General features: G+C 72.2%; 42 protein-coding genes and 4 pseudogenes (2 of these 46 cut by a window edge). 15 read left to right on the top strand and 31 right to left on the bottom strand.

Going from position 1 to position 57,671, the window contains the following annotated elements; genetic code table 11:
• From AB0B50_RS00425 to AB0B50_RS00355, 15 genes and pseudogenes are all read right to left on the bottom strand, one after another.
• Positions 1-13,671, bottom strand: partial view of a type I polyketide synthase gene (locus tag AB0B50_RS00425; RefSeq protein WP_362323271.1) — the 5' portion only. The gene continues 783 nt to the left of window position 1, outside the view; 13,671 of the gene's 14,454 nt are visible here — the first part of the coding sequence; the start codon lies at positions 13,669-13,671; the stop codon falls past the left edge of the window.
• A 1,319-nt stretch (positions 13,672-14,990) separates the two neighbouring features.
• Positions 14,991-15,221: a hypothetical protein gene (locus AB0B50_RS00420; RefSeq protein ID WP_362323269.1), complete on the bottom strand. Its 231-nt coding sequence runs from the start codon at positions 15,219-15,221 to the stop codon at positions 14,991-14,993.
• 360 nt (positions 15,222-15,581) lie between these two features.
• Complete coding sequence (locus tag AB0B50_RS00415; protein ID WP_362323266.1) at positions 15,582-17,027, bottom strand: alpha/beta hydrolase; 1,446 nt, start codon at positions 17,025-17,027, stop codon at positions 15,582-15,584.
• Positions 17,028-17,205: 178 nt separating this feature from the next.
• Positions 17,206-17,556: a DUF4190 domain-containing protein gene (locus AB0B50_RS00410; protein WP_362323263.1), complete on the bottom strand. Its 351-nt coding sequence runs from the start codon at positions 17,554-17,556 to the stop codon at positions 17,206-17,208.
• A 523-nt stretch (positions 17,557-18,079) separates the two neighbouring features.
• Positions 18,080-18,514, bottom strand: coding sequence for an Hsp20/alpha crystallin family protein (locus tag AB0B50_RS00405; RefSeq protein WP_362323260.1), 435 nt, complete (start codon positions 18,512-18,514; stop codon positions 18,080-18,082).
• A 143-nt stretch (positions 18,515-18,657) separates the two neighbouring features.
• Positions 18,658-21,057, bottom strand: a complete 2,400-nt coding sequence (locus AB0B50_RS00400; RefSeq protein ID WP_362323257.1) for a glycosyl hydrolase family 65 protein — start codon at positions 21,055-21,057, stop codon at positions 18,658-18,660.
• Positions 21,054-21,848 carry an HAD-IA family hydrolase gene (locus AB0B50_RS00395; protein WP_362323254.1) on the bottom strand — a complete coding sequence of 265 codons (795 nt, stop codon included), beginning with the start codon at positions 21,846-21,848 and terminating at the stop codon, positions 21,054-21,056. Before AB0B50_RS00395 ends, AB0B50_RS00400 begins: the two co-directional genes overlap by 4 nt.
• Positions 21,791-22,810, bottom strand: a complete 1,020-nt coding sequence (gene gap / locus AB0B50_RS00390) for a type I glyceraldehyde-3-phosphate dehydrogenase (RefSeq protein WP_362323251.1) — start codon at positions 22,808-22,810, stop codon at positions 21,791-21,793. Before gap ends, AB0B50_RS00395 begins: the two co-directional genes overlap by 58 nt.
• A 155-nt stretch (positions 22,811-22,965) precedes the next feature.
• Positions 22,966-23,538 (bottom strand): universal stress protein, encoded by a 573-nt coding sequence (locus tag AB0B50_RS00385; protein WP_362323248.1) that lies wholly within the window; start codon positions 23,536-23,538, stop codon positions 22,966-22,968.
• A 110-nt stretch (positions 23,539-23,648) separates the two neighbouring features.
• Positions 23,649-24,074 (bottom strand): annotated as a pseudogene (locus AB0B50_RS00380) (universal stress protein); the annotation flags it as partial.
• Positions 24,075-24,260: 186 nt separating this feature from the next.
• On the bottom strand, positions 24,261-24,764 hold the full coding sequence (locus tag AB0B50_RS00375; RefSeq protein ID WP_362323245.1) for a hypothetical protein: 504 nt from the start codon (positions 24,762-24,764) through the stop codon (positions 24,261-24,263).
• 151 nt (positions 24,765-24,915) lie between these two features.
• On the bottom strand, positions 24,916-26,874 hold the full coding sequence (locus AB0B50_RS00370; RefSeq protein WP_362323242.1) for a caspase family protein: 1,959 nt from the start codon (positions 26,872-26,874) through the stop codon (positions 24,916-24,918).
• The gene (locus tag AB0B50_RS00365) at positions 26,843-27,220 is read right to left on the bottom strand and encodes a hypothetical protein (RefSeq protein WP_362323239.1); all 378 of its coding nucleotides are present in this window, start codon (positions 27,218-27,220) and stop codon (positions 26,843-26,845) included. The genes AB0B50_RS00370 and AB0B50_RS00365 overlap by 32 nt, the downstream gene beginning before the upstream one ends.
• Positions 27,221-27,242: 22 nt before the next feature.
• On the bottom strand, positions 27,243-28,292 hold the full coding sequence (locus AB0B50_RS00360) for a nitroreductase family protein (protein WP_362323236.1): 1,050 nt from the start codon (positions 28,290-28,292) through the stop codon (positions 27,243-27,245).
• A gap of 167 nt (positions 28,293-28,459) precedes the next feature.
• The gene (locus tag AB0B50_RS00355; protein WP_362323233.1) at positions 28,460-29,296 is read right to left on the bottom strand and encodes a universal stress protein; all 837 of its coding nucleotides are present in this window, start codon (positions 29,294-29,296) and stop codon (positions 28,460-28,462) included.
• Between the two features lie 209 nt (positions 29,297-29,505).
• Between AB0B50_RS00355 and AB0B50_RS00350 the strand changes: the two genes are divergently transcribed.
• Positions 29,506-30,429 (top strand): universal stress protein, encoded by a 924-nt coding sequence (locus AB0B50_RS00350; protein ID WP_362323230.1) that lies wholly within the window; start codon positions 29,506-29,508, stop codon positions 30,427-30,429.
• 44 nt (positions 30,430-30,473) lie between these two features.
• Here the strand turns inward: AB0B50_RS00350 and AB0B50_RS00345 are convergent, their stop codons facing one another.
• From AB0B50_RS00345 to AB0B50_RS00335, 3 genes are read right to left on the bottom strand one after another with little or no spacing between them, the layout of a single operon-like run.
• A complete protein-coding gene (locus AB0B50_RS00345; protein ID WP_362323227.1) occupies positions 30,474-30,986 on the bottom strand; it encodes a flavodoxin domain-containing protein in 513 nt (170 codons plus the stop codon).
• A complete protein-coding gene (locus tag AB0B50_RS00340; RefSeq protein WP_362325086.1) occupies positions 30,983-31,276 on the bottom strand; it encodes a hypothetical protein in 294 nt (97 codons plus the stop codon). Before AB0B50_RS00340 ends, AB0B50_RS00345 begins: the two co-directional genes overlap by 4 nt.
• Complete coding sequence (locus tag AB0B50_RS00335; RefSeq protein WP_362323224.1) at positions 31,219-31,716, bottom strand: OsmC family protein; 498 nt, start codon at positions 31,714-31,716, stop codon at positions 31,219-31,221. Before AB0B50_RS00335 ends, AB0B50_RS00340 begins: the two co-directional genes overlap by 58 nt.
• A gap of 286 nt (positions 31,717-32,002) precedes the next feature.
• Here AB0B50_RS00335 and AB0B50_RS00330 point away from each other — a divergent pair, with 286 nt between their 5' ends.
• On the top strand, positions 32,003-32,278 hold the full coding sequence (locus tag AB0B50_RS00330; RefSeq protein WP_362323221.1) for an SHOCT domain-containing protein: 276 nt from the start codon (positions 32,003-32,005) through the stop codon (positions 32,276-32,278).
• Positions 32,279-32,397: 119 nt separating this feature from the next.
• Positions 32,398-33,471, top strand: a complete 1,074-nt coding sequence (locus tag AB0B50_RS00325) for a hypothetical protein (RefSeq protein ID WP_362323218.1) — start codon at positions 32,398-32,400, stop codon at positions 33,469-33,471.
• 134 nt (positions 33,472-33,605) lie between these two features.
• Here AB0B50_RS00325 and AB0B50_RS00320 read toward each other — a convergent pair whose 3' ends face one another.
• The 3 genes and pseudogenes from AB0B50_RS00320 to AB0B50_RS00310 form a co-directional block, all read right to left on the bottom strand.
• Positions 33,606-33,983 (bottom strand): STAS domain-containing protein, encoded by a 378-nt coding sequence (locus AB0B50_RS00320; protein ID WP_362324987.1) that lies wholly within the window; start codon positions 33,981-33,983, stop codon positions 33,606-33,608.
• Between the two features lie 617 nt (positions 33,984-34,600).
• A complete protein-coding gene (locus tag AB0B50_RS00315) occupies positions 34,601-34,798 on the bottom strand; it encodes a hypothetical protein (RefSeq protein WP_362323215.1) in 198 nt (65 codons plus the stop codon).
• A gap of 653 nt (positions 34,799-35,451) precedes the next feature.
• Positions 35,452-35,965, bottom strand: a pseudogene (locus AB0B50_RS00310) (GTP-binding protein); the annotation flags it as partial.
• Positions 35,966-36,174: 209 nt separating this feature from the next.
• Here AB0B50_RS00310 and ppk2 point away from each other — a divergent pair.
• From ppk2 to AB0B50_RS00285, 5 genes and pseudogenes are all read left to right on the top strand, one after another.
• Positions 36,175-36,960 (top strand): polyphosphate kinase 2, encoded by a 786-nt coding sequence (gene ppk2 / locus AB0B50_RS00305; protein ID WP_362323213.1) that lies wholly within the window; start codon positions 36,175-36,177, stop codon positions 36,958-36,960.
• A 461-nt stretch (positions 36,961-37,421) separates the two neighbouring features.
• Entirely contained in the window at positions 37,422-38,243 is an 822-nt protein-coding gene (locus AB0B50_RS00300) for a hypothetical protein (RefSeq protein ID WP_362323210.1), read from the top strand.
• A gap of 70 nt (positions 38,244-38,313) precedes the next feature.
• Positions 38,314-38,469, top strand: a complete 156-nt coding sequence (locus AB0B50_RS00295) for a hypothetical protein (protein WP_362323207.1) — start codon at positions 38,314-38,316, stop codon at positions 38,467-38,469.
• 36 nt (positions 38,470-38,505) lie between these two features.
• Positions 38,506-38,691: pseudogene (locus tag AB0B50_RS00290) on the top strand (hypothetical protein); the annotation flags it as partial.
• 282 nt (positions 38,692-38,973) lie between these two features.
• Complete coding sequence (locus tag AB0B50_RS00285) at positions 38,974-39,939, top strand: pirin family protein (RefSeq protein WP_362323204.1); 966 nt, start codon at positions 38,974-38,976, stop codon at positions 39,937-39,939.
• Between the two features lie 57 nt (positions 39,940-39,996).
• On the opposite strand, the pseudogene AB0B50_RS00280 reads toward AB0B50_RS00285, so the two are convergent.
• A pseudogene (locus AB0B50_RS00280) lies at positions 39,997-40,187 on the bottom strand (pirin family protein); the annotation flags it as partial.
• Between the two features lie 158 nt (positions 40,188-40,345).
• On the opposite strand from AB0B50_RS00280, the gene AB0B50_RS00275 reads away from it, so the two are divergent.
• Positions 40,346-40,699, top strand: a complete 354-nt coding sequence (locus AB0B50_RS00275; protein WP_362323201.1) for a tetratricopeptide repeat protein — start codon at positions 40,346-40,348, stop codon at positions 40,697-40,699.
• Positions 40,700-40,800: 101 nt separating this feature from the next.
• On the opposite strand, the gene AB0B50_RS00270 is transcribed toward AB0B50_RS00275, so the two are convergent.
• Together AB0B50_RS00270 and AB0B50_RS00265 are read right to left on the bottom strand one after the other, a co-directional pair.
• Positions 40,801-42,273, bottom strand: coding sequence for a HAMP domain-containing sensor histidine kinase (locus AB0B50_RS00270; RefSeq protein ID WP_362323198.1), 1,473 nt, complete (start codon positions 42,271-42,273; stop codon positions 40,801-40,803).
• 7 nt (positions 42,274-42,280) lie between these two features.
• Positions 42,281-43,177: a response regulator transcription factor gene (locus AB0B50_RS00265; protein WP_362323195.1), complete on the bottom strand. Its 897-nt coding sequence runs from the start codon at positions 43,175-43,177 to the stop codon at positions 42,281-42,283.
• A gap of 225 nt (positions 43,178-43,402) precedes the next feature.
• Here AB0B50_RS00265 and AB0B50_RS00260 point away from each other — a divergent pair, with 225 nt between their 5' ends.
• Together AB0B50_RS00260 and AB0B50_RS00255 are read left to right on the top strand one after the other, a co-directional pair.
• Positions 43,403-44,677: a glycosyltransferase family 4 protein gene (locus AB0B50_RS00260; RefSeq protein ID WP_362323192.1), complete on the top strand. Its 1,275-nt coding sequence runs from the start codon at positions 43,403-43,405 to the stop codon at positions 44,675-44,677.
• A gap of 95 nt (positions 44,678-44,772) precedes the next feature.
• The gene (locus AB0B50_RS00255) at positions 44,773-45,336 is read left to right on the top strand and encodes a dihydrofolate reductase family protein (RefSeq protein ID WP_362323189.1); all 564 of its coding nucleotides are present in this window, start codon (positions 44,773-44,775) and stop codon (positions 45,334-45,336) included.
• 83 nt (positions 45,337-45,419) lie between these two features.
• Here the strand turns inward: AB0B50_RS00255 and crcB (AB0B50_RS00250) are convergent, their stop codons facing one another.
• Entirely contained in the window at positions 45,420-45,794 is a 375-nt protein-coding gene (crcB, locus tag AB0B50_RS00250; RefSeq protein ID WP_362323186.1) for a fluoride efflux transporter CrcB, read from the bottom strand.
• Positions 45,791-46,345, bottom strand: a complete 555-nt coding sequence (gene crcB, locus AB0B50_RS00245) for a fluoride efflux transporter CrcB (RefSeq protein ID WP_362323183.1) — start codon at positions 46,343-46,345, stop codon at positions 45,791-45,793. Before crcB (AB0B50_RS00245) ends, crcB (AB0B50_RS00250) begins: the two co-directional genes overlap by 4 nt.
• 290 nt (positions 46,346-46,635) lie before the next feature.
• Between crcB (AB0B50_RS00245) and AB0B50_RS00240 the strand changes: the two genes are divergently transcribed.
• Complete coding sequence (locus AB0B50_RS00240) at positions 46,636-47,922, top strand: amidohydrolase (RefSeq protein ID WP_362323180.1); 1,287 nt, start codon at positions 46,636-46,638, stop codon at positions 47,920-47,922.
• A gap of 33 nt (positions 47,923-47,955) precedes the next feature.
• Here the strand turns inward: AB0B50_RS00240 and AB0B50_RS00235 are convergent, their stop codons facing one another.
• On the bottom strand, positions 47,956-48,711 hold the full coding sequence (locus AB0B50_RS00235; RefSeq protein ID WP_362323177.1) for a PAS domain-containing protein: 756 nt from the start codon (positions 48,709-48,711) through the stop codon (positions 47,956-47,958).
• A 155-nt stretch (positions 48,712-48,866) separates the two neighbouring features.
• Between AB0B50_RS00235 and AB0B50_RS00230 the strand changes: the two genes are divergently transcribed.
• Positions 48,867-52,118, top strand: a complete 3,252-nt coding sequence (locus AB0B50_RS00230) for a cytochrome P450 (protein WP_362323174.1) — start codon at positions 48,867-48,869, stop codon at positions 52,116-52,118.
• A 53-nt stretch (positions 52,119-52,171) separates the two neighbouring features.
• On the opposite strand, the gene AB0B50_RS00225 is transcribed toward AB0B50_RS00230, so the two are convergent.
• Together AB0B50_RS00225 and AB0B50_RS00220 are read right to left on the bottom strand one after the other, a co-directional pair.
• Entirely contained in the window at positions 52,172-52,417 is a 246-nt protein-coding gene (locus tag AB0B50_RS00225) for a hypothetical protein (RefSeq protein WP_362323171.1), read from the bottom strand.
• A gap of 205 nt (positions 52,418-52,622) precedes the next feature.
• Positions 52,623-54,056 (bottom strand): NAD(P)/FAD-dependent oxidoreductase, encoded by a 1,434-nt coding sequence (locus AB0B50_RS00220; protein ID WP_362323168.1) that lies wholly within the window; start codon positions 54,054-54,056, stop codon positions 52,623-52,625.
• Between the two features lie 166 nt (positions 54,057-54,222).
• Between AB0B50_RS00220 and trxA the strand changes: the two genes are divergently transcribed.
• Positions 54,223-54,612: a thioredoxin gene (gene trxA, locus AB0B50_RS00215; protein WP_362323165.1), complete on the top strand. Its 390-nt coding sequence runs from the start codon at positions 54,223-54,225 to the stop codon at positions 54,610-54,612.
• Between the two features lie 7 nt (positions 54,613-54,619).
• On the opposite strand, the gene AB0B50_RS00210 is transcribed toward trxA, so the two are convergent.
• Positions 54,620-55,654 (bottom strand): LacI family DNA-binding transcriptional regulator, encoded by a 1,035-nt coding sequence (locus AB0B50_RS00210; protein ID WP_362323162.1) that lies wholly within the window; start codon positions 55,652-55,654, stop codon positions 54,620-54,622.
• A gap of 159 nt (positions 55,655-55,813) precedes the next feature.
• On the opposite strand from AB0B50_RS00210, the gene AB0B50_RS00205 reads away from it, so the two are divergent.
• A complete protein-coding gene (locus tag AB0B50_RS00205) occupies positions 55,814-57,244 on the top strand; it encodes an amidase (RefSeq protein WP_362323159.1) in 1,431 nt (476 codons plus the stop codon).
• Between the two features lie 38 nt (positions 57,245-57,282).
• On the opposite strand, the gene AB0B50_RS00200 is transcribed toward AB0B50_RS00205, so the two are convergent.
• Positions 57,283-57,671: the 3' end of an SDR family oxidoreductase gene (locus AB0B50_RS00200; RefSeq protein ID WP_362323156.1), read on the bottom strand. Its footprint extends 403 nt past the window's final position; only the last 389 of its 792 coding nucleotides appear in the window; the start codon falls outside the window, past its right edge; its stop codon occupies positions 57,283-57,285.

The following is a 57,671-nucleotide window of genomic DNA, read 5'->3' as shown; positions in this document are numbered from 1 at the left end:
GGCGGCGGATGCCCCGGTCAACTCGGCGGTGTTCTCGATCGCGGCGGTCAGCACCGGGTGCGGGCTGATCTCCAGGAACAGCTCGTGCCCCGCGCGCAGGAGGCACTCGGTGGTGCGGGCGAACTCGACGGGCTCGCGCAGGTTGCGGTACCAGTACCCGGCGTCGAGGAGGCCGCCGTCGACGATGTCGCCGGTGACGGTGGAGTAGAGCGGGATGCCCGTGGACCGGGGCCGCACGGACGCCAGTGCGGTGCGCAACTCCTCGCCCACCTGCGCGACGTGGGCGGAGTGCGCGGCGTAGTCGACGGGCAGCCGCCGGGCGCGTACGCCCTCGCGCCCGCAGTCGGTCAGGAGCGCGTCCAGGGCGGCGGGATCGCCGGCCACGACGACGCCTTCCGGACCGTTGACCGCGGCGACGCTGATCCGCTCGCCGTGGGGCAGCAGCAGCTCGCGGGCCCGGTCCTCGGACGCGGCGAGGGAGACCATGCCGCCTCGGCCCGCGATGCGGAGCAGCTCCCTGCTGCGCAGCGCCACGACCATGGCGGCGTCGTCGAGGGTGAGCGCCCCGGCGACGCAGGCGGCGGCGATCTCTCCCTGGGAGTGCCCCACCACCGCGTCCGGCTCGATCCCGTACGCACGCCAGAGTTCGGCCAGCGAGACCATGACGGCGAAGAGCACCGGCTGCACCACGTCGACGCGGTCCGCGGGCGGGGCGTCTGGATCCCCCCGCAGGACGGCGGCGAGCGACCAGCCGGTGTGGGGCGCGAGCGCCCGCTCGCAATCGGCGATCCCGGCCGCGAACACCGGTGATCCGTCGAGGAGTTGCCGGGCCATGCCGGTCCACTGGGACCCCTGCCCGGGGAAGACGAACACGGTCCGACCGTCCCGCACCCGTCCCGACGCCGCGCCGGGAGCGGGCATGCCGTCGGCGACGGCGGCCAGCGAGGCCAGGAGTTCCTCGCGTGCGGAGCCGGTCACGGCCACGCGGTGCGCGAAGGCGGTGCGGGTGGTGGCCAGCGCGTGGGCGAGGTCCGCCAGGGGGGTGTCGGGGGCGGCGTCGGCATGCTCCCGCAGGCGGCGCGCCTGGTCGCGCAGCGCGGGTGCGGAGGCGGCGGAGAGCGGCAGGGCGAGCAGGTCGGTGGCGACCGGGTCCGTCGCGGGAGACGGCGCCGACGGGCCTTCGGCGGGGGTCTGTTCGTGTACGAGGGCCTGCTCGCGTACGCGGGTCTCTTCGCGTACGAGGGTCTCTTCCCGTACGGGAGCCTGCGCGAGGGCTGGAGCCTGCGCGAGGGCTGGAGTCCGTTCGAGGGCTGGAGTCCGTTCGAGGACGGGTGCCTGTTCCAGCACGGCATGGGCGTTGGTGCCGCTCATCCCGAACGAGGAGACGCCGGCCCGGCGCGGGCGTCCGGCGTCGTCCCAGGGGCGGGCCTCGGTGAGCAGCCGTACCGCGCCGGTGGACCAGTCCACCTTGGTGGACGGCGCGTCCACGTGCAGCGTGCGCGGCAGGACGCCGTGCCGCAGCGCCATGACGGTCTTGATCACCCCGGCGACACCCGCCGCGGCCTGGGTGTGGCCGATGTTGGACTTCAACGAGCCGAGCCACAACGGCCGTTCCGCGGGCCGGTCCTGGCCGTAGACGGCCAGCAGGGCCTGGGCCTCGATCGGGTCGCCGAGGGTGGTGCCCGTGCCGTGGGCCTCGACGAGGTCGACGTCGGCGCCGGTGAGCCCGGCGGCGGTCAGCGCACGGCGCAGCACGCGCTGCTGCGCGGGGCCGCTGGGCGCGGTCAGGCCGTTGCTGGCGCCGTCCTGGTTGACGGCGGAGCCACGGACGACCGCGAGGACGGGATGGCCCCTGTGGTGCGCGGTCGAGAGCCGTTCGACGACGAGGACGCCGACGCCCTCGCCCCACCCTGTGCCGTCCGCGGCGTCCGCGAAGGAGCGGCAGCGGCCGTCGGCGGAGAGGCCGCGCTGGCGGCTGAACTCGACGAAGACGTCCGGGGACGCCATGACGGCCGCGCCGCCGACGAGGGCGAAGTCGCACTCGCCCGCGCGCAGCGCCTGCCCCGCGAGGTGGAGGGCGACGAGTGAGGAGGAGCAGGCGGTCTCGACGGTGACGGCAGGGCCCTCGGTGCCCAGGGTGTAGGCGATGCGGCCGGATGCGACGCTCGTCACCGTGCCGCTGAGCAGATGCCCCTCGACGTCGGCCGTGGGGTCCTGCGGCCCGGTGCCGTACCCCTGGGAGGCGCAGCCCACGTAGACGCCGCCCTGGCTGCCGCGGACCGAACGGGGGTCGATGCCCGCGCGTTCCAGTGCCTCCCAGGAGGTCTCCAGGAGCAGCCGCTGCTGCGGGTCCATGGCGAGCGCCTCGCGCGGGGAGACACCGAAGAATCCGGCGTCGAAGTCCCCCGCGCCGTCGAGGAATCCACCGCCGCTGGTGTAGAAGGTGCCCTCGCGTTCGGGGTCGGCGTCGTAGAGGGCGTCGAGGGGCCAGCCGCGGTCCGTGGGCAGGGCGCCGATGGCGTCGGTCCCGCCGGCGACGAGGTCCCACAGGTCCTCCGGCGAGCGGACGCCTCCGGGGAAGCGGCAGGCCATCCCGATGACGGCGAGCGGTTCGCCGGCGGCCGCCGGGCGGGTCGGGCCGTCCTGGAACTCCGGTACGGCGCCGGTCAGTTCGGCGTACAGGCGCTCGCCGAGGGCGGTGGCCGTGGGGTGGTCGAAGACGGTGCTCGCGGGCAGGACCAGGCCGGTGGCCTCGGCCAGGCGGCCCCGCAGCTCGACGGCCATGAGCGAGTCGAACCCGGCGTCGTGGAAGGGCCGTTCGGCCTCGACGGCCGAGGCCCTGTCGTGGCCGAGCACCGCCGCGGCCTCGGCGCGGACGAGGTCGGTGAGGGTGCGGTGCCGTGCCGCCTCCGGCAGGGCTGCGAGGCGGTCGCGCCAGCGGGCCGTGGCGTCGGCGGGCTCGCCGCCCGGCGCGTCGGCGGATACGGGCCGGGCGGGCACGGACCCGGGCGCGGCGTCGGGCAGTTCACTGAGCAGGGCGCTGTCGCGCCCGGAGCGGAAGGCCGACGCGAAGCGTGCCCAGGCCACGTCGGCGACCACGGTGCCGCTCTCGTCGCGGTCCAGTACGCGCTGGAGCGCGGCGAGTGCCGCCTCGGGCGCCATGGGGACCAGGCCGAGGCGGCGCAGGTGCGAGCCGACCTCACCCTGTGCCATACCGGCGCCTGCCCAGGGGCCCCAGGCCACGGAGGTGGCGGCGTGCCCGCGCGAGCGCCGCCGGGCGGCGAGGGCGTCCAAGTAGGCGTTGGCGGCGGCGTAGGTGGCCTGCCCCCCGCTGCCCCAGGTCGCGGAGACCGAGGAGAAGAGCACGAAGGCGTCGAGGTCCTCGCCTTCGCCGAACAGGGCGTCGAGATGGGCGGCCCCCTGCGTCTTGGCGGCTGTCTCCTCGGCGAGTCGATCCGCCGCGCAGTCCGCGATCCGGGTGTCCGAGGTGACTCCGGCGGCGTGGAAGACCGCGCGCGGGGTGTCGCCGTCCGCCGCGAGACGGCCGAGGACTCCTTCCAGGGCGGTCCGGTCGGCGACGTCACAGGCCAGCACGGTGGTGCGGGCGCCGAGTCCGGACAGTTCGGCGGTGAGCGCTTCTGCGCCGGGGGCGTCCGGGCCGCGCCTGCTCGTCAGGACGAGGTGCTCGGCGCCGCCGTGTGCCAAGTGCCGTGCCACGTGCGCGCCGAGGCCGCCGGTGCCGCCGGTGATCAGGACGGTGCCGCGCGGCTTCCAGGGGGCCGCTGCGCGCGCCGTCGAGGGTTCCGCGCGGTCCGGCGCCGCGCCGGAGGCCCGCACCAGCCGTCGCCCGTACAAGCCCTCGGGGCGGATGACCAGTTGGTCCTCGGCGCAGGCACCGTCGGCGGCACGCACCGCTCCGGCGAGGGCCGCGCACAGCCGCCGCAGCACGGTGTCGTCGAGGTGTCCGGGGTCCTCGGGAAGGTCCGCCAACCCGCCCCACCGGCCGGGGTGTTCGAGGGCGGCGACCCGGCCGAGCCCCCATACCTGCGCCTGCTCGGGGTGGGCGGGGCCCTGCTCGCCGTGGGCCACGGCGCCGGTCGTGACGCACCACAGCGGGGCGTGCGTCCCCGCGTCACCGAGGGCCTGTACGAGGAGGAGGGTGGCTTCGGGGCCACCGTCAGCCCTCATGGCGGGCGCGAGCAGCGAGAGCACTCCGGTGACGTCCGGCGGTATGAGCTCGGCGAGTTGGGACCGTGTGGCGTCCGCCGGCACGGACAGCGCGGTCACCTCGGCTCCGTGCGCGGCCAGCGCACGCCCGCAGGCCTGCGCCAGGGGGTCCTGACCGGCTCCGTCCGGCACGACGAGCAGCCAGCTCCCCGAGAGCCGGGGCGTGGAGAGGGCGCAAGCTTCGGGCAGGGCACGCCAGTCGACGCAGTACGTCCAGTCGTCGGCGGCGTCGGCGGCGGCGTCGGCGGCGTCGGCGGTCCCGACAGGTCGGGACGCGGGCCAGAACCTTCGGTGCTGGAAGGGGTAGACGGGCAGGTCGAGGTGGGGCGCGTCACCGTGCCGCCCGGCGGACCAGTCGACGGCCACGCCCCGTACGTACAGGCGCGCGAGCGCGTCGGTCAGCGACTCGGTCTCGGTCCTGCCCTCGCGCAGCAGCGGCACGGCGCGGCAGTCGGCTCCCTCCGGCAGGCACTCCTGAACCAGCGCGGACAGAACGCCTCCGGGGCCGAGTTCGAGGCAGTCGGTGGTGCCCTCGGCGTGCAGTCGCCGGGCCCCGTCGAGGAAGCGGACGGTGCCGCGGACGTGCCGCACCCAGTACTCCGGGGCGCACAGTTCCTCGACCGTGGCCCGCTCCCCGGTGAGGTTGGAGATCACGGGTATCGCGGGAGCCGCGTAGGTCAACTGCGCGGCGAGAGCGCGGAATTCGTCCAGCATCGCGTCCATGTGCGCGGAGTGGAAGGCGTGGCTGACCGTGAGCTGCTTGGTGCGGCGGCCGCGTGCGCGGAACTCATCGGCCAGGCGCAGCACTTGTGCGCGGTCGCCGGACAGGACGGTGGAGCGCGGGCTGTTGACGGCGGCAATGGCGACCCCGCCCGCGTCCGTGCCCGGGTCGGCGAGCACGGCCCGGACCTCTTCCTCGTCGGCCTCCACCGCGGCCATGGCACCGACCGCGGGCAGCGCGTCCATCAGGCGGCCGCGGGCGGCGACCAGTGCGCAGGCGTCCGGCAGGTCGAGGACGCCCGCCGCGTGGGCCGCGGCCAGTTCGCCGATGGAGTGGCCGATCAGCAGATCGGGCCGTACCCCCCAGTGCTCCATCAGCCGGAACAGCGCCACTTGGAGCGCGAACAGCGCCGGCTGGGTGCAGCGGGTGCGGTGGAGCAGCGCCTCCTCGTCCGTCCCCGGACCGGCGAACATCACGTCGCGCAGCGGTACGTCGAGGTGCGGGGCGAGATGGGTGAGGACCTCGTCCAGGGCGTCGGCGAAGACCGGCTCGGTGCGGTACAGGGCGGCGCCCGCGCCCGCGCTCTGGCTGCCCTGGCCGGGGAAGAGGAAGGCGGTCCTGCCGGGGGTGCCCGCGTGTCCGGTGCGCAGACGTCCCGAGGACGCGCCGTCGGCCAGGGCGCGCAGGGCCTCGCGCACCGCGGTGCCGCCTTGCCCGAGGACCGCCGCGCGGTGGTCCAGCGCGGCGCGTCGGGTGGCCAGCGCGTGGGCCACCTCCGCGAGGGCGGTGTCGTCATGTCCGTCGAGGTGGCTGTGCAGCTGCGCGGCCTGGTCGCGCAAGGCCTCGGGGGATTGGGCGGACAGCAGCAGCGGGAGGGCGACGCCGGTGTCCGCGGGGGCGTCGGAGCCGTGCCGCGGCGCGGGCTCGGGGGCCTGTTCGAGGACGACGTGGGCGTTGGTGCCGCTGATGCCGAACGAGGAGACACCGGCCCGGCGGGGCTCGCCCGTCGCGGGCCAGGGGGTGCGCCCCGTCAGCAGCCGCACGTCGCCCGCGGACCAGTCGACGTGCGGGTTCGGCTCGTCGGCGTGCAGCGTCGACGGCAGTTCGCCCGCACCAAGCGCGAGCACCATCTTCATGACCCCGGCGACACCGGCGGCGGCCTGGGTGTGCCCGAGGTTGGACTTGACGGAGCCGAGCCACAGAGGGCGCCCTTCGGGCCTGCGCCCGTGGACGGCCTGGAGCGCGCGGGCCTCGATCGGGTCGCCGAGGCGGGTCCCTGTGCCGTGCGCCTCGACGGCGTCCACCTGTCCGGCGTTCAGGCCCGCGTCGGCGAGGGCCGCGCGGATCACGTCTTCCTGGGCGGGGCCGTTGGGTGCGGTGAGTCCGTTGCTGGCACCGTCCTGGTTGATGGCGGAGCCGCGTACGAGAGCCAGGACCGGGTGGCCGAGGCGCCGGGCGTCGGAGAGTCGCTCCAGGAGCAGAACGCCCGCGCCCTCGCCCCAGCCGGTGCCGTCCGCGCCCGCCCCGAACGCCTTGCACCGGCCGTCGGTCGCCAGGCCGCGCTGGCGGCTGAACTCGACGAACAGCCGCGGGGTGCTCATCACCGTGACGCCGCCCGCGAACGCCTGCTCGCAGTCGCCGCGCCGCAGTGCCTGGACGGCGAGGTGCAGCGCGACCAGGGACGACGAGCACGCCGTGTCCACCGTGAGGGAGGGGCCCCGCAGGCCGAGCGTGTAGGAGATGCGGCCGGACATCACGCTGGCGGTGTTGCCGGTCAGGAGGTGCCCCTCGGACATCTCGCGGTCGTCGGCGGCCGGGCCCATGTAGTCCTGGCCGTTGGTGCCGATGAACACCCCGACGGGGCGCTCCCGTAAGGCGGTCGGGTCTTGGCCCGCACTCTCCGCAGCCTCCCAGGAGGTCTCCAGGAGCAGCCGCTGCTGCGGGTCCATGGCGAGCGCCTCACGGGGCGAGATGCCGAAGAACTCGGCGTCGAATCCCGCGGCGTCCGTGAGGAAGCCTCCTTGCGTGCAGTACGTGGTGCCTGCCCGGTCGGGGTCCGGGTCGTAGAGCCCGGCCGCGTCCCAGCCCCGGTCCGCGGGCCAGTCCCCCACCGCGTCCAGGCCGTCGACGAGCAGCCGCCACAGGTCGGCGGGGCGCCGGACGCCGCCGGGGAAACGGCACCCCATGCCGACGACGGCGATCGGTTCGTCGTACGCCGCCGGGGCCGGGGCCTCGGTGACCGATGCCGCCGCGCCGTCGGGCGACGCACCGTCGGGCGACGCACCGTCGGGCGACGCACCGTCGGGCGACGCACCGTCGGGCGACGCACCGTCACCGGGCCCGTCCAGGAGGCCCAGGAGGTGGGCGGCGAGGATCTCGGGCGTCGGCCGGTCGAACAGGACGGTGGCGGGCAGGCGTACGCCACTTGCGGCGGCCAGGCGGTTGCGGAGCTCCACGGCGGTCAGCGAGTCGAAGCCCATGTCCGAGAACGCCCGGTCGGGGCGGACCGCGTCCGGCGTCGGATGCCGCAGGACCGCTGCCGCGTGCGTCCGCACGAGGTCGGTGGTGAAGCGGGCCCGTTCGGTCCCGGGGACGGCCGCGAGCCGGCCGCGGAGCCCACCGGCGGACGTGTCCCTGCCGGACGCGCCCGGCCCCAAGGGGCCTTTCTGGTCGGTGAGTTCACACAGCAGGGCCGTCGCGCGCATGGCCGTCGCCTCGGCGAAGCGCCGCCAGTCCGCGTCGGCGACGACCACCAGGTCGTCGTCCTCGGCGAGGGCGCGGCCGATCGCGGTGACGGCCGCCTCCGGCGCCATGGAGGGCAGCCCCCGGTCCCGTAGCCGGTCGGCGACGCCGTCCTGGAGCATGCCCTCTCCGGCGGCCCAGGCCCCCCAGGCGATGGCGGTACCGGGCAGGCCCGCGGCGCGCCGAGCGGCGACGAGGGCTTCCAACGCGGCGTTGGCCGCCGCGTAGTTGGCCTGTCCCGCGTTGCCCACGACGCCCATGACGGAGGTGAAGACGACGAACGCCGCGAGGTCCTGCCCCTCGGTCGCCTCGTGCAGGACACGGGCCGCGGTCGCCTTGGCGCGCAGTGACGTGGCCAGACGTGCGGGCGTGAGGGAGTCGAGCAGGCCGTCGTCGAGGACGCCCGCCGCGTGGACGACGCCGGTGAGCGGCCGTTCGTCGGGCAGTGTGCCGAGCAGTCGCGCCGTACGACCTTCGTCCGCGAGGTCGCACGCCGCGATCGTCACGGCCGCGCCGAGCCCTTCCAGTTCCGCCCGCAACGCGTCCGCGCCGGGCGCCAGCGGGCCGCGTCGGCTGACGAGGAGGAGGTGCGCGGTGCCCTGTGCGGCCAGCCATCGCGCCACGTGGGCGCCGACGCCTCCGGTGCCGCCGGTGACGAGGACGGTGCCGTGCCCGAAGGCGTCCCCGGGCCGCGCGGGTGCGCCACCGCGCACGGGCACGCCACCTCGCGCTGGCGCGCCACCTCGCACGGGCGCGGGCAGGAGCCGACGGCCGTGGGTGCCGGTCGGGCGCACCGCCACCTGGTCCTCGTCGGTCACGGTGGCCAGGACTGCGCACAGTCGACGCAGGGTCCGCTCGTCGGGGTCCACCGGGAGGTCGATCAACCCGCCCCAGCGGTCGGGGTGTTCGAGGGCGGCGGAGCGGCCGAGCCCCGCGACGGCCGCGTGAGGTGCGGGCCCGGGCCGCTCCCCTGCGCCGAGCACGGCCGTGCCTCGGGTCACGCACCACAGCGGGGCGTCGATCGCGGCGTCCCCGAGCGCCTGGACGAGGGCGAGGGTGAGCGCGAGGCTCCCGGGCACGTCGGGGTGGTCCGGGTGGAGGCGCGGCTCGTCCGCGAGGAGGGAGAGCACCCCGGCCAAGGGCCGCCCCTCAGCGGCGGCGGCCAGGTCGTCCGCCAGGGAGGCACGGCTCTGGCCGGGGCCCTGGGCGGTGACCACGGCGAGGTCGAGTCCGAGCCCCGCGAGACCGCGTACGACATCGGTGTCCCCGGCGTCGACTTCGGTGTCCCCGGCGTCGTCTTCGAGGCCCGTCGCCTCGGGGCGTACGACCAGCCACCGGCCGGTGGGCGCCGCGGCGGGCGGCAGGCTCAGCGGCTGCCAGCCCACGCGGTGGCGCCAGGAGTCGACGCGGTGGTCGCGGTCCCGCTCGGTGCGCCAGGCGGCGAGCGCGGGCAGCACTTCGGCCAGCGCCTCGGGCGTGACCCTCAGGGTCTCCGCGAGACGGGCCGGGTCCTGGCGTTCGAGCGTCTCCCACAGTCCGTCATCCACCGTGTGACGAAGGGCAGTTGCGGTGTCGAGCCAGTAGCGCTCGCGCCGGAAGGGGTACGTGGGCAGATCGACGCGGGTGGCTCCGGTGCCCGCGAGCACGGGCGAGAAGTCGACCGCGAGGCCGCGGGTGTGCGCCTCGCCCGCGGCCAGGAGCATGCGCGCCATGCCGCCTTCGCCCCGGCGGAGCGTGCCGAGGACCACGGCGTCGCGCGCGTCGCCCTGCAGGGTCTCCTCGACCGCCATGGTCAGCACGGGGTGCGGCGAGATCTCGACGAAGGCGCCGTGGCCCTGCGCGGCGAGGGCCCGGACGGCGGGTTCGAAGCCCACGGTGCGGCGGAGGTTGGTGTACCAGTAGCGGGCGTCCATCGTCGACGTGTCCAGCCAGTCGCCCGTCACCGTCGAGTACAGCGGGACCGCGCCGGAGACGGGCGTGATGCCTTCGAGGGCGTGCAGGACGTCGTCCTCGATCCGTTCCACGTGGGCGGAGTGCGAGGCGTAGTCGACGCCGATGCGCCGCGCCCTTACACCCTCGGCCTCGCACGAGGCCATCAGGGCGTCCAGGGCGTCCGTGTCCCCCGAGACCACCACGGCCGAGGGGCCGTTGACCGCGGCCACGGACAGGCGCTCGCCCCATGCCGCGATCCGGTCCCGGGCCTCGTCGGCGGGCAGGGCGAGGGACACCATGCCGCCGCGCCCGGCGAGCGCGCGGATCGCCCGGCTGCGCAGCGCCACGACCTTCGCCCCGTCCTCCAGGGACAGGGCGCCGGCCACGACAGCGGCGGCGATCTCTCCCTGCGAGTGCCCGACGACGGCGTCGGGGGCGACTCCCAGGGAGCGCCAGAGCCCCGCGAGGGAGACCATGACCGCGAACAGTGCGGGCTGGACGACGTCCACGCGGTCGAGGTCCTCACCCGAGCGCAGGACTTCGAGCAGCGACCACTGCGTGCGCGGCTCAAGCGCGGTCGCGCACTCCCCCATCAGGTGCGCGAACTCCGTTGACTGGTCGAGGAGTTCACGGGCCATTCCGGCCCACTGCGCGCCCTGTCCCGGGAACACGAACACGGTGCCCTGCGGCACGGCCGCCGTCCGCCCCGTGACCACCGCCGACGAGGGCTCGCCGGCGGCCAGGGCGCGAAGCCCTGACAGGAGTTCGTCCCCGCCGCCGACGATCACCGCGCGCCGTTCCAGCGCGGCCCGCCCTTCGGCAAGGGAGAGGGCGATGTCGGCCGGGGCGTGTTCCTGGCCGTCCGCGAGGTGATCCGTCAGGCGGCGTGCGCTCTCCCGCAGCGCGTCCTCGTCCCGGGCGGAGAGCTGCCAGGCGACGGCCGCAGGCGCGGTGGGACCCGGTTCGGGGACAGGTACGTCCGGCGCCTGCGGGGCCTGTTCGAGGATCAGGTGGGCGTTGGTGCCGCTGATGCCGAATCCGGAGACGCCGGCCCGGCGGGGCCCGGCGTCGTCCGGCCAGGGCGCGGGTTCGGCGAGCAGGCGTACGTGTCCGGCGTTCCAGTCCACGTACGGGCTGGGCTCGTCGATGTGCAGGGTGCGCGGGAGCAGGCCGTGACGCATCGCCAGGACCATCTTCATCACGCCGCCGACACCGGCCGCCGCCTGTGTGTGGCCGATGTTGGACTTCAGGGACCCGAGCCACAACGGCCGGTCCTGGTCCCGCTGTTGACCGTAGGCGGCAAGGAGCGCCTGCGCCTCGATGGGGTCCCCGAGGCGGGTGCCGGTGCCGTGCGCCTCCACGGCGTCGACGTCGGCGGCCTTCAGGCCCGCGTTCGCCAGCGCCTGGCGGATCACGCGCTCCTGGGACGGACCGTTGGGCGCGGTCAGGCCGTTGCTCGCGCCGTCCTGGTTGACCGCGGAACCCCGGACGACCGCGAGCACGGGGTGGCCGTTGCGGCGGGCGTCGGAGAGCCGCTCGAGCAGCAGGACACCGGCGCCCTCGGCGAGGCCGAATCCGTCGGCGGCCGCGGAGAACGCCTTGCAGCGACCGTCGGCCGCGAGACCTCCCTGGCTGCTGAACTCGACGAACATGCCCGGGGTCGGCATCACGGTCGCGCCGCCCGCCAGCGCGAGGGAGCACTCCCCTTGGCTCAGGGCCTGGACCGCGAGGTGCAGCGCGACCAGGGACGACGAGCAGGCCGTGTCGACCGTGACGGCCGCGCCCTCGAAGCCGAAGGTGTAGGCGATGCGGCCGGAGGCGACACTGCCGGTGTTGCCGGTGAGGATGTGGCCGTTGCCGTCCTCCGCCTCGTGGAGACGGGGGCCGTAGTCCATGGTCATGGCGCCCATGTAGACGCCGGTGCGGCTGCCGCGCAGGGCGGTCGCATCGATGCCGGCGCGCTCGAAGACCTCCCAGGAGATCTCCAGCAGCAGCCGCTGCTGCGGGTCCATGACCAGCGCCTCGCGCGGCGAGATCCCGAAGAACTCCGCGTCGAACCGGTCGGCTTCGTGCAGGAATCCGGCGGCACGCTGGTAGTAGCGGCCGGGCCCCGTGTCCTCGGGCGCGCAGAGCCCCGCGCCGCTCCAGCCCCGGTTGACGGGGAAGTCCGACACCGCGTCGGTCTCTTCGGTCAGCAGGCGCCACAGGCTCTCGGGGCTGTCGGCGCCGCCCGGATAGCGGCAGCCCATCGAGACGATCACCACGGGGTCGTCGTCGACGGGGCGATCCGGGACGCCCACGTCCTCCACGGGATCGGGGCCGGCGCTGTCCAGGAGCCGCGCGCGCAGGAGCCCGGCCAACGCCCGCGGGGTGGGGTGGTCGAAGACGGCCGTCACGGGCAGGTCGGCCGCGGTGACCGCGGCGAGCCGGTTACGGATCTCGACCGCCGTCACCGAGTCGAGGCCGAGGTCGAGGAAGGCGGTGTCGGGGTCGACCGAGCCGGGCCCGCCGAGGGCGGCGGCGGTCTCCTGGCGGACCAGGTGGAGCAGCCGCTCACGCTGCCCGGCGGCGGTCAGGCGCGCCAGTTCGGCACGGAGGGCCGCGGCCGGGGTCTCGTCCGTGGCGGGACCGTCGCGGTCGACGGAACCGATCGCCTCCCGCCCGTCCGAGCCGCTCACGCCGTCGGTACCGTCCTCGGCTTCGCCGTCCAGGAGGCCGGCGGGCAACTCCACGGCGTGCGCGTCGAGTTCGCAGAAGACGGCGTCAGGGGCGGGGGTGACGCCGTGGACGAGGAGCTCTCCCAGGGAGGTGAGGAACCGGGCCCGACCTCCATGGCCGCGACGGAGGGTGGCGCCGACGCGGGCGGTGACCCCGTGCGCGTCGGCGCTCGCCTGCAGGGCCGCGGTGAGGACCGGGTGCGGGCTGACTTCGAGCAGGACGTGGTGGCCGTCGCGCAGCAGGGCTGCTGCGGCCTGATCGAAGCGGACGGTACGGCGCAGGTTGGAGGCCCAGTAGGCGGCGTCGAGGACCGGTTCGGCGAGCAGGTCTCCGGTCAGCCCCGAGTAGTACGGCAGGCGGGCGGCGAGCGGGCGCAGGTCGGCGAGGTCGGCGTGCAGGCGGGGCACGATGGCGTCGATGTGCGGGGAGTGGGCGGCGAGGCCCACGGCGATCCTCCGCGCGTGGGTACCGGCGGCGGTCAGCCGCGCCACCAGGTCGGCGGCGGCGTCGACGTCGCCGGACACGATCACGGACTGCGGCCCGTTGACGGCAGCGAGCCCCAACTGCCCGCTGCAGTACGCCAGTTCACCTTCCAGCTCGGCGGGTGACGCCAGGACGGAGACCATGTCCCCGCGGCCGGTCAGAGTCGCCTGCGCCTGGCTCCACAGGGCGACCACGCGGGCGCTGTCGTCCAGGGAGAGGGCGCCGGAGACGGCGGCGGCGGAGATCTCGCCGCAGCTGTGGCCGAGCACGGCGGCCGGTTCCACCCCGTGGTCGCTCCAGAGTCCGGCCAGAGCGACGCCCACGGCGAACAGGGCGGGCTGCACGACGTCGGGCCTCTCCAGGCCCGGGGCGCCGTCGGCGGCACGCAGAACGTCGACGAGTGACCAGTCGACGAAGGGCTCCAGGGCCTGGGCGCAGTCGTCCATCCGGGCACCGAACCGCGGTACGGAGTCGAGGAGTTCGGCGGCCATACCGAGCCACTGCGAGCCCTGACCGGGGAAGACGAAGGCGACACCGGCATCCGGCAGCCCCCGCCCCTCGACGAGGCCCGGCGCCCCACGCCCGTCGATGAGCGCGTCCAGCCGCTCGCGAAAGCCTTCCTTGTCCTCCGCCACCAGGGCCGCGCGCCACCCCTGGGCGGCGCCCGTGCCGACGCGGGCGGCATCCGCGCGGGCGAGAGCGAGGCCGATGTCGGCGGGGTTCCACTCCGTCACCGTGTCGAGGTGCTCGCGCAGCCGTCGCGCCCGCGCCTTCAGTCTGCCCGCGTCGGCGGCGGACAGGACCCACAGGCCGGGCGTTCCGGCCGGAGGCTTCGGCGGCACCTTCACGCCACAACTCCTTCGCACGTACGGAAGCTTGAGAACGGACGGACGGCAGGCGGGGCCCGCCGGTGCGCGCCCACTTCAGGGCACGTCGAACTTCAGGGCACGTCGAATGACGCCCCTCGGCACATGGCGGCGCCACGCGGCAGAGGGACGGTCGCCATGGAAGTGCGGGATCGGCGGAGCCGACCCCCGGAGTTCATCCAGGGGAAACCAACCGAACACTGCGGCACTTACCGAAAGGACATATCAGGGGAAGGGAATTCGAGGTGGTCGACGTCGAGTCTTGAAGCCGGAGATGGATTCCGCGAGTCGCGGCATGTGAGATCCACCACACGAAGCCGGCCGGGAATTGAACGCCGGCAGGGAGAACCTCTCCCTACGCATTCGTGACCGCGGCCACGACCGCGATACAAGCGGCCGGGAACATCGAGGAATTACCGGAGACGCTTTCGCCCCGGGGAGTGGGGCGCGACAGCGCAGAGCCTGCTCGGACAGCTTGGGGGCATGGGACCCACCGCTCGCCCCACCGTCCAATATGCACCCCAGGGACATGCATCACTCCAGTCGAACCCATGGACGGATATGGTCGTATGCGCCCTCAGGGAGGCGCCCGACGATCTCTCGTGAAGACCTTCCCACCGCCTGCTGCGGAAATCCTCGACATGCGAGAAATTTAACAAAGAGAAGCGGGGGTGAATGGTTGACGAATTGACAGATTCCCGAACCGACATTCGCATCCTGCGGGTGGGGGTCGAGGGTCGAATGGCGATTCCCTCGATCGGGGGCGACGCCAATGTTGGTTCGAGCGACAACTGTACGGAACTGCCGCGACCATAACACCGTGGCATGTGCGCAGCCCGCACAATTCGGCCACGCTTTGCCGGGGTTGAACGAAATTCAAGAAAGGCCGTAATAAGCCACGCCGCAGGATCCAGCGACGAATGATTTCGGCCCGACCGATCATCTCCGGCGACGCCCGACCCTCTCGCGAGCACCGACGTTGCGGACGGAAGCGGCCCATGACGGTCGACAACAGGCCCTCCTCTGTCAAACCCGGCGGAGGGACTTCACGCCATGCCGGGCATCGAGCGGGAGCGCCGGACGCGGCGCCCTCCGCACATCCTCGGAGGTGACGGACGGCGCGGATTGTGCGTCGGACGCGCGCAAGTCAGGGATGGGCGCATATGTCGTACGTCCGGTGGGCAGGGCGCGCTCCCACTACACGCCCTGCTCCTGGCTCAGCGCACGCGTCCCCGCGGCTTGAGGGCAACCGGCGGGAGTTCGGGGGGGGCGGCAGAGGAGCACCGCCACAGCCCCGCACCTCACCGAAGCGGGGGCTCGGCTTCGTCGACGAGGCCGGGAAATCCGGCGGCGCGCTCCTGCTGTCCGGGGAGGCGGGCGTCGGCAAGACAGTGTTGCTGGATGCTGCGGCCGTGCATGCCCACGGCACGGGCATGCACGTCGTGCGTGCCGCCGGTGTGGAGTTCGAGAGCACGGTCAGCTTCGCCGGCCCCCATCAAGTCCTTCGACCACGCATGGCCGGGCTTGACCACCTGCCCGACGCCTACCGCAGGGCACTGAGCGTCGCGTTGGGCCTGGACGACGGGGCACCTTCCGATCAGCTGCTGGTGTCGAACGCGGCGCTGGAGCTGATCACCCTGGCCTCCGACGGGCGAAAGCCACGACGGAAGCACGCACACACCTCGGTGCCGCGCACGACACCTTCGAGAGACTCGGCGCCCGCCCCTGGGCGGCCCGGGCCACGGGCGAACTGCGGGCAACCGGGCTCTCCATCGGCCATGAGGGACTGCCCGGAAACAAGGCGCAGCCGCGCCCGGGAACGCTCGGGGGCAGAGACCGTAGTGCGTTCCCGGGCAGCTCGGCGGCGTATGGGACGGGAAACGTGCGGGGTGCTACTTCCGCCCGGTCGTGGCCTGGCAGGTCAGGTCCTTGGCGGGGAGCCTGCCCGTGGTCAGGTAGAGCGTTGCGGCCTTGTCCGCGCAGGGATTGCCGTCGGGCGCGTAGAGGACGCCGTGTCCCTCGCCGCCGGCGACGGTGAGCATCCGGGAGCCGCGCAGGGCCCGGTGCATGGCCCGGCCGGCGAAGAGGGGTGTCTGGGAGTCCCACTCGTTCTGCGCGATCAGCGCACCGACCGTGTTGTCGATCCTGGTCTGCGGCTCGCTGCCCTGTTGCCAGAAGGCACAGGGTGTGATGGCGGCCGCGAAGTCGCCGTACAGCGGATACCGGGCCCTGTCGCGGATCGCCTCGCGGCGGTAGCGCTCGGGGTCGTGCGACCAGGTGCGGGTGTCGGCGCACATGAAGGACCAGGCGGTGGAGAGGTAGTTGTCGTCGGGCTCCTGGGCCTGACCGGGTGTGCCGGACGGAGCCGGGCTCCTGCGCTCGGCCGCCTTCTTCAGCCCGGCGATCCGTTCGGCGGCCTTCTGGAGGTGGAAGAACGTGCGGTTGTCGGCACGGATGCCGTCGCCGGTGAGGGTCTGTCCCTCGAAGGAGACGGGCTTGCGGTTCGCCCGCGCGATCAGGTCCCAGTAGGTCTTGCGGACCTCGGCCGGGGTGTCGCCCAGTCCGTAGGTCGTGTGCCGACGGGCGGTCCATGCGGTCCAGCGCGTGAAAGCGCCCTCGGCCGCCTTCGCCATGTCCTGGAACATCCCCCGGTAGATCCGGGTGGGGTCGGTTGCGCTGTCCATCACGATCCGGTCGGCCCGCTGGGGGAACAGCTGCATGTAGACGGCGCCGAGGTAGGAGCCGTAGGACATCCCCAGGTAGGAGATTGTCTTCTCGCCCAGCGCGGCGCGGATGACGTCCATGTCACGGGCGCTGTTGCGGGTGGTGAGGTGCGGCAGCTTGTCACCGGCCCTGGCCCGGCACTTCCCGGCGACGGTACGGGCCCGGTCCACGTCCTTGGCGAAGGTCTCCGCCTTGTACGGATGGTCGGCCTGTTCCTCGGCGGTCAGCCCGCAGCTGACGGGAGAGCTCTGCCCGGCGCCCCTCAGGTCGAAGCCGACGAGGTCGTAGCGCCGCTTCACCTCCGCCGGGAACTTCAGGAGCGGGTCGACAGGCAGCCGCAGTCCCGGTGCGCCGGGGCCGCCCGGGTTGAGCAGCAGAACGCCGTGACGTGCCTTCGTGCCGGCTGCCTTCAGCCGGGATATCGCGAGGCCGATCGTCTTGCCGCCGGGGTCGCTGTAGTCCAGCGGCACCTTGAGCGTCGCGCACTGGAAGGTGGCGGGGCCCTTCGCGTCGCAGCGTTTCCACTGGAGCTTCTGCTGCGTGTACTGCCGCAGGGGGTCCTTGGCGGTGGAGGGGTCGGATGCCGTGGGCGCGGCCGAGGCCGTTGCGGGCATCAGCGCCGAAAAGGTGGCCGCCGCGAGGCCGGCAGCGAGTAGAGGGGCCTTGCGAGTGTTTCTGCTTCGCACGATGATGCTCGTCCTTGTCGAGAAGAGTGGGCAGCCGGTTCACCGGTGAAGGAAGGTCAGGGAAACTCGGGGAAACTCGGGGAAACTCGGGGAAAGGAAAGGCCGTTCAGTTCCCGTTCAGGTGCTCGCGGACGCACTGCGTGTACTGGTGGAAGCTGTCGGGCTGGTAGCACTCCTGCGTCTTGTTCGCGTACCAGACCATGAAGACGGCGACCAGCCCGGACATCACGATCGCGAGGGACGACGTCACCACGGCGGTGACGGCCTTGCCCCGGCCGACGCCGGTGCGCTTGGCCGTTGTCAGCGCGGCGATGCCCAGGATCAGGCCGATCACGGCGAGCGGGCCGCCGAGGAAGACGACCGAGGTGCACAGGCCGATGATGCCCAGTGTCATGGCGGCCGTGGCCAGACTGTTCTTCGACGCTGTCCGGCCCGCGACCATTTTGTTCGGTGCCATTCCGTTCGGTGCCATTCCGTTCGGTGCCATTCCGTTCGGTGCCATTCCGTTGGATGCCACTCCGTCCGGTGCCATTCCATCCGGTGCCGTCCGAGTCCGTACAGCCTGGTCCTGAGCGGACACCGTGTGATTCATCGGCGTCTCGATTCCCTGGGCGTTCATCGGCCCGTCCTTCCGTCCCGTCAACTGGTGAGGCCCCGATTCTGGTCTTCGGGGGCCCACGGGCACATCGCGGGAAGGCGGGAGAATTCGCTCCCCCGATCGGGGGAGGCCGCCGGTGGGCCGTCCGCTCATAGAAGAGCGCACCCGATGTCGTCGGCCGCCGCATCGCCGACGGACCGCACCTGGGAGCGACCACGCACTCGGTGATCCACCACGCCAGGTCCCCGACGGCGATCGTCCCGCACCCCTGAAGGAACGCGCCACCGAATCAATACGCCGCGCCGCCGAGCGGGCACACGAAGCGCCCACGCGGCCGGGCCGACTCGGCCGCGCGGGCGAGTGCGGCACGCGCGGATCGCGCTCAGGAGTGCCGCACCGGGATGGTCCTGGTGGCCTGCTTCCCCTCAGGCACCGGGACCGTGATGGTCAGAATGCCGTCCTTGTACTCCGCGACGGCCTCGTCACCGCGTGCGCCGACGGGCAGCCTCACGACGCGGGCGAAGGCCCCGTAACGGAACTCCGTGTGGCCCTTGTCCACGCCTTCGGCGCTGCGCTCGGCGCACAAGGTCAGCGCTCCGTCCGCCACAGTTGTCTCGACGTCCTCGGCGGGGTCGATGCCGGGGAGTTCGGCACGCAGGGTGTACGTCCCCTCGGTGCCCTCGGTGAGGGACTCCTCGATGTGGATTCCGTGCGCTCCCGCTGTCGTGTGCCGTCCGGGAATCCCGGCCTCGATCCAGCCGAACAGGTCGGGCAGCACCTGCGGCCAGTTCGACAACCGGTCGGTGATGCCGTTCATCTCGCCCTCCCTCGGGCCTTGTTGTCGCACGTCCCGCCACCAACGGCTCGGGGTACTCCTCCTCACTTCCAGCGTCTCGCCTCAGCCCGGTACCGGCGAAGGCCGACCGGTCCCCTGTCAGGTCCGCCCGGCCCCGCCCTCCATCAATCCGGGAGCGTCAGTTCGCAGGACTCCCCCGGCCCCACCGAGACGGTCCGCCCGGGCAGTTCGATGTCGATCGGCGACCGGTCGGACGGGGGGACGCTGATGTGCAGCCTGCCGGGGCGCATGCGCAGCTGGATGCCCCAGTGCCCGCGATAGCGCAACGCGAAGCCGTACTCGGAGAGTTCGGGCAGGGGCACCGGGTCCAGCCACAGGGCACCGCCCCTCGTCTCCAGGCCGGTCAGGCCCCGCTGCACGAGGTCGAGCGTGCCCGCCATCGCGCCGAGATGGATGCCCTCCCCGGTGGTACCACCCTGGAGATCCGCGATGTCTCCCTCCAGCGCCTCCTGCACGAACTTCCAGGCTCCCGCCCGCCGCACCCTGGCGAGCACCCAGCCGTGCACGAGACCGCTGAGCGTGGAGCCGTGGCTGGTACGGCTCAGGTAGTGGTCGACGGTGCGCTGCCAGGTGTCCGCGTCCAGGCCGTACCCCAACCGTTCGAAGAGGGTGCGCAGTTCGGCCGGGGAGAAGAGATAGCCGAGCATCAGCACGTCGGCCTGCTTGGAGGCCTGGTAGCGGTTGACCGTGTCGTCCTCGGCCTCCAGGATCCGGTCGAGGCGCCGGATGTCGCCGTAGCGGGCGCGGTAACCGTCCCAGTCCAGCTCCGCGAGATCCCCGTACCCTTCGAACTGGCTGATCACCCCGGCGTGGAAGGGCACATACAGGGTCCGTGACACGTCCTCCCAGGCTTCGACCTCCCCGCCGTCGAGGCCGATCCGTTCCACGAGTTCCCGCCTGCGCGGCTCGGGCAGGGCCCGCAGGACATCCAGGGCCCGCGCGAGCACCCAGGCCGCCGTGACGTTCGTGTACGCGTTGTCGTCGAGCCCGGGAGCCGAGGCCCCCGGGTAGGCGTCGTGGTACTCGTCGGGGCCGACGACGCCACGGATGCGGTGTCGGCCCAGACCCTCGTCGTACGTCGCCGAGTCCGCCCAGAAGCGAGCGATCTGCAGCAGCATCTCCGCGCCCTTGGTGTGCAGGAACTCGGCGTCGCCGCTGGACTCGCAGTACTGCCACACGTTGTACGCCACGGCCGAGCCGACGTGGTGCTGGAGCCGGGAGTGATCCGGCAGCCAGCGCCCCGAGCGCGGGTTGAGGTGCAGCTTCTGTGTCTCCTCCCGGCCGTCGCTGCCGCTCTGCCATGGGTACATCGCCCCCGTGCGCCCCGCCGCACGTGCTGCCGTGCACGCTTGTTCCAGGCGTCGGTGGCGGTAGTTGAGCAGCGCCCGGGACACCTCCGGAAAGTGCAGGTTGAGAGAGGGCAGGACGAACAGCTCGTCCCAGAAGACATGGCCGCGGTAGGCCTCGCCGTGCAGTCCGCGGGCGGGCACGCCGACGTCGAGGTCGGCGGTGTGCGGCGAGAGCGTCTGCAGGGTGTGGAAGTGGTGCAGCCGCAGGATCCGGCCCGCCTCACCGGGCACTTCGAGTTCGGCCCTGCGCCACAGCTGTTCCCACGCGGTGAGGTGCGAGTCCAGCAGCTCGTCGAAGCCGGGCGCCCGCACGACCCGGTCGAGGGCCGCCCGCAGGGGATCGCTGATGGCCGGGTCGCGGGAGGTGTGCAGGGCGACGGTCTTGTCGACGGTGACGGTGCCCCCGGCTTCGAGGGCGAGTTGGAAGCGCTGGACGACCCGGCCCGTCTCGTGCCGCGTCACCCCCGTCGCTGGGTGCGCAGTCGTCCGGGCGGCCAGCCCCACCCGTATGTCGGAGGTGGTGGTGCGGCAGCGCAGCCACACGGTGCCCGCCTCATCGCCGTCGCCGGTGTGAACGTGCGTGAGGTGCGTGGAGTTCAGCTGACGGTAGCGCGGCACACCGGCATTGGTCACCGTCCCGTCGAGTGCGGCCTCCACCTCCAGTTCCGCGGGCGATCCCTCGACGGCGAACTCGGTGCGCAAGAGGGCGAGATGCGGGTCCGCCATGTGCACGACGCGCAGCTGCCGCACGGTCAGCACATGTCCGTCCCCGTCCTCGTACCGCAGGTTCCGCTCCAAGACGCCGGCCTGCAGCTCCAGGCTCTGCCGCAGTGCGACGAGCGCGCCGGAGTCCGGGGTGAGCCACTCCCCCGTGCCGCTCTCTCCCTTCAGGCGGTAGCGCAGGGGCAGCCAGTCGGGCAGATTGACCATGTCCTCGTTCTCGACCTGCCGTCCGCCGACCAGCGAGGTGAGCCGGTTGTAGCAGCCCGCCGCGTACGTCCCCGGATAGTGCACGTCGTCGGCCGGGCACTCGGGGGCGGCACCTCGGGTGGCGAAGTAGCCGTTGCCCAGCGTGCAGAGCGACTCACGAAGCCTCTCCTCGGCCCGGTCGTACCCCTCGTACACCCAGTTCCAGTCCCCGACCGGGTCCTTCATGAGCGTCCTCCGCCGTCACCGAGCAGCTCTTCCAGATCGTCCACCACGACATCCGCCCCGCGTCGCAGCAGCGCCGATCTCATGCCCGCCGTCGCGCTTCTGTCCACGCCGATCACCATGCGGAATCCTCCGCGCCGCCCGGCATCGACTCCGGCGAGGGCGTCCTCCACGACGGCGGCGTCGAACACGGGCACCCCGAGGCGGCGTGCCGCCTCCACGAAGAGCGCCGGGTCCGGCTTCCCGGCGAGGCCGAGCCGCGCCGCCTCTCCGCCGTCGACGAGCACGTCGAAGAGCTGCAGAACGTCGGCGTGCAGGAGGAGTTCACGGGCGTGCCGGGAGGCCGAGGCCGCCGCGAGCGGGAATCCCTCGTCGCGCAGGACCCGCAGCAGGCGGACCGTTCCCGGGTAGGCGTCGATGCCCTTGCCCCTCAGCCGCTCGACGAAGAGCCGCTCCTTGTCCGCGGCCACCGCCGCGACCGTCTCGGCGGGCAGCCGCAGCCCGCGCGAGGCGAGGAACGAGGCGGCGCCGTCGAGGCGCGACTTGCCGTCGACATGCCGCAAGTAGTCCTCACGCACGTCGAACGGCCGCCCCTGCTCCGGGCGTTCGGTCGGATACTGGGCCAAGAAGGTGTCGAAGGCCTCCTTCCAGGCCGCGGCATGCACCCGTGCCGAGTCGGTGATGACCCCGTCGGTATCGAGGACGACACCTCGCACATCGCGCAGGACCGCGGGAATCACGGCCGTGCGGCGACGTAGGAGACCAGGTCCAACAGCCTGTGGCAGTAGGCCCATTCGTTGTCGTACCAGCCGAAGACCTTGACCAGGTCTCCGTGGGCCAGGGTGAGGGCTGGGTCGAAGACGCAGGAAGCCGCGTCACCGATGACGTCGCGCGAGACGATCGGGGCCTGTGACACCCGCAGGATGCCGCGCAGTCGGCCGGCCGCCGCCGCCTCGAAGGCGGCGTTGATCTCCTCGGCGGAGGTGTCCCGCCGCAGAACCACCGTGAGGTCGGTGAGCGATCCGTCTTCGACCGGCACACGTACCGCCAACCCGTCGAGCAGGCCGTCGAGTTCGGGGAGGACGAGGCCGACGGCACGGGCGGCTCCCGTGCCGGTCGGGATGATGCTGAGGGCCGCCGAGCGGGCCCGGCGCAGATCCTTGTGCGGGCCGTCGAGCAGGGCCTGGTCGTTGGTGTAGCCGTGGACTGTGGTCATCAGGCCCTTGGTGATGCCGAAGCTCTCGTGCAGGACACTGACCATCGGCACCACACAGTTGGTGGTGCAGGAGGCGGCGGAGATCACATGGTGCCGGTCCGGTTCGTAGGCTTCGTGATTGACGCCCATCACGAGGGTCGCGTCGGCGTTCCTGCCGGGCGCGGAGAGCAGCACCTTCCGTGCGCCCGCCTTGAGGTGGAGCGCGGCGGCGTCCCGGTCGCGGAAGCGCCCGGTGGACTCGATGACGATGTCGGCCCCGTGCCCGCCCCAGTCGAGCGCGGCCGGATCACGTTCCGCCGAGACAGCGACGCGCCGACCGTCCACGGTGATCGAGGTCTCGTCGTGGGAGATGTCGCGGCACAACCTGCCGTACGTCGAGTCGTACTCCAGCAGGTGCGCGAGGGTCGCCGGTGGAGCGATGTCATTGACGGCCACTATCTGGTAGACGTCGCCGCCCCCGGCTTCACTCCTTTCCAGGGCCGCACGCAGACAGTTACGCCCGATGCGTCCGAATCCATTGACGCCAACTCGGATGACCATGAGCAACTCCTTTTCTCCGTACGTGAGTTACCACCTTGCCCGCGGCATCGCCGCTCCCCCTTGGGCCATGGTGCCGCTGCCACGCGGTTCCGTGCAGATGGCCCGTCGCAGGACTCGCCCGGCCCGCCGGACGAGTCACCGGTGCGCGACGCCGGTTACCGGGCAGCCGGCGCGCCGCCCCACGGCACGGGCGACCGAACCGATCCGTGTGCCTCGGCGCGAGAGGGCTCACGCAAGCGCTGCCCCACGACGAGCAACGAGGCACCATCGGCCGCCGACGGAAGGGGGGCCACGGCTCTGCCCTTCTCCTGCTCGCCCGCCCGTACGACCACGACGGGGCGCTCGACGCGGGCGATGCCCCCCAGGGCGACCGCCCCGAGGGGGAGAGCGAGGACGTCCCGTCGCCCGCGCCGACCGAGCACCAGCATTTCCGGGCCCTCCGCGGCACGCGCCAGGGCCAGGGCCGCCGGGCCCTCGACCAGTGCCTCCTGCCACCGGAGCCCGGGAAACCGGTTCCCGATGCGGGCCTCGACCGCACGCCGCATACGCGTCGCCTCGGAGCGCCGGGCCGTGTTCGCCGACACTGAGATCAGCAAGTACGGGCTCCGGCTCCATGCGTACAGCAGGCGCAGCGGCCGCTCCCGCAGCAACGCCTCCCTCGCCGCCCACTCGGCCGCAGCCAAGCTCTCGGCGGATCCATCGACACCGACGACAACGGGTCGCCGCATGACCAGCACCTCCGGAGAAGGCCCCGTGGGGCGGGATGTCCGCCCCGTCGAGGCACGATGACGACCGGGCAGTCGGCATGACGCAACAACACATGGGCCACCCGGCCGAGTTGCGGTCCAAAGCGGTCGGAGCGCCGCCGGGCACCCAGCACCAGAAGATCCGCCGCTCCCGTGCGTCCACTCGGCACTTCGTGGGCGGGCCCCTCGATGGCGACACACCGGACGGGCACATCGGGGTGATCACGTGCCCCTGCGCGCAGCGCCACATCGAGCAGCATGGATGCCTGACGCTGGTGATGGCGGGCCGATTCGCCCACGATGAGCGGGTGATCTGTCGTCTCGTGCGCGGGACAACGCCAGGCGCGCACCGCGTCCAGCGCGCAATGCCGCGCCTCGGCTTCTTCGAGAGCGAACCGGACAGCCGCGACGCCGGTGGCGCCCTCGCTCACCCCGAGCGCGACACGGCCGTGCCCGCCCTTGCGGCTCTCCTCGCCGCCGCGCACCACGACGACGGGACGGAGCGCGCGGGACGCCATCGCGAGGCTCACCGAACCGAGCAGCAGCCCGGGGAGCGCGCCCCTGCCGCGTGAACCGGTCCCGAGGCCCCGCAGGTCGGCCTCGTCCACGGCCCAGTCGACCGCCGCCGGACTCGACGCCGAATCGTCGCCCCCCACGATCAGGGAAGGCTCCATCGCCCCCACCATCCCCTGGCTCTCGCTCCGCTACTTCGCGGTGTCCGCGCGTATGCCGGAGATGTCCATGGTCGCGATGTCCGACTGGACGACCAGATGGCTGTGGTGGGACCGGTGGTGCCGGTCGTGCCACGTCAGCGTGACGCGCGTCCAGCAATGACCCATGCCGCTGTCCTGATAGGTGACCTTCCACGCGGTCGGCACACCCTTCGCTCGAAGGACTCCGTCCCGGTGATGCGCCGTCTCCCAGCGGACCAGGCTCTTGCGCAGACCGGGGGTGAGGTAGTGGTGGCGCAGGCTGTTGGCCAGGGAGCCGCGGCCCGCGTCGTGCAGGACGTCGATGTAGGTGCCGTAGAAGTCCGCGACGTGGTCGACCGTCGACGTGGGGCTTCCGCTGCGCACGGGAGCCACCGCGCCCTCGTGGGACAGCGTGTCTCTCATCGCGGGACTCGCGCCCGCCGTCGGAACGGTCAGTGCCATCAGAAGAACGGAGACGGCCGCTGTCCGGCGGCGCGGCTTCGGGAATGCGATCATGGCAACTTCCCCCTCTCTCACTGCCATTTCATCTCCGCCGCCCCGTGGCGCACAGGGGCCAAGTGGCCTTGTGGTCGGGCCCGTTGACCCGGGCCGTTCACCGGATTCACCGGGAACCTCACGCTGCGACCGCCCGGCCCGGGACATGGAGTCACCACGTACGCAGGGTCTTGCCCGTGTCCACGTCCCACAGCCGGACCGTTCCGTCGTCGGCTGCCGTGGCGAGTCGGCGGGCTTCGGGAGCGAAGGCCAGGGCGTTGACGGCGGACGTGTGGCCGGTGAGGGCGGAGACAGGGGCGTCGGCAGCGGGGTCCCATAGCATCACTTCCCCGTCGAAGCCGCCGCTCGCAAGGCGGGTTCCATCCGGGCTGAATGCCAGGCTCACAGAGAAGTGGCTCGTCTCCTCGAAGTCCGTGTCCTGGAGGTCCGTGTCGTCGAGTGTTCGGATCGCCCGGCCCGTGGCGGGATTCCACAGTCGGACGGCTCCCTCCGTACTCGCCCCGGCGAGTGCCGTGCCACCAGGGCTGAACGCCAACTTCCAGAAGCCTTCTCGGCCGGCCTCGACGGAGCGGATCCGTTGGCCTGTGGCAGGGTCCCACAACCTCACCGTCTGGTCGTCACCGGGATCGAGGGCGCTTCCGGCCGTTGCCAGCAGGGCGCCGTCGGCGCTGAACGCCGCACTGGCGACACCGTTCTCGTGGGCGACGATCGAGCGGAGCGGTTTCCCGGTCCGCGGGTTCCACAGCCGGACGGCCCCGTCGTCTCCCGCGCTCACGAGCATGCCACCGTCCGCACTGAAGGCCACTTCATTCACCCAGTCGTGTCCCCTCAGCCTGTGCCGCACGGCACCGGTGACCGGGTCCCAGAGGCGTACGGTGCCGTTTCCGCCGCCGCTGGCGAGAGTGCGGCCGTCCGGGCTGAACGCAAGGCTCACCGGATCGTGACCTTCGGCCCGCAGCGTGCGGACCGTCTTGCCGGTGACGGGGTCCACCAGACGGATCGAGGCGTTCTCCGTCACGCCGTAACTGGCCTTACCCGTGCGGGTGGCAGCGAGAATCTTCCCGTCCGGGCTGAAGGCCACGCTTTCGCCGGACACCACGCCCAAGTCGTCCGAGCCACCTCGCTTCCCGCCATCGCTGCCCGCGCCGCCGCGGGCCGACAGGACGAGTCCGGCCGCGAGCGCGCCGATGAGGCAGGCGGCCACCAGAAGCGACAGCAGCCGGTGCGCGCGCAGGCCGCGCAGCCGGACAGCCGCGCGTACGCGCAGCCGCTGCCACCGGGGCAAGGGAAGCCGTGACGGCACCTCGGTACTGACGCCCGGTCGTCGGCCGGGCGGGCAGCGGGCCAGCAGGATCGAGCCCTCCACGCGGTAGAGCGACAACTCCGGGTGCTGCGGGGCCCGTTGGCCCCGCAGCACCCGGGCCGCGTACTCGTGCGCATCGACCACGGAAACGCAGCCGTCGCCGTCCGTGTCCGCCATCCCGGTGCGGATTCCCTCGACCAGGGCCCGCGTGTAGCGCGAGCCGGGCATGACGGCCCCCTTGATCCTCTTTCCCTCGAAGGAGAACTCCGTGGAACGTGAGGCGGTGAGGACGGCGCGGCCGCGTCCCTCCCGGAAGCGCACCACCACTCCCACATCGTCGGACGCTTTGACGTGCCGGTCGTACGCACCGCTGAAACAGCAGTCCAGGATGAGGACTTGGCGGCGCGCCCGGCACTCGTCGAGCCGGTCCAGCAGCCAGCGGGCCTCGATCGCGGTCGAGCCGAGCCGCTCCTTGTCCGTGTCTCTGGTGGCGAAGTACAGCTCCGCGTGCTGACCGAGGACACCGTGGCAGGACAGGTACAACAGGACGACGTCGTCGGCCGCGCAGGCATTCAGGACGTCCTCGACGACCTCCTCGACCCGTCGGCGCGGCGCGTCGATGACCGACCTGACGTCGAATCCGCCGAATCCCGGAGCGGAGAGAAGGTCCTGCATGGCCGCCGCGTCCTCGGCAGGCGCCCGAAGCCGTCGCAGCGACGTGTCCGTGTAGGCAGAAGTGGCCACCACCAGGGCGTACCGACGTGCGGAGCCTGGATCAACGAGTGCTGTGACGGGCGAGGAAGGCATGGATCAATTGGTCCAGCTGGGCCGGAGTGGCGCCTTCGACCTTCAGGGTCTCGCCGTCCAGCGTGAGCTCCACTGTGCGGTGGGTGCGCGCGGTCCAGGCGGCGACGGCCGCGAACAGCGCGGTCAGGGAGGCGGCTTGCGAGGGAAGCTCTACCAGCAGCCATCCCATCCATGAGCCGAGGCCCTTGGCGTGCTCGGGTGCTCGGGCCGCGGGCAGGGGGCCGACCGACTCGACGTCCAGTTCCGCGAGTTCGGCGGCCAGAAGCCGTGCGCTGCGGTCCAGTTCGGCCAGGTCTTCGCCCGGGAGCGGTCGCACTCCGAGGGCCACGCCGACGACGGCTGCCATGTTCCTTCCCCCCTCTGCTCGTTCACTTCTCTCCCTCGATATGAGCAGCACGCCGCAGCGACGGCCAAGGGCCTAACGGGGCACCGTCCTGTTCGAGAGCGAGGTCTGCGCGCTGTCGGGGAGTCGCAGGCCCCTCGGGGCCGTAGCCAAGGCGCATCAGCATCTGGACGTGGTCGAGTGGCGCGTCGGCCGCCCGCAGGTACCTGCGCAGGTCCGGCCACTCCATGGCCTGGTGCAGCAGCGAGGAGCGCAGGCCGTGAGCCGTCGCGACGAGGAGCGCGTGCTGAAGGGCCTGGCCGGCACGCAGCCAGTCCGTGCGCCGGTCGTGACGGGTGGCGAGCACCGTGATGGTGGGCGAGTGCTCGAAGGGCCGGGACGGCAGGTCGTCGAGGTACCGCCGCGCGGTGAAGTCCCGCATCGGGATCTGCTCGAAGGAGTCCTGCGGTCCGAGTGTCGCTGCCGGTATGCCGAGGCCGTCGTCTCCGCCCCCGGCCTCGGTGCGCACCCATCGTCGGCTTTCGATGCCGCGCTCCGCCTCGGCGTGATTGCGCCGCTCCGCTTCGGTTGTCACCCGCAGCAGACGGTCGGTCTCGTGCGGGCCGGGAAGCGTCAGGGAGACGCCCTCCACATGCGCGGCCGCCGCGATCTCAGCCAGTGCGGACACCGGGGGACGCCTGTCGCAGAACGGAAGTCTGCTGCTGTGCCTGCGCCAGATCGCGTCGTACAGGTCCGCCCGGTGCTCGACGCCGGGGCGCGCGCGACCGGCGATGCGCACGGTCACGAGCAGATCGGGATGCTCCGGGTCCGTCAAGAGCCGCGTGACCGGCTTCCAGCCCAGATGAGCCACTGCCACCCGCAGGTTGAAGGCCGCGGCACCGACCGCCACATGCAGGGCGCGCCCATGAGGATCGGCGTAGGGCAGACCCCGTTCGACGGCGGCCCGTATCTCCACGGTGAGGGTGTCCGGGTCAAGGCGGAAGCGCCAGGGCTGTGTGTTGTACAGCGAGGGTGCCGCAGTCGCCGCGGAGACCAGTTTCTCCAACGTCGACGCGTCCAGGCGTGTGCTGTGCATGGGACCCTCCTCACGGACGGGCATCCAGCAGGGTCGGGAATGTCGCCTGTCCGACTGCCGCCACTCAGTCTGTGCCGGTCATCGCGGCCCGGCAGAGAGGCCGTTGGTCCCGCACGAGAGGCCGAACGGGCACAAGAGCCGGGCAGTACGAGGAACATGACTGATCGTCACGACGGGACCACCGCCACCGGGCACCTGGCACGGCGCACCAGGGCGTCCACGACCGGCCCGAGACCGCCCTCTCGGCGCCGTCCCACCACCACCAGCTCGGCGCTGTCCGAGGCCCGCACCAAGGCCTCGGCCGGGGCAAGCAGCACGATGTCCTCCAGAATCCGCGCCTGCGGATACTTCTCGCGCCAGGGCACGAGCACGTCGGACAGCAACTGCACCTCGTGGTCCTCCCAAGTGGCACGGTCCGCTTCCGGTACGGGCAGAGGCAGCCTGCCTGCGGCGGGCGGGAGTGCCCAGGCGTGGAGCGCGTGCAGCCGCACGCTCCTGCGGCCCGCGAAGTCCAGAGCGAAGTCGGCGGGTCCTTCGGCCGGATGACGGGCGTCGAGGCCGAGCGTCACCTTGTCCGGCCGACGCCTCGGTCCTTCACCGACGAGCCCGCTCGGCACCACGACCACCGGACCATCGGCGGACGCGGCGACGCCGTGCGCCACCGATCCCAGCAACAGACCGGCGAAGCCTCCCGCTCCCCGTCGGCCGAGCACCGTCATCTCCGCGGTGGCGGCACAGGCCGCCAAGGCGGGGACCGGCGCCCCTGTCAGCCACGCGTCCTCGACCGCCAGCGCCGGATGCCGCACCGCGAGCTCCGCCACCACATGGTCCGCCACGGTCTCGGGGCGGTAGGGCCATCGCCCCACCGGCCCCCGCCCACACGACGGCGAGACATGGGCCACCCGCAGCACCAGCCCGCGCGACAGGGCCTCACGTGCCGCCCAGTCCGCGGCGACGCGGCTGCGCGCCGATCCGTCGACTCCGACAACGACCTTGCCCTCCATGCCAGTTCGCCCTTCGCTCGTCCGCTCGCCCACGGGTCCTGGAGACCAGGGTCCTAATGTCCACGGTCGGCCACACCGACCGGCACGTGCAGGGGCCGGACGGACCCGACAAGGGGCCCTGCAGCCCCTCCACCCCGGCCCGTCCGGAGCACGAGGATGAACGACAAGGAGCACGAGGACGGCGATGGAGCGTCGGAAGGGACCGCATGATGCCGCTGCGACCGGTCATCGCGGGAGTCGACGGATCACCCGAGAGCGTCACCGCCGCGGAATGGGCGGCGTGGGAGGCGCTGCGCCGCGACGTGCCGCTGCGACTGCTGCACGCCCGGCGCCGGGGCCCGCATCCGGCATCCTCCGCCCCGGCGACCGCCGTGTCGGCACGCGAGGTGCGACGTCGCCGGGCCCGGAGCATCCTGCGCGAGGCCGAGAGCCGAGTCAGAGCCACCACCCCGGGCGTACGCCTCACAGCCGAACAGTGCGAGGGGTCGGCCACCGCCGCCCTGTTGCGCGCTGCAGAGCAGGCCGAGGTATTGGTGATCGGCTCCCGCGGGCTGAGTGGATTCACCGGACTCCTGGTGGGCTCCGTCGCACAGGAAGTCGTCGCACGGGTGTCGAGGCCCGTCGTGCTCGTCCGGGCCGACGAGCGCTTCGAGGACGAGCGCCTCCCCGGCAAGGACGGCAGGCCCTCGGTCCGCGCCCCGCACCGAGACGTCGTGCTCGGCCTGAACCTCGGTGATCCGTGCGACGAGGTGATCGAGTTCGCCTTCGAGGCGGCCGACCTGCGCGACGCCCGTCTGCGGGTGGTGTCCGCATGGACCGGTCCGTCGGTGCTCACCCTCGGCCCCGGGGAGATCGGTCTCGTCGACCACCGGGGACGGGAGGCTGAATGGCACGGCTTCCTGTCGGCCTTGCTGTGCGTGTGGCGGGAGAGGTACCCGCGTGTCACCGTCGCCGAGACCCTCGTCGAGGGCGGTGCCGCCACTCCTCTGGTGGGTGCGGCTGCCGGTGCCGGTCTCGTGGTCGTCGGCCGACGCGCGCCTGAAGGGCCGCGGTTCGGCCCGCACGCCGGACCCGTCGCCCACGCCGCGATCCACCACGCCACCTGCCCCGTGGCCGTCATCCCTCATTCCTGAACGTACGGCGACGGCGTGACGGGGACGGTCCATCGGCCGGGTGCTCAGATGCGAGCCAGTTCCCCGGCGATGTCGTGCGACCAGGCGTCGATGGCCGACCAGTCACGGAAGTCCCCGTACCGGCAACCCATCAAGCGGAAGACGAGCCTGCCGGTCACGGGCAGATGGCCGGGTCGAATGACACCTGACAGGAGCCGGTGGCTCCGGTACGGGATGTGTCCGGGAAGGTCTTCCGTGATCACCTCCTGCTCTTTGCGTGCCGCAGCCTTCCGCCACGGCCCGCGCAGAGCGGCGGGCATCCCCACGCTGAACACCCACACAGGCCGCATCTGGAGGAGGTCGTCATTGAGGCGCAGGAAGTCCTTCGCCTGCTCCAGCCATGCCTGCCCGTGCACCGCGCTGCCGAGGACGTACGCCCTGTACGCGTCGGGATCGTCCACCTCCCCCATGCATCGGGCATCGGCCTTCAGTCCGGCCTGTGCCAGGCAGGCCGCGATGTGCTCGGCGATCTCGCGGGTCGAACCGTGTGCGGTGGCGTATCCCACCAGAACGTTCATGTCTCACCTCGGTGTCGAGTGCCGTCCGTGTGCCACGGGACATGTCTCAGCCGTGCGCGACGACCCGCAGACCGGCCCGTCGGGCCGGTGCGCGCACCAACACGGTGGGCCGCCGTCTCCTGGCAGGTGCGTGCGGCCAAGAAGTCCGTGGCGTCGGCGAGCTTGGTGAGTGCGGGGTAGTCGTCCTCCTCGATCCGCAGGTCCGTGCGCTCGGAGAGCAGCTCCACCAGGCTCATGAAGTCGATCGAGTCCCGTTCCAGGGCGTCGCGGAACGTGTCGTCGGGGCGCATGTCCGCGAAGTCGGCGTCGGGGACGATCTGTCTGATCGCGTCCTTGAGGACGTCCAGTGCTTCGGTGTGGTTCGCGAGGTCAACTCCCTTGGATTCTGCAGCAGTCGGTCGACTGCAATGAGGTAGCGGGCGCCGACCGGGGCCACCTGCGGGGGATGGATCACGCCGAGGACTGACTCGTACGGCAGCCGGTGGCGCTGCAGGAACCGGCCCGCGTAGTACGCCACGCACGTGGCGAACGAGGAGACGAACAGCTCCACCGGCGTAGGCCCGTCGTTGTCACCGCCTGCGCCCACCGGCTGGTCCACGGTCAGTTCGTGTTCGCGCACGAACACCGCGTACGCCTGTCCGGCGACGTGGGTGACATCGGTACGGCCCGCGGGCGCCGTCACCACCGGATGAAGCGTCCGCGATCCCTGGTCGGCTGTCGAATCCCTCATCCCCGTCCCTCCTCCCTTGTTGATGGCAGCTGGTGTCCTTCGTCGCCGATGCGGCCGTGCCCCGGCCGCGTCTCACCTGTGCTGTCTGCGGCCATCGTGCCGCCAAACGCGACCCTCGGATCCGGGCCGTGCGGTCCACACCCCGGGACGACCGGCCCCTGTGAGGCGTCCTGCGTGCATGCGATGGTGCGGTGCGGAGGGACAAGTACCGCCGACCGACCGAGTACCGCCGACCAACGGCGAGAGCCTTGCGCCGGAAGCTCGTCCCCCGGGGAGATGACCCGACATGCACTGGCACGACAATCGCGACATGAGTGGCTGGGACTGGTTCACGGTGTCGACCGGCGGCCTGCTGTTCTGGGCCTTGATCATCGCCGCCGTCGTCCTGCTGGTCCGTGCCCTGAACCGCCTCCCTGACCGCTCGTCCCACACGCCTGCCACGGGCTCGGCCGAACAGATCCTCAGCGAGCGATTCGCCCGCGGAGAGATCGACGAAGACGAGTACCAGCGGCGCCTGACCGCGCTGCGCGCAAGTGGCGGCCGCACCGTCACCAAACACTGACGCCGCGCGTCGAAGCACGCGTGGGAGCAGGCGTGCCCGGAGGCTTCCGGCGCGCCCGTCGGCGCGTCGTCGGCAACGGCCCGCAGATCCCCACATGAAGGCAGAAGGGCGGTGCCGTGATGTCCGTGTCCGCGCAACCGGGCCATGCGGCCCATCACCTCGTCCGCGCGGCCGTCACCGCCCCCTCGATCCACAACACACAACCCTGGTTTTTCGTCGGTGACGAACAGGACCGAGCGCTCGAACTGCACGCCGACATCGGCCGGCGGCTTCCACTGGCGGACCCCGACGGGCGCGAGCTCGTCATCAGTTGCGGGGCCGCACTGTTCAACGTCCGCCTCGCCGTGCGGCATCTCGGGTTCACTCCGCGCGTGGAGTACTTCCCGCGCCCCTGGGACACGTCATGCCTGGCTCGGGTGACCTGGGGCTCGTACAGCGCGCCCACCGGTGACGAGGCCCGACTGCACGCCGCGCTCGCTCGGCGGAGAACCGTTCGCGGGCCACTGCGACCGGACCCGCTGCCACCGCCCCTGGTCGACGCCCTGTGCGGTCACGCACGGGCCGAAGGAGCCACCCTGTACGCGGTCCAGTTCCGGGACGACCGCCAGCGCTTGGCGGATGTGGTGCGGACCGCCGAAGCCATCCACCGGACGGACCTCGGGCATGTCGTCGAGCTGGCACGGTGGACGTACTCCGCCGACCAGGAACGCCTGGACGGAGTGCCCGAGACCGCCTGCGCCTACCACCCGGACTACACCCCTTACGCCGGACGGGACTACACCGGCATCACACGCACGATTCCCGCACCACCGTGGTCATTGGCGTCCAGGACAGGTCTGGTCGTCGTGCTCGCCACCCCGCACGACCACCGCGTGAACTGGCTGTGTGCCGGACAGGCGCTTCAGCGCGTCCTGCTGTGCGCCGCGGACCAACGCGTCATGGCCGCCTTCCACACCCAGCCCCTCGAAGTGCCGCGGATGCGCGCACAGATCCGGAGGACGATCACTGCGGACGCCTACCCGCAGATGATCCTTCGGTTGGGCCTGGCCCTGCGCGACGGACATCTGCCCGACCTCCCTCGCCGCCCACCCGACCAGGTGCTCTCCTTGCTCGGTCCGGTGAGACGAACTGGTACCGGCTCCAGGAAGTGCCTCGGCAAGGAGCCCTCCCTCCTGGCGCGGCAGGAACCATGACGATCGGATACGCGATGTCCGCACCGCCCGTCACCGTGGCGGTGATGGCTTCCGCTGGGCGACAGCACACTCGACGACCTGTTCTGGTCGACCCCCTCCACATCAGCTGAGGAGGGGGCCTCCGTCGCACTGCCTCACGCGCCCTGCGCCGAACGGCTCGCCGTGAGTTCACCGGTGGGGGGAAGCGCGCTCACCAAGTGCAGCACTCGGTCGAGCCGGCACATCTTGAGGATTCTGACGGTGAGGGGACGGGTCGCCACCACCTGCAGACGGTGGCCGCTGCCCCGCATGCGGTTGTACGCCCCGGACAGCACTCCGAGGGTGCTGGCGTCGACGAAGGTGGCCGGCCGGAGGTCGACGATCACGTCATGGTCCTGGTCACCGGTCGCCTTCAGGAGGCAACCCGTGAGAGAGGCCGCGGCAAGGAGGTCGAACTCGCCGTGGAGTTCGACGACAACGGCGGCGCCAGTGTGCCGTTCAACGATTGAGTAGCGATCCTGCCAAGGGGACATGGACATGGGGTGATGAGTCCTCACCGCATCATGAGGTTGTAGGGAGACGGTGGAATCCGTCGAGTGCGTGCCGTCGCTGTTCATGACGGCACGCCGGGTGTCGGCAACGGATACGACAGCTGCCGGGGTTGACAGCCGTCTATTCAAACTATTGCCACTGTCATGTGCGGCCACACAGCGGATACGCGCCATCCTCGGCGTCATCGCTCCGCCCGGAACACGGCCCGGTCGGAGCTTCGTTCGGAGCACGGCAGGTTCTGTCGCGGCAGCGGGGAGAGAAGGGGCGGACGCGAACGTCTTTCCGGACGGCAGGGAGACGCTCCCCCTTGCGGCGCGGCTCTGTTCATCCTGCCGCCGGCCATACTGCATCTCTGATTCCGGCCAGGACGCTCCCGAGTGCCGACCCGCGCCGGCCCCGTCCTCGCAGTGACGTCCGACCCGGCAGAACATGGAGAACCGGGGGCAGAAATGGGGAGTGAGCCCGCAAGGCGAGCGGGCGAGGCGGCTCCCTCGGTTCCTCGTGGGCGCTCGCTCGGCCCGGCTCGCCCTCCCCCGGGCCGGGCCCGCGCAGCGCCGACGGGAGACACCGTTCCCCGTACGCCCGTCGCGTTCGGCCCTCACGGGGTTGGTCGGGCGATGGCCTCGCGGACTTCTCGATCGGGCCTTCCCTCGATGTACCGGTCGGCCGTGACCTGCAAGCCAACCGTGATGTCGAAGGCACGCGACAGCCCGGCCAGGCACAGGACTCTCCGGACGAACGGGGTGCCGACGACGAGCGTGAACCGCTCCTGGTGTGCCATGACACCGTCGCGCACCCGGCACGGCAGTGTCACCCCACCACAATCCAGGACCGAGACTCCTCGCAGGTCCAAGGGGAGGCGAGAGGCCTGTCGGCGCCCTCACGGGACCGAACGGCCCCTCTTGGGCCGCAAGTCCGTGCAGAGTGGAAGCGAGTGCTTCGGGCAGGAGGCGACCGGCAGCTCTCCTCATCGGCTCGACCAGCACGCCCCGAGTCGACTGCCGCCTGGGTCCCATCGGCCCCCTCACCCATCCCGTACATCGCTCACGGCGCGTGGTGTCGTCATCCGGAAGGGCCCGAGCGCCTCTCCGAAGAGGCTCACCTCAGAGGGCGGACAGGCCCGTCCCTCATTCCGGCTTCCCGAACCCGAGCGCGTCTGCTGTGGCATCAACACCTACTTCTTCGACGTCCGGGCGAAATAGGCGCTGGCGATGGCGGCCACCGCGAATATCGCGGCGATGATGACAACGGCAAGGGGCCAGTCCATGGCTCCCCCTCTCGCGCGAAGCGTGCGAACTTTCCGATGCGACCACACGACACCCGCCGGGCCTTTCGGCGCCAGCCACCGAAGGGCCCCACGACGGGGCCGATCGGCCCCGTCGTGCGTTCCCGTGGGCGAGCGCGATTGCCCGGCGATGGCCTCCATCCACAACCAGGCGCCCACACGTGTCACTTGAGTAACTTGGTGACCTGCCCGGCGCCCACGGTGCGGCCACCCTCGCGTATGGCGAACTCGAGCCCCACTTCCAAGGCGACCGGTTGGATCAACTGCACGATCACCGTGGTGTTGTCGCCCGGCATGACCATCTCGGTGCCCTTGGGCAACATCACCACCCCGGTGACGTTCGTCGTGCGGAAGTAGAACTGCGGCCGGTAGGTGGCGAAGAACGGGGTGTGCCGTCCGCCCTCGTCCTTGGAGAGGATGTACGCCCACCCCTCGAAGTCCATGTGCGGGGTGACCGAGTCCGGCTTGATGACAGCTTGGCCGCGCTCGACGTCCTCACGCCTGATCCCGCGCAGCATTGAGCAGCTCACGGACCTCGAGCTCGACCAGCTCCAGGATCCCCTCGTCGTCCACCATGTCGGCCTTGCTGAGGGCGGCCACGATGTACGGCGCGCCCACCTGCCGGGCCGGCAGCACATGCTCCTTGGTCTGCGGCATCGGCCCGTCGGTGGCGGCGACGGGAGCCGGCTGCTCCGTCGGTCATGCGGTCGGGCGTGACGGCCGCCCGGCTCAGCCCGGAGAGGCCGTCCGGGCCGCGCACCCGGTCCTCATGGCCCTGCTTCGGGGCAGACCTGCGCGCCGCGTACGACCGGGCTCTCGCCGCCGGATTCTTCCGTAGGGTCGTTGCGGGATACGAGCGTGCGATGGCGTGAGGCAGGTGCGTGACCATGAAGAAGGAGTTGTACGAGCGCGAGCTGTACCGCCTGCAGACGGAACTGGTGAAGCTGCAGGAGTGGGTGAGAGCCGAGGGAGCCCGACTCATCGTGGTGTTCGAGGGACGCGACGCGGCGGGCAAGGGCAGCACCATCAAACGCGTCGCGGAACACCTCAACCCACGCGTCACACGCATCGTCGCACTGCCCGCGCCCACCGAACGCGAGCGCACACAGTGGTACTTCCAGCGATACACCGAACGCCTTCCCGCGGCGGGAGAGATCGTTCTCTTCGACCGGAGCTGGTACAACCGCGCGGGCGTCGAGCACGTCATGGGCTTCTGCACCAAAGCGGAGCATCAGCGCTTCCTCCACCAGTGCCCCCTCTACGAGCGCCTGTTGGTGGAGGACGGACTGCTGCTGCGCAAGTACTGGTTCTCGGTGAGCGACGCGGTGCAGGAACAGCGCTTCCGCCGCCGTCTCCAGGACCCCACACGCCGTTGGAAGCTGTCCCCCATGGACCTGGAGTCGATCACGCGGTGGGAGGCCTACTCGCGGGCGAAGGACGAGATGTTCGTGCACACCGACATCCCCGAAGCACCTTGGTACGTCGTCGAGAGCGACGACAAGCGCAGCGCGCGGCTGAACATGATCGCCCACCTGCTCTCGACGATCCCGTACCACGACGTGCCGCCACCGAAGCTCGGCCTGCCGCCGCGCCCACCCACGACGGGCTACCAGCGTCCGCCACGGGACCTGCAGTCCTATGTCCCCGACTACGCCGCCGGTCTCGACGGGTGATCCAAGGGCGCCACTCGCGGCAGCCTCGTTCGATGCCCGGAACCACGCGGGTGCACGCGTCAGCCACCCGCACCTGTCCCGCTGGCTGTGGCTGGGGAAGTGGCTCCACCAGGACACCGGAGGAGTCGCTCCTCTCCTCCACCCGTCCTCCACCCGCACATCGACGCCGGGAAACGGCACATCCTCGACCGCCTTGCTCGCCACGACAAGAAGTACGGCGGTGCCGGAGCACGGTGCGGCCCGCCTCCTCGGCGAGTTGTTGGCAGGAGCGAGTCCCGGCTGTGACTGCCACCCCGATGGCTGGCCACCAAGTCAAGGAGCTCTGGGCCAGTCCGTTTTCACACGGGCCGATCAGGTGAAGTGAAGCGGCGCGGACGGAGAAATCGGTGTTGGAAGCGCCGCACGGTCCAGACTGCGGACCCGTCCCCCTCTGCTTCTACGCGATGTGAGGTACCCCAGACATGCGACGGACCCTCCTGACCACCCTGACCATCACCACCGCGCTCAGCGGCCTGCCGGCCACCCAGGCCGTCGCAGTATCCCCCGCCGCCGCTCCGCGGGCGGCAGCGCAGGCCGGACCCGAACAGCACTGCGGCAGGATCCACACGCTCAGCGGTGGCCGCACCAACAAGGCCAATGTCAGACTGTGCGCCAAGGTCGGCAAGGCCCGCCAGTTCATGACCATCGCCACGGGGTCCAACTGCTGGAATCTCACCGGCACATGGAAGCACTGCGACGTCACGGGCACGTGGAAGATGCTCCACGACGGTGAGCAGGTCGCCCGCGGGACGGTGAACCGTTCCCTCCCCTATGTCGGCCCCGGCACCTACACAGTCGTCGCCGACGTATCGGTGCACGCCCACAACAACGAACCTCTCAGCGGGACTCATATTGAGGGCACGGTGACGAGCACCTTCACCCTGACCAGCCCGAAGAAGGACTTGCCGTTCACCGTCGAGGTGACACCGAAGCATCGGGACGCCTACGCCGAGACCCCGATCAGGTTCACCGTGGCCAGCAATGGCGAGGCCGAAGGGGAGCTCGAACTCCAGGGCCACGGGATCTCATCGGCTACCCCGGGCTGCGGCACCGCCAAGTGGGACGAGGGCCGTTCAGCAATGATCACGTGCGAGATCTCCAAGGGCGAGAAGAAGACGGTCGAGCTGACCGCTCGCACGCCGACCGCCGACGAAATGCTCGACGAGTGCGCCATTCACTGGCAGGTCGAGTGGTCCAACGGCAGCCAAGGGCACACCATCCACGACACCATCCACTGCCGCTAGGAGACATGACGGCCCAGCTTGCTCCGAGACCTCCGCGTCCCGGCCGCCTGCGCCCCTGGGAAAAGCGCCCTTGCCCGACGGCGCAGCCCCATGGATGCTCAACACCCGCATGTGGCCGGGATCGTTGTCCGAGTACGTCGAGCAGTTGCTTTCCATGGCCGAGGTCCTCCTGCCCGACCCGCGGCACTTCGCCCGCTCGTACTCGCCCGCGAGCTCGGCCACCTGATGACCGCACCAGCCACTCGGAGCGTTTCCGCTCGACAACTTCGAGGCGCTGCTCGACGGCGAGGGCCCGTCGAACGTCAACCCGTCGTCGAGCCGCGAGGAGCAGCTCGCGAACATCCGCAGCATCCATCCGCCGGAGAAAGAAGCACTCGGCGCGCTCGCGATCGAGATCGAACCGCTCGGCAGGCAGCAGTTCCCCGGGGCAGGTTCGCCCGACGGTTGATTTCCTCCGAGTCCCGCCGGGCGGCCCGTCCGCCTCCCCGGAACACCCCGCGCATACGCCCTTGAAAGATGCAGTACACACATGGCTCGCTGGAGTTACCGTGCGTTGACCAGTTCGTGCCCGCCGCCCCTCGACTCAGGAGCGGCGGACGTCAAAACGTCGCCGACCAGTGCCCCGCACTGGGACGCGACGCCGCGCCCCGGTCCAACTCGTCTCCGCAAGACGGGACCGGGGCGCCGGTACGCGTGCCATCCGAACATGATCACGGCTAGGTTGTCCGACATGAGCAACCTTGACCGGCATGCCACTCCCTCACTGTGCGGCGGCCGCGGATTCGTCGTCGCCGAACCCGTACGGGAACTCCTCAACCCGAAGCGCGTCCAGCTCGGGGAATCCACGGAAGTGCGGCGGCTCCTGCCGAACCTGGGGCGTCGCATGATCGGCGCGTGGGCATTTGTTGATCATTACGGGCCCGATGACATCGCGGACGAGCCCGGCATGCAGGTGCCGCCCCACCCGCACATGGGTCTGCAGACCGTCAGTTGGCTGCACGACGGCGAGGTGCTGCACCGCGACAGCACGGGCAGTCTCGCCACGATTCGGCCCCGTGAGCTCGGCCTGATGACCTCGGGCCGAGCGATCTCGCACTCCGAGGAGAGCCCCAGGACGCACGCCCGCCTCCTGCACGGCGCGCAGTTGTGGGTCGCCCTGCCTGACGCGGACCGGCATACCGACCCGAAGTTCGAGCACCATGCCGAGCTGCCGAAAGTGTCCGCGCCCGGCATCGAGGCGACCGTCATCCTCGGTGACATCGACGGCGCCACGTCCCCCGGCACGACGTACACCCCAATCGTCGGCGCCGACCTCGCGCTCGCAGCCGGCGCCGAGGCCCGGCTCCCCCTCGTGCCCGACTTCGAGTACGGCGTGCTGTCGATGTCCGGCGAGGTGTACGTCGACGGCGTGCCGGTCCCTCCAGGATCGATGCTGTACCTCGGCTGCGGCCGCAGCGAGCTGCCGCTGCGAGCGGAGTCCGACGCCGGGATCATGCTGCTCGGCGGCGAGCCTTTCGCCGAAGAACTGATCATGTGGTGGAACTTCGTCGGCAGGACGCAGCAGGAGATCGAGCAGGCCCGCGAGGACTGGATGACCGGCAGCCGGTTCGGAGAGGTGAAGGGGTACGACGGCGGCCCGCTTGCGGCGCCGACGCTGCCCTCGACACCGCTCAAGCCGCGGGGACGGACTCGGTAGGACACAAGAAAACGCCCCCGCCCGCATCGCTGCAGGTGGGGGCGTCTGTGCTGTGGACCAATGAACGACGAAGCACCAGGCGCCGATCATGCGGCGCCCCAGGTTGGGCGACAGGCGGCGGACCTCGGCGGATTCGCCGAGCTTGACCCGTCGGGGGCTGAGGAGTTCCCGTACCGGCTCCGCGACGACGAATCCCCGTCCGCCGCACAAGGACGGGGCGCCTCGCGATCAAGTTGCTCATGCCGCACAACCTGCCCCCCCCGCGGCACCGCGGGGCAGTCACGGCTCAGCCCCGTACCCCGCCAGGCCCGGTGGAAGCCCGCTAGAAGCCCGGCGGAAGCCCGACGGAAGTCTGGTGGAATATTCAACTACATCCTGGCGTTGCAGGCATCGAAGGAGGCAGACAGTGGACATGACGTACTACGACCACGGAACGGCGGCGGAGCGCTGGGAGCGCGCGCGGCAGTTCTTCGACGCCAAGGAGTACGCGACGGCGGCGCGCATCCTCGACGCCCTGGCCGACGAGGTGCCCGAGCAGGTCGCCCCGCGTCTGCTGCTCGCCCGCTCCTACTACCACTCGGCCCAACTTCGGCGCGCGGAGACCGAGTTGCTGAAGGTCCTGGAGCTCGACCCGGTGGAGAGCTACGCCCGGCTCATGCTGGGCCGCACGCTGGAGCGGCAGGGCCGCGCCGACGACGCGGCTGGGCACCTGCGGATGGCCGCTGCGCTGAGCGGCGACTTCGCCCAGCCGACGGCGTAGCCGACACCGCCGGACCGCGCCACACCCCGAAGGCTCCCGCACACGTCCGCGGGAGCCTTCACCACGTGGTGCCCCGGCCCCCCTCAAGGCCCGGCCTTCACTCACCCGCGCCCTTCTTCCCCCACCGTGAACCCGATCACCGCTCCCCCGCCCCGCCGTGCCCGTACGAACACCGTGCCGCCGTGTGCGGTCGCCACGTCGCGGACTATGGAGAGGCCGAGGCCCGAGCCGGGCAGGCTGCGGGCGTTCGGGGCGCGGTAGAAGCGGTCGAAGATGTGGGCCGCGTCCGTTTCCGCCACTCCGGGGCCTCGGTCCAGGACCTCGACGCGGTGATCCGTGACCGCGATCTCGATGGGTTCCGTGCCGCCTCGGTCGAACTTGGCCGCGTTCTCCAGGAGGTTCGTGACCGCGCGCTGCAGAGCCGCGGGTCGGCCGGGAAACGCGGGGGCTTCCGGCGTCCGTACGGTGACCGTCACGGCGCGGCCCGTGCGGCGCCTGGCCGCGGACGCCGCGTCCTCTGCGACCTCCGCGAGGGTGAGCTCCTCCGTGGGCTCGTCGTCCGTCCTGCCCGCCGCGAGGTCGACCAACTCGTTCACCAGGTCGGTCAGTTCGCGGGACTCCTCGGCCAGGTCGGCGACGAGTTCCGCCCTCGCGTCGGGCGGCAGTTCGTCGATACGGCGCAGCAGCGCGATATTCGTACGCAGTGAGGTGAGCGGGGTGCGCAGCTCGTGGCCCGCGTCCTGGACGAGGCGGCGCTGATCGTCCTCGGACTGCGCGAGGCGGCCCAGCATGTGGTCGAAGGAGCGGCCGAGCCTGCCCACCTCGTCGCGCCCGGCGACCGGCACCTGGATGTCGACGCGGCCCGTCGCGGCGACGCCCTCCGCGGCGTGCGCGAGGCGCACCAGGCGGCGGGTGATGCGTCGGGCCAGCCACCAGCCGACAAGACCCGCGGCGAGCACGACCAGGCAGGCGAGCAGGACCGTGCGGTTCTGCAACTCCTTGAGCAGGTCCTCGGTGTCGCTGAACTGCTGCGCTACCTGGACCGCGCCCCGGCCGCCGCCGAGGGCGACCGTCGCGAGGCGGTAGTCCTCGCCGCCGATCTCGATGTTCCGCCGCGCCACCTTGCCCGGCTGCAGGTCGGCGGCGACCTCCTGCTCCATCGCGCCGACGGGCAGCGGCCTGCTGCCCCGGTCGACGATCCGGCCACCGGCGTCGAGGACCTGCACGTCGGCGCGGGTCGGCCGGGCCAGGTCGTCGCGGAGGCCGTCGTGGTCGAGGTCGCCGGTCGCGTAGTCCTCGGCGTCGAGGGCCCGGTGCCGCACCTGGGTACGCAGGTCGCCGACGACCTCGGTGAAGACCGACTGCTGGTCCCTGCGGACGAGGTGGGCCGCGGCGTCGTAGCCGACCAGGCCGACCAGCAGCGTCACGCCGGCGGCGACCGCCGCGAAGGAGGCCGCGAATGTCGTACGCAGACTGGTCCGCGAACGGCGCGCGCCGCGCAGGACGCGGAGGCGAAGGTGGGGGCGGGCTCGAAGGTGGGGGCGGGCTCGAAGACGGGGAGGACGGAAACGCATACGGGGCTCAGGGCTCCCGGAGGACGTACCCCACGCCCCGCACCGTGTGGATCAGCGGCGCCGCGCCCGCCACGTCGAGCTTGCGGCGGAGGTAACCGACGTACACCGCAAGGTTCTTGGAGCTGGGGCCGAAGTCGTAGCCCCAGATGCGGTCGTAGATGGTGGGGTGGTCGAGGACGATCCCGGCGTTGCGGGCGAGGAGTTCGAGCAGGTCGAACTCCGTGCGGGTGAGATCGACCTCGACGGAGCCGCGCCACACGCGGCGATCCAACGGGTCGATCCGCAGATCCCCCGCGGTGACGAGCCCGTCCAGCCCGTCGGGGCTGCCCGCGCCGCCCCAGTCGTGCGGGCCGTCCGAACCTTCCGCACCGCCCGCGCCACCCGAACCCGACACGCCACCTGCACCGCGCGAACCGTGCGGGCCACCCACGCCGCCCGCAACCTCCGCGCCGCCCAGGCCGTCGCCGCCCTCGAAAGAAGCCGTCCCGCCCGGCCGCTCCCCGGCAGCTCCCTTGGCGTCCGGTCGCCGCCCGGTGCCGTCCGCCCTGCGCAGCAGCGCCCGCAGCCGCGCGAAGACCTCCTCGATCTCGAACGGCTTGGCCACGTAGTCATCGGCGCCCGCGTCGAGGCCCGCGATACGGTCCGCGGTCTCCACCCGTGCCGTCAGCATCAGGATCGGCGTGCGGTCGCCCTCCGCGCGCAGCACCTGGCAGACCTGGAGCCCGTCGATGCCGGGCATCATCACGTCGAGGACGAGGATGTCCGGCGGCCGCAGATGGGCGCTGGCGAGGGCCTGGATGCCGTCGGCCACGGCCGTGACCTCGTACCCCTCCAGGGTGAGCGCGCGTTCGACGGCATGCCGGATGGCGCGGTCGTCCTCGGCGAGCAGCACGGTGTGGGGCATCCGCCCAGTCTGCCAAGCCGCCTGGTGGGGCCCCGCCGCCGGGTGCCCGCAGCGCCTTCTTCTTACCCGGCTCTCACCTTGCCTCTCATGGCTTCTTACCCGCCCCTCACCCGCCGAGGCCCCGCGGCTTACCCCGGGGCGCAAGGGTGGGCCTCCGTCCACCGCGCGGCCCGTCGAACCGGACCCGCACGGTCCCGTCGCGCTCCGCCAGGGGGAAAGCACCGCATGAAGGTCGTGTTTCTGCTGCACAACGCCTACGGCGTGGGCGGCACCATCCGCACCACCTTCAACCTCGCGGCGGCGCTCGCCGACCGACACGACGTCCGCGTCGTGTCGATGACACGTCACCGCGAGGCGCCGCGCTTCGCGGTCGACCCGCGGATCGCCCTCGTGCCGCTGGTCGACACCCGCGTGGGCAGCGCCGACACGGGCGATCCGCTCCTCGCCGAGCCCGCGCGGGACTTTCCCGAGGCCGACCGGCGCCATCACCAGTACACGCGCCTGCACGACGTACGCGTCGAGGGCTATCTGCGCGGCTGTGACGCGGACGTCGTCATCGGCACCCGGCCCGGCATCAACGTCTACCTCGCCCGCTTCGGCCCGCGCCGCGCCCTGCGCATCGCCCAGGAGCATCTGCGGCACGACGCCCACAGCAAGCGGCTGCGCGCCGAACTCGCCCGCCACTACCGCGAGTTGGACGCCGTGGTCACGACCACGGAGGCGGACGCCGCCGTCTACCGCACGCGCATGCCGCTGCCCGGCGTGCGGGTCCTCGCGGTGCCGAACATCGTGCCCGCCCCCGAGAGTCCGCCCTCCGACGGCTCCGCCAAGGTGGTCGCCGCCGCGGGCCGCCTCGTGCCGGGCAAGCGCTTCGACCTGCTCGTGGAGGCCTTCTCCGCGGTGGCCGCGCAGCATCCGGAATGGAAGCTACGCATCTACGGCGGAGGTCCCGCCAAGGCGGGGCTCCAGGACATGATCGACGGCCTGGGGCTCGGCGAGCACGTCCGGCTGATGGGGGTGCGCTCACCGATCGAGGCGGAGTTCGCGAAGGCGTCTCTGGTCGCGTCCGCCTCCGACGCCGAGTCCTTCGGCATGACGCTCGTCGAGGCGATGCGCTGCGGGGTCCCTGTGGTCAGCACCGACTGCCCGCTCGGCCCGGCCGAGATCATCCGGGACGGGCACGACGGCCGGCTCGTGCCGCGCGGCGACGGACACGCGCTGGCGAAGGCGCTCGTGGAGCTCATCGAGGACGCCCCGCTGCGCCGCAAGATGGGGGCCGCCGCCCGGGAGAGCGCCCACCGCTACGACCCGGACCCGATCGTCCGCCGCCACGAGGACCTCTTCGCCGAGCTGGGCGCGACACGGCGCACGCGGGCGTGGCGTCGCCGGGCGGGCGCACTGCGACGCCGGTGCCGGTCCCGCGCGGGGGCCGCGCGGCGCGGCGTGCGCCGGGGCGCGCGTGCGGCGAGGGCACGACTGAGGCCCACGCGCCCCGCCTGACGGCCCCGTCCGTGCGGCGTATCGTCACGGCCATGCGTCCCTGAGCGGGTACGACGATGGCGAGGACCGCTGCTACGACGATGGCGAGGACCGCGATGCGGAAGATCATCTGGGCGATGTCGGCATCTCTGGACGGCTTCATGTCGGGTCCGGACGGCGAGTTGGACTGGCATCTGGTCGACGACGAACTCCACCGCCACTTCAACGAACTGACCAGTGCCATGGGGGCGTTCCTGGACGGCCGCGTCACCTGGCAGCTGATGGCCGAGGCCTGGCCGACGGCCGACGCCGATCCCGAGAGCACCGAGCCGATGCGGGAGTTCGCCGCGATCTGGCGCGACATGCCCAAGTACGTGTTCTCCAGGACGCTGGAGCAGGCCGACTGGAACACCACGATCCTGCGCGAGGTCGTGCCCGAGGAGATCCGCGCGCTCAAGGAGTCGGCGGACGGCGACATCTCGCTCGGCGGCGCCGATCTCGCCGCGTCCTTCCTGCGGCTCGGGCTCGTCGACGAGATCCACGTGTACGTCCATCCCGTCCTGATCGGCCGGGGCAGGCCCATGTTCCAGGCCTCGGACGTGAAGGCCGACCTCAGGCTCACGCAGACGCGGACGTTCGGCAACGGCGTCGTCCTGCTCCGCTACGAGCGCGTCAACTGATGCGCACGGGCTCTGCCGTGGCCTGAAGACGCGGCGCGGTCAGGCGCGAACTCGCGGCGCGGCCAGGCGCGAACTCCACGGTGTCACTGCCACAGGGCCTCGGCCGCGGCCATCCCCACGAAGGCCGCGCCGAGGCCCGCGGCGACGCTCCCGATGGCGTTCGCCACCGCGGAGAACCGCGCACCGCTCTCGGCGAGCCGCAGCGTCTCGTACGAGAAGGTCGAGTACGTCGTCAGCGCCCCGCACAGCCCGGTGCCGAGGAACAGCTGGGTGTGCGAGGAGGCGGCGCCCGCCGTGACGGCGCCGGTGATCACGCCGAGGACCAGGCAGCCCACGACGTTGACGGTGAAGGTTCCCCAGGGGAAGCGGGAGTCGTGCCGCGTCTGCACGGCGCGGTCGGTGAGGTAGCGCAGCGGGGCGCCGATCATTCCGCCGACGGCGACGAGCAGCCAGTTCATGACGCCCTCCGTGCGAGCAGACGGCGCGTCGTCCACGCCGCGCAGCAGACCGCCGCGAGCGCCGTGAGCAGGGTCAGGGCCAGATAGACCAGGCCCGTGCGAGCCCGTCCCGCGCTCACGAGGCGCTCGATGTCCACCGCGTACGTCGAGAACGTGGTGAAGCCGCCGAGGACGCCCGTGCCGAGGAACGGCCGCAGCAGGGGGTGCGCGCGTGCCGTCCGCGCCTCGGCGACCAGCACCATGAGGACGCCGATCGCCGCGCAGCCGACGGCGTTCACCACGAGCGTGGTCCAGGGGAAGCCACCCGCGACGCCCGGCCAGAGCAGGGACGCCGCGTAGCGGGCCGAGGCGCCGATGCCGCCGCCCAGGGCCACGGCGGCGAGGACGAGGCCCTGGCCGTGCGTCAGCTCGCGCCGCTGGGCGGGTACGGACAGGTCGATGTCGGGGTCTGTGGGATCTACAAGGTCTGTGGGACCTGTGTGCTCTGTGGGTTCTCCGGGTCCCGTGGTTCCTGCGGGCCCTGCGCTCTCTGCACGCTCTGCGGGGTCCATGTGTCTCCGTGTCTCCTACTCGCCGTCGCCCGTCTTCGAGCGCGCTCGTTCGCAAGTAGGGACCGTTGGCGGCATTCCGCGCCGCGGTTCGGGTACGGCGGGCCCCACCGCCGCGCGGCGCCTCCGGGCCCTGCCCGGGGGATCACCGCCGACACCAGGCTAACCGGGCCGGCCGTTCACCGCGTCATCGGGCCCGCGGTGATCGTCTTCGACGGGCAGGTGGCGGGTAGGGACACCGCATCCCTCCGGACCGTATCGGCCCGGCGTACCCCTCTGGCATTGGAGTGCTCATGACCGTCCGCGTGACCCCGCTGCTGAACGGACTCGACGCCCGGCTTCCCGGTCTGCGCGAGCTGTACGAGGACCTGCACGCCCACCCCGAGCTGTCCTTCCAGGAGGTGCGCACGGCGGGTGTCGTCGCCGCGCGTCTGCGGGAGCAGGGGTGGGAGGTCACCGAGGGAGTGGGCGGCACCGGAGTCGTCGGCGTACTCACCTCCGGCACCCCCTCGGGCGAGGGCCCCGTCGTGCTGCTCCGCGCCGACATGGACGCGCTGCCCGTGGAAGAACAGACCGGACTCCCCTACGCCTCCACCCGCACCGCGCTCGACGGCGACGGCAACGAGGTCCCTGTGATGCACGCCTGCGGCCACGACATGCACGTCACCTGCCTGTTGGGGGCCACCGCGCTGCTCGCCGCCAACCGGCAGGACTGGCGCGGCACGGTGGTGGCGGTGTTCCAGCCCGCCGAGGAGGTCGGCGGGGCCCCCGCGATGATCGAGGACGGCTTCCTCGACCGCTTCCCGCGCCCGGATGTGTGCCTGGGCCAGCATGTGGCGCCCGCGCCCGTCGGCTTCGTCGGCACCCGGCCCGGCCCTCTGATGGCGGCCTCCGACAGCATGCGGATCCGGCTCTTCGGGCGGGGCGGTCACGGGTCCATGCCCGAGACGACGGTGGACCCGGTGGTGATGGCGGCGTCGGTCGTGCTGCGCCTGCAGACCGTGGTCTCCCGCGAGGTGGCGGCCTCTCAGACGGCCGTGGTCACCGTCGGGTCGCTGCACGCCGGCACCAAGGACAACATCATCCCGGACACCGCGGAGCTCGAGGTCAACATCCGCTCCACCACCCAGGCGGTACGGGAGAAGGTCCTTGCCGCGGTCGAGCGGATCGTCCGCGCGGAGGCCGCCGCGTCCGGCGCCCCCAAGGAGCCCGAGTTCGAGCCGCTGGACTCCTTCCCCGTCACCGTCAACGATGCCGCGGCCACCGCCACGGTGCAGTCCGCGCTGACCGCGGCGCTGGGCGAGGGCCACGTCTTCACGCTGCCCAGGACGGTCACCGGCAGCGAGGACTTCGGCACCTTCGGCTCCGCGTTCCACGTGCCCTCGGTCTTCTGGCACTTCGGCGGCGCGGACCCCGCGGCGTTCAGCGGCATCGACCTGGGCGACCTCCTGGAGAACGGGATCCCGGCCACGATCCCCTCCAACCACTCCTCCCGCTTCGCGCCGGTCCCGGATCCGACCATCCACGTCGGGGTGACGTCGCTGCTCGCCGCGGCGGCCCAGTGGCTCGACGGGGTGTAAGACCACCGGGGCCGCGCCGGCAGTCGCAAGGACTCAACTCCGGCCGCCGCACGGCCCGGTGCGGCGTACGGCGGGAGCCGACGCCGCGGGCGGCCATGCCTCGGGGTCGAGGAGACCCAGTACGTAGGCCCGTGCCACCAGCGCCGTCCGGTTCGGCGCGCGCAGTCGGCGGCACAGCCGTGTCAGGTGGTAGTTGACACCGTCGACGCCGATGCCGATCGTGCGCGCCACGACCGCCGTCGTGTCGCCGCCGGCGACCAGCCGCAGGACGCGGGCCTCCTGGGCACTCAGCGCCGGGTGCGTGAACTCCTCGCCGGTGTCGTCGGGGTGAGCGGCGGCGCACCTCGGGCACAGCCCGGCCGGCTCCGTCCTGTCCGCCTCCTCCTCCGCGACGCGCAGCGTCACCAGCAGCGGCCGCTCCAGAGGGTCGGTGACCGGCTCGACGGTCACCTGCCCGTGGCGTGCCGCGCCCGCCACGGCCCAGCTCACCTCGACCGGGTAGCGGGACCTGCGGCCGGAGCGCATGGCCTCGTCCAGTTTGCGGAGCTGCTTCTCGTTGGTGGGCGTGAGCAGTTCGAGCAGGAGCCGGTTCGCCACCCGGCCCGGCTGGAGGCCGAGAGCCGCGGCGAAGGCGGGGTTGGCGACGGTGACGACACCGTCCGCGCCGCTGACGGCGGTCGGCACGGGCGATCGGTCGAGCAGGCTGAGGAATCTGCCGCGCCACACCGCCGCGTCGGCCTCCGGCATCACGTTCCCGGCCGCGTCCGCCGCCCGCTCCCGCTGATGCACACCGGCCCCTCTCGCACAAGAGACATCGGTCCAATGCCCCCTACAAGAATAGGTAGTCCTGGCCGAGGATCTCCGAGCCCGGCGGGCGACGGTGGAAGCGGCGCCCGGCGCATCGGGCGTCGCTTCCCCTGCACCCACGGGAAAGGGCACTGGCCATGAGCAAATCACCCACCGTCGAGGTCCGCGCTCTCCGGGACCACCCGGACCTCGAACTGCCCGTCGTCGACATCACGGCCACCGGCGTCACCAGCACCCCGGTCCAGCAGGCCATGGAGTTCGGACGGCTGCACGGCCCCCTCTTCGCCCGCCGGTATCACGGGCGCGAACTCGTCTGGGCCTGCTCCCTGGAACTGGTCGAGGAGCTCTCCGACGAGACGCGTTTCGCCAAGGGAGTGGGACCGGCCCTGGAGAACGTCCGCGGCTTCGCGGGCGACGGCCTGTTCACGGCGTACAACGACGAGCCCAACTGGGCCAAGGCGCACGACATCCTGCTCCCCGCTTTCGCCATGAACTCGATGCGTACGTACCACCCGCACATGCTGCGCGTGGCCAAGCGCCTCATCGCCTCCTGGGACGGGCGGTTCGCGCCCGGCACGGCCCGGTCGGCGCCGGTGAACGTGTCGGACGACATGACCAGGATGACGCTGGACACCATCGGCCTGTCCGGCTTCGGCTACGACTTCGATTCGTTCGGCCGCACCGATCCGCATCCCTTCGTCGAGGCGCTCGTACGTGCCCTTGGCCACAGCCAGACGAAGCTGGCCCGGGTTCCGGGTGAGGACCACACCGCCGAGGACCAGACGTTCGAGGCGGATGCCGCCTTCCTCGCCGAGGTCGTCGACGAGGTGATCGAGTCCCGCAAGGCGTCGGGGGACACGTCGGCCGACGACCTGCTCGGTCTGATGCTCAACTCCCCGCACCCCGTCAGCGGAGAGCTCCTCGACGAGGCCAACATCCGCAACCAGGTCATCACCTTCCTGATCGCCGGGCACGAGACCACATCCGGCACCCTCGCCTTCGCCCTCTACCACCTCTTGAAGAACCCGGCGGCGCTGCACCGCGCGCAGGCCGAGGCGGACGCGCTGTGGGGTGACGAGCCGGACCCCGAGCCGACGTACGAGGACGTGGGCCGGCTGCGTTATGTGCGGCAGGTCCTCAACGAGGCGCTGCGGCTGTGGCCCACCGCACCCGCGTTCCAGCGCAGGGCCCTGGTCGACACCACCATCGGCGGGCGCCATCCGATCGAGGCGGGCCAGAGCGTCCTGGTACTCACTCCGCTGCTGCACCGCGACCCCGTCTGGGGCGACAACGTCGAGGAGTTCGACCCCGACCGCTTCACCCCCGAGGCCGAGGCGGGCCGCTCCCCGCACGCGTACAAGCCGTTCGGCACCGGCGAACGCGCCTGCATCGGGCGGCAGTTCGCGCTGCACGAGGCCACCATGCTGCTCGGCATGCTGGTGCACCGCTACCGCTTCGACGACCACGCCCGCTACCGCCTGAAGGTCAACGAGACCCTCACCCTCAAACCGGCGGACTTCACCATGACGTTGGCCGCCCGCACCGCCCAGGACCGGGCGCGGGGCCGGGCCGCCCTCAGCACCCTCGCCCTCCCCGCGGACACCACGGGCGGAGCCACCGGAACCGAGGACGGGCTGCCGACCCGGGCCGTGGCAGGCACCCCGCTGACCGTTCTGCACGGCTCCAACTACGGAACCTGCCGCGGCTACGCCGAGCAACTGGGCGCGCTGGGCACCGAGTTGGGCTTCGACGTGCGCGTGACCTCGCTGGACGAGGCCACGGGCGAACTGCCCACCGACACGACGCTGGTGATCGTCGCCGCTTCGTACAACGGCCAACCCACCGACGACGCGGGCGAGTTCCTCACGTGGCTGGCACGGGCCGCGCCGGACACGGCGGCCGGCGTTCGGTACGCGGTCCTCGGCGTCGGGGACCGCAACTGGGCGGCGACCTACCAGCGGGTGCCCACCCTCATCGACCAGGGACTCGCCGCCGCAGGCGCGACGCGCCTCCTGGAGCGCGCCGAGGCCGACGCCTCCGGCGACCTTGCCGGGGCCGTACGGCGCTTCGCCCGGTCGCTGCGCGAGGCGCTGCTGCGGCAGTTCGGGGCCCCGGAGAGCACCGGAACCGCCGACCCCACGTCCCCGGCCCGGACCTACGACGTGGCGGAGGTGACCGGCGGACCGCTCAACGCGCTGACCGCCCGGCACGGCGTGACGCCGATGACCGTGACGGAGACGGCCGAACTGGCCGATCTCTCCCATCCGTTGGGGCGCTCGAAGCGGTTCCTGCGGGTCGCGCTCCCGGACGGGACCGCGTATCGCACCGCCGACCATCTGAGCGTACTGCCGGTCAACGCACCGGAATTGGTGGAGCGCGCGATCACGGTGCTCGGCGTGTCCCCGGACACCGTCCTCGACATCCGCGCGCACCGGCCCGGCCGCACCACCCTGCCGCTGGACCGGCCGATCGCCGTCCGGGAGCTGCTCGGCCGGTACGTCGAGCTGCAGGACGCCCCGACCGCCGAGCAGACCGCCCTGCTGGCCACCCACAATCCGTGCCCGCCGGAGCGGCTCGCACTGGAGCGACTGGCCGCGGCCGAAGACGGGCCGACCGCACGCCGGGGCAGCCTGCTCGACCTGATCGAGGCCCACCCGGCGCTGCGCGGACACCTGCCCTGGCCGGTCCTCCTGGAACTGCTGCCGCCGATCCGTCCGCGCCGCTACTCGATCTCGTCGTCGCCCGCCGCCGCGCCGGGCCACGCCGAGCTGATGGTCTCGCTCCTGTCGGCCCCCGACCGGTCCGGCCGCGGGACCTTCCGCGGCACCGGCTCCTCGTACCTCCATCGCGTGGCGGCCGGAGACACCCTCCACGCGCGCGTGCTGCCCTGCCGGGAGCAGTTCCGTATCCCCGAGAACACGAGGACCCCGGTCATCATGGTCGCCGCGGGCACGGGCCTCGCCCCCTTCCGCGGGGCGATCGCCGACCGACTGGCACAGCTGCGCCGGGGCCGTCGACTTCCGCCCGCCCTCTGCTACTTCGGGTGCGACCACCCCGACGTCGACTATCTGCACCGCGCGGAGCTGACGGACGCGGAGCGCGCGGGCGCGGTCTCGATGCGCCCGACGTACTTCAAGGCCCCCGAGGGCGGCCTCCTGTTCGTCCAGCACCGGATCGCGGCCGAGGCCGAGGAGGTGTGGCGGCTGCTGGAGTCCGGCGCGAAGGTCTACGTCTGCGGCGACGGCACGCGGATGGCCCCCGGAGTCCGCGAGGCGTTCCAGCAACTCCGCATGAAGTACGCGGGTGACGACGGGCCGGCGGCGCTGGCGTGGTGGCAGGGCCTGGTGGCCGAAGGGCGCTATGTCGAGGACGTCTACGCGGGCAACTGACGCAGCCGTGCGCGCAATGGGGACAGCGCCGCACCCGAGCGCGGCGCGCCGCGTCAAACGCCCGCGGACCGGAGCACCTTCTCCATGGTGTCACCGGCCAGGTAGTTCCCGAACTTGTGGAAGTCGACGCGTGCGATGGATGTCCAGACGCCGTCGTCGACGCCGTCGAAGGCCCGGCGGAGCCGTCGCGGCGGGGCGACGTGGTCACCGACACCGGCGATGTTGAGCCACCGGCGCACGGTCGGCGGGCGCAGTCCGCGCCCGCCGAACGGCGACGGATCGAGCCGGTCGAACACCACGCCCGGCAGCGCGAGCGGCGAGCGGCGAGCGGCGAGCCGACCGTGACGAGCGCGAGCGGCGAGCCGACCGTGACGAGGAGGTCCATGGGCACGCGCGCCGCGCGCGCTCCACAGCGCCTCCTGGGCGACGACGACGCCGAGTGAGTGCGCGATGCCTACGCGGGGACGGGCACGGGCACGGGGCGAGGAACGCGGCCCACCGGGCTCAGCCGCGATACGTCTCCAGAAGACGCAGCCACACCTCGCTGATCGTCGGATACGCGGGCACCGCGTGCCACAGCCGGTCCAGGGGAATCTCGCCCGCGACCGCCATCGTCGCCGAGTGGATGAGCTCGCCGACGCCGGGGCCGACGAACGTGACGCCGAGGAGGATCTCGCGGTCCAGGTCGACGATCATGCGGGCGCGGCCGCGGTAGCCGTCGGCGTAGAGGCCCGCGCCCGCGACGCCGCGCATGTCGTAGTCGACGGCGCGGACGCGGTGGCCCGCGGATTCCGCCTCCGCGAGGGTCAGGCCCGCGGACGCGGCCTCGGGGTCGGTGAAGACCACCTGCGGGACGGCCGCGTGGTCGGCGGTGGCGGAGTGGGCGCCCCAGCGGTCGGTCTCCAGGAGCGGGACGCCCTGGGCGCGGGCCGCGATGGCGGCGCCCGCGATGCGCGCCTGGTACTTGCCCTGGTGGGTGAGGAGCGCGCGGTGGTTCGCGTCGCCCACCGCGTACAGCCAGTCGCTGCCCTCGACGCGCAGGCTCTCGTCGACGGGCAGCCAGGAGCCGGGCTCCAGGCCGACCGTCTCCAGGCCGATGTCCTCGGTGCGCGGGGCGCGGCCCGTGGCGAAGAGGATCTCGTCGGCCCGGAGCTCGGAGCCGTCGTCCAGGGTCGCGACGACCGTGCCGTTCTCGCGCTTGACCGCGGTGACCGAGACGCCGGTGCGGACCTGCGCGCCCGCCTCCGTCAGGGCCTGTGCCACCAGCTCGCCCGCGAAGGGCTCCATGCGCGGCAGCAGGCCCTCGCCACGGACCAGTACCGTCACGCTCGATCCCAGCGCCTGCCAGGCCGTGGCCATCTCCACGGCCACGACGCCGCCGCCCACCACCAGGAGGCTGCCGGGCACGTGGTCGGCGCTGGTGGCCTCACGGCTGGTCCACGGCTTCACGTCGGCGAGGCCCGGCAGATCGGGCAGGGCGGCGCGGGTGCCGGTGCAGACGGCGACCGCGTGGCGGGCTTCGAGCGTGCGCTCCGGGCCGTCCGCGGCGGTCACCGTCACCTTGCGCGGGCCCGCGATCCGGCCGTGGCCCCGGTACAGGTCGACGCCGACGCCGTCCAGCCAGCCGACCTGGCCGTCGTCCTTCCAGTGCGAGGTGTAGTCGTCGCGGTGGGCGAGGACCGCGGCGGCGTCCAGTGGCCCCTGGACGGACTGGCGCAGGCCGGGGACGCGGCGGGCGTCGGCGCGGGCGATGACGGGGCGCAGCAGGGCCTTGCTCGGCATGCAGGCCCAGTACGAGCACTCGCCCCCGACGAGTTCGCTCTCGACGATCGCGGCGCTCAGCCCCGCGGCGCGGGCCCGGTCCGCGACGTTCTCCCCCACGGGACCTGCTCCGATGACAACTACGTCGTACGTGATGGCTTCCGTCACTTCCGTCATGAGGACAGTCTGTCGGCAGGTGTGCGCCGTGGCCACACGGGTACGCGCGCGGAACACGCCGGTACACGCGCGGCACCGCCCGCGCGTGGAGGCGGCGGAATACGTCCGCCACATCGGCCGTTGTGCACAGCGGCTTCGCCCGACAGCAGGAAGTAGGGAACACACCATGAGCAGCGCGACCGTGGAGCTCACCAAGGAGAACTTCGACCAGACGGTCACGGACAACGAATTCGTCCTGATCGACTTCTGGGCGTCGTGGTGCGGGCCGTGCCGGCAGTTCGCCCCCGTGTACGAGAAGGCCGCCGAGGCCAACCCCGACCTGGTCTTCGCCAAGGTCGACACGGAGGCCCAGCCGGAGCTTGCCGCCGCCTTCGACATCCAGTCCATCCCGACCCTGATGATCGTCCGCGACCAGGTGGCGGTGTTCGCCCAGCCCGGCGCGCTGCCCGAGGCCGCCCTGACGGACGTCATCGGCCAGGCCAGGAAGCTGGACATGGACGAGGTCCGCCGCCAGGTCGCCGCCGAGCAGGCCAAGCAGCAGGAACAGGGCCGGTAAGGGCCGCTCAGCTGGACTCGCGGTGCACGACGTCCGCCCCAAGCACGTCGTGCACCTCGGGCTCCTCGCCCGGGTCGCGCACCATGCGGTCGACGAGCTCGGCGAGGCCGCGGCCCGACGGCAGTTCGATGCGGACGGTGCTGAGCCGGGGTCGCAGGAGCCTGGCCAGCATCAGGTCGTCCGAGCCGAGCACCGCGGTCTCGTCGGGGATCGTGATGCCCTCGTCCTGGAGGGCCCGCATCAGAAGCATCGCGTATTCGTCGTTGTACGCGAAGACGGCCTCGAGCCCCAGTGAGCGCCAGCGCGCCGCGAGCCGTGCCGCGGCCCCCTCGTCGTACGCGAGGGGCAGTGCGGTGACCGATGCCCCGGCGGTGCCTGTGGCCTCGACCGTCTGACGGATGCCTTCGAGGCGGGGCCGCGAGAAGTTCTCCAGGCCCGGCTCCTCGGGGACGACGACGCCTATGCGGCGCCGCCCGCGGGCCAGGAAGTGCAGGGCCGCCGTCTCGCCCACTTTGCGGCCGTCCATGAGCAGGGCGTGCGCGCCCTCGACGCGGTGGGGTCCCAGGGTGAAGACGGCCTTGGCACCGGACCGCTTCAGGACCGTCACGCCGCGCGCGTTGAGCGCGGAGGCGTCGGGGGCGAGGACGGCGACGGGGCGCAGTTCGGCCCAGGCGCGCGCGGCGTCCTCGCCGGTCAGGCCGAGGCTCGCGTACTGCACGACGGTGTAGTCGAACCGGCTGAGCGCCCACTGCAGTTCGTTGAAGAACTGGCTGAACAGCGGCCCCATCGGGACCTCGGCGGTGGGCATGAGCACCATGCGGCTGTGCCCGGCGCGCAGGCTGCGGGCGGCCGCGTGCGGGACGTAGCCGAGTTCTCTGGCCGCCTCGTGGACGCGGCGGCGCGTGGGCTCGCTGATGCGGACGGCGCTGGTGTTGTTGAGGACGTAGGAGACGGTCGCGCGCGAGACGCCCGCCAGGCGGGCGACGTCGGCACTGGTCGGCACGGAGCGCCGCGTGGGCTGCTGCTTCGGTATCTGCACCATGACACCGGCAATCCTTGCAGATGGTGTCGTGACGGCATCCGGCGGGCAGGTGGAGCGCCTCGCTTCGCCCCGTTCCACAACTTCCCTGGCACCGTTCCGCGTTGCCCTACTCGCCGGTTAACGTTCGGACACCCGTCGTCGAGCGAAGGTGTCCCCCACATGACTGCCGACCGTGCCGAAGGCCTGGCGCGCACCGCCCGCGCGCTGGCCGAGGGAGAGGTGTCCTCACGCGTCCTGACCGAGCGGACGCTGGCCAGGATCGAGGCGTCGCAGCCGGTCCTCAACGCCTTCAAGCTGGTGCGGGCCGAGGCCGCGCTCGCCGAGGCGGACGCCGCCGACCGCGAGTTGGCCACGGGCGGCGCGTCCCCGGACCGACCGCTGCTCGGGGTGCCGCTTGCGGTGAAGGACGACATGGACGTGGCGGGCGAGCCGACCGCGTTCGGATGCAGGGGAGACTTCCCGCCGCAGACCGAGGACTGCGAGGCCGTGCGCCGCCTGAGGGCGGCCGGTGCGGTGATCGTCGGCAAGACCAACACGTGCGAGCTGGGCCAGTGGCCGTTCACGGAGGGGCCCGGCTTCGGCGACACCCGCAATCCGTGGAACACCGGTCACACGCCCGGCGGTTCCTCGGGCGGCTCGGCGGCGGCGGTCGCGGCGGGGCTCGTCCCCGCCGCGCTCGGCTCCGACGGCGCGGGCTCGGTCCGCATCCCCGCCGCCTGGACCCATCTGGTCGGCATCAAGCCGCAGCGGGGGCGGATATCGACCTGGCCGTGGCCCGAGGCGTTCCAGGGCATCACCGTCAACGGCCCGCTGGCCAGGACGGTCGCGGACGCCGCGCTGCTCCTGGACGCGGCGAGCGGCAGCCACGCGGGCGATCTGCACCGCCCGCCGACCGTGCGCGCCGCCGAGGCCGCGACGCGCGATCCGGGGCGGCTGCGGATCGCGCTGTCGCTGCGGATGCCGTTCACGGCGACGCCCAAGCAGCTGCACCCCGTGGTGAAGGACCGGGTCGTGGCGCTCGCGGAGCGCCTCGCCTCGCTGGGACACGACGTGACGGCGGCCGATCCGCGCTACGGCCAGATCGGGTTGACGTTCGTGCCGCGCGCCACGGCGGGCATCGCGGAGTGGACCCGCAAGGTGCCCGACGTCTCGCTCCTGGACCGGCGCACGCGCGAAGCGGCCCGCATGGGACGGCTGTTGGGCGGTGCCCCGCTGCGCCTCGCGCGCCGCTCCGAGGCCGCCCTGCACCGTCAGGTGGGCGCGGTCTTCTCGACGTACGACGTGGTGATCGCGCCGACGACAGCCGCTCCCCCGCCCCGGATCGGGGCACTGGCCACCATGAGCGCCTTGCGCACCGACCAGGCGATGATCGCCGCCTGCCCCTACGCGTGGCCGTGGAACGTGCTCGGCTGGCCGGGCGTCAACGTCCCCGCGGGGCACACGCCGGGCGGGCTTCCCGTCGGCGCACAGCTGCTCGGCCCCGCGGGCAGCGAGCCGCTCCTGATCTCCCTGGCCGCCCAGTTGGAGGCGGACCAGCGGTGGTACGAGCGGTGGCCGGCGCCGGTCCCGCACGCGGAACCGGCGCCGTAGAGCCCTGGGGCTCCGGCGTCACTGGGAGCGGACTCCCTTCACAGATCGGTCTCCGGGATACGTGCGGCGAGCCCGCCGTCGACGGGCAGGACGGCGCCGGTGACGTACGAGGCGTCGTCGCCGGCGAGGAACGCGACGGCGCGGGCCACCTCTTCGGGCCGCCCCGGGCGGCGCAGCGGATAGGGCCGTACGCGCGCGGCCAGTTCGGCCGGGTCGTCGAGCAGGTGCGCGTTGCGCTCGACGGCGATGAGGCCGGGCGCGACGGCGTTGACGCGGATGCCGTGCGGTCCCCATTCGAGCGCGGCGGTGCGGGTGAAGGCGACGAGCCCTGCCTTCGCGGCGGAGTACGGGCCGAACGCCTGGGCCGCGAACTGGGCGTGCACGGAAGCGATGTTGACGATCGCCCCGGTGCGGCCGCCGTCGATCA

Origin of the sequence: Streptomyces sp. NPDC041068, from assembly GCF_040647455.1 — a bacterium.
GTDB lineage: Bacteria > Actinomycetota > Actinomycetes > Streptomycetales > Streptomycetaceae > Streptomyces.
This window is presented reverse-complemented; position numbering and strand designations above follow the sequence as displayed.

Excerpts from the sequence above, each read along its gene's own strand:
- AB0B50_RS00415 (WP_362323266.1), bottom strand. The coding sequence starts at position 17,027 with ATGCCCGCAACGGCCTCGGCCGCGCCCACGGCATCCGACCCCTCCACC.
- AB0B50_RS00410 (WP_362323263.1), bottom strand. The coding sequence starts at position 17,556 with ATGGCACCGAACAAAATGGTCGCGGGCCGGACAGCGTCGAAGAACAGT.
- AB0B50_RS00405 (WP_362323260.1), bottom strand. The coding sequence starts at position 18,514 with ATGAACGGCATCACCGACCGGTTGTCGAACTGGCCGCAGGTGCTGCCC.
- AB0B50_RS00400 (WP_362323257.1), bottom strand. The coding sequence starts at position 21,057 with ATGAAGGACCCGGTCGGGGACTGGAACTGGGTGTACGAGGGGTACGAC.
- AB0B50_RS00395 (WP_362323254.1), bottom strand. The coding sequence starts at position 21,848 with ATGGGCCTACTGCCACAGGCTGTTGGACCTGGTCTCCTACGTCGCCGC.
- gap (WP_362323251.1), bottom strand. The coding sequence starts at position 22,810 with ATGGTCATCCGAGTTGGCGTCAATGGATTCGGACGCATCGGGCGTAAC.
- AB0B50_RS00385 (WP_362323248.1), bottom strand. The coding sequence starts at position 23,538 with ATGCGGCGACCCGTTGTCGTCGGTGTCGATGGATCCGCCGAGAGCTTG.
- AB0B50_RS00375 (WP_362323245.1), bottom strand. The coding sequence starts at position 24,764 with ATGATCGCATTCCCGAAGCCGCGCCGCCGGACAGCGGCCGTCTCCGTT.
- AB0B50_RS00370 (WP_362323242.1), bottom strand. The coding sequence starts at position 26,874 with ATGCCTTCCTCGCCCGTCACAGCACTCGTTGATCCAGGCTCCGCACGT.
- AB0B50_RS00365 (WP_362323239.1), bottom strand. The coding sequence starts at position 27,220 with ATGGCAGCCGTCGTCGGCGTGGCCCTCGGAGTGCGACCGCTCCCGGGC.
- AB0B50_RS00360 (WP_362323236.1), bottom strand. The coding sequence starts at position 28,292 with ATGCACAGCACACGCCTGGACGCGTCGACGTTGGAGAAACTGGTCTCC.
- AB0B50_RS00355 (WP_362323233.1), bottom strand. The coding sequence starts at position 29,296 with ATGGAGGGCAAGGTCGTTGTCGGAGTCGACGGATCGGCGCGCAGCCGC.
- AB0B50_RS00350 (WP_362323230.1), top strand. The coding sequence starts at position 29,506 with ATGCCGCTGCGACCGGTCATCGCGGGAGTCGACGGATCACCCGAGAGC.
- AB0B50_RS00345 (WP_362323227.1), bottom strand. The coding sequence starts at position 30,986 with ATGAACGTTCTGGTGGGATACGCCACCGCACACGGTTCGACCCGCGAG.
- AB0B50_RS00340 (WP_362325086.1), bottom strand. The coding sequence starts at position 31,276 with ATGCGCCCCGACGACACGTTCCGCGACGCCCTGGAACGGGACTCGATC.
- AB0B50_RS00335 (WP_362323224.1), bottom strand. The coding sequence starts at position 31,716 with ATGAGGGATTCGACAGCCGACCAGGGATCGCGGACGCTTCATCCGGTG.
- AB0B50_RS00330 (WP_362323221.1), top strand. The coding sequence starts at position 32,003 with ATGCACTGGCACGACAATCGCGACATGAGTGGCTGGGACTGGTTCACG.
- AB0B50_RS00325 (WP_362323218.1), top strand. The coding sequence starts at position 32,398 with ATGTCCGTGTCCGCGCAACCGGGCCATGCGGCCCATCACCTCGTCCGC.
- AB0B50_RS00320 (WP_362324987.1), bottom strand. The coding sequence starts at position 33,983 with ATGTCCCCTTGGCAGGATCGCTACTCAATCGTTGAACGGCACACTGGC.
- ppk2 (WP_362323213.1), top strand. The coding sequence starts at position 36,175 with ATGAAGAAGGAGTTGTACGAGCGCGAGCTGTACCGCCTGCAGACGGAA.
- AB0B50_RS00300 (WP_362323210.1), top strand. The coding sequence starts at position 37,422 with ATGCGACGGACCCTCCTGACCACCCTGACCATCACCACCGCGCTCAGC.
- AB0B50_RS00285 (WP_362323204.1), top strand. The coding sequence starts at position 38,974 with ATGAGCAACCTTGACCGGCATGCCACTCCCTCACTGTGCGGCGGCCGC.
- AB0B50_RS00270 (WP_362323198.1), bottom strand. The coding sequence starts at position 42,273 with ATGCGTTTCCGTCCTCCCCGTCTTCGAGCCCGCCCCCACCTTCGAGCC.
- AB0B50_RS00265 (WP_362323195.1), bottom strand. The coding sequence starts at position 43,177 with ATGCCCCACACCGTGCTGCTCGCCGAGGACGACCGCGCCATCCGGCAT.
- AB0B50_RS00260 (WP_362323192.1), top strand. The coding sequence starts at position 43,403 with ATGAAGGTCGTGTTTCTGCTGCACAACGCCTACGGCGTGGGCGGCACC.
- AB0B50_RS00255 (WP_362323189.1), top strand. The coding sequence starts at position 44,773 with ATGCGGAAGATCATCTGGGCGATGTCGGCATCTCTGGACGGCTTCATG.
- crcB (WP_362323186.1), bottom strand. The coding sequence starts at position 45,794 with ATGAACTGGCTGCTCGTCGCCGTCGGCGGAATGATCGGCGCCCCGCTG.
- crcB (WP_362323183.1), bottom strand. The coding sequence starts at position 46,345 with ATGGACCCCGCAGAGCGTGCAGAGAGCGCAGGGCCCGCAGGAACCACG.
- AB0B50_RS00240 (WP_362323180.1), top strand. The coding sequence starts at position 46,636 with ATGACCGTCCGCGTGACCCCGCTGCTGAACGGACTCGACGCCCGGCTT.
- AB0B50_RS00230 (WP_362323174.1), top strand. The coding sequence starts at position 48,867 with ATGAGCAAATCACCCACCGTCGAGGTCCGCGCTCTCCGGGACCACCCG.
- AB0B50_RS00220 (WP_362323168.1), bottom strand. The coding sequence starts at position 54,056 with ATGACGGAAGTGACGGAAGCCATCACGTACGACGTAGTTGTCATCGGA.
- trxA (WP_362323165.1), top strand. The coding sequence starts at position 54,223 with ATGAGCAGCGCGACCGTGGAGCTCACCAAGGAGAACTTCGACCAGACG.
- AB0B50_RS00210 (WP_362323162.1), bottom strand. The coding sequence starts at position 55,654 with ATGGTGCAGATACCGAAGCAGCAGCCCACGCGGCGCTCCGTGCCGACC.
- AB0B50_RS00205 (WP_362323159.1), top strand. The coding sequence starts at position 55,814 with ATGACTGCCGACCGTGCCGAAGGCCTGGCGCGCACCGCCCGCGCGCTG.